Below are 55655 nucleotides of genomic sequence, written 5' to 3' on the forward strand. Positions count from 1 at the left end.
CTGGCGGACCACTTGCTGCGGTTGGCGCAGAACGGGGGCTGAGCGGGGAGCACGGCGCTGCCCAACTGTCAGCCCACCGTCAGCTCCGAGACCAGCTCGTCCAGGCCGCCCACGGCCCAGTCGAAGGCGTCCGTGGGCCTCGGCGGGTCGCCGACCGGGCGCCCGACGTAGGCGGTGCGCATCCCCGCGGCCCGGGCACCGCGAAGGTCCCAGGCGTGGGCGGCGACCATCAGCACCCGCTCGGGCGGGCAGCCCGCCGCGGTGAGGGCGAGCCGGTAGACCTCCGGCGACGGCTTGTACACGCGGGCGTCCTCGGCCGACAGGGCCTGGTGCCAGCGCAGCCCGGCGTGCTCGTTGAGGCGGAGCAGGGTCGCACGGGAGGCGTTGGACAGGCCCACGACCGGGAACCGCTCGGCCAGCCGCGCGAGCCCGGAGACGGAGTCGTCCCACGGCTCGAGGCGCCGCCCCGCGCCGGCCAGCCGCGCGACCGCGTCCGCGTCGGTCAGCCCGGCGTGCCCTGCGACCCGCTCCGCCGCCTCGCGGTCCAGGACCCCCGAGTCGGCGTACGGCCGCTCCCCGGCGTTGACGCGCCGTATCTCGTGCTCGACGTGCTCCTGCCACACCGTGAGCCACCGGTCGACGGACGCCTCGTCGGCGCCGGGTACGGCCTCGCGCAACGCCGTCCGCAGTCCCCCCGGTTCGTCGACCATCGTGCCGAGCACGTCGCACACGACGACCTCGATACCGCGCACTTCCGCCATCCCGCGCTCCTCCCACGTACGGACGTCTGCCCGGCGGCGCCGGTCACCCGTGGGCCGGGTTCAGCCCAGCCACGCCGCCAGGCCCCCAGTACACCGCACCTCGTCCCCCGCCGTGATCAGCAGTCCCTCGACGCCGGGCAGCGACTCCAGCCACCGCAGCCCCTCCCGCGCCCCCATCGCGAACGCCGCCGTCGCCCAGCAGTCCGCCCAGGTCAGCCGGGGCGCCACCACCGTCACGGACAACAGGTCGGTCACCGCCGAGCGCCGGGTGCGCGGATCGACGACATGGGCGCCCCGCTCGGCGGAGCCGGACGTCGCCACGGCCAGTTCCGCCGCCCCCGCCGCCGAGACGACCGCCGCGAGGCCGCCCGGCCGCAGCGGGTCCGACACCCCGACCCGCCACGGCCGCGCGGCACCCGGCGTCCCGAGCAACTGCACGTCCCCGCCCCCGTTGACGCTGACGCCGCGGACCCCGGAGACCTCCGCCGCGATCCGCCGTGCGGCGCGCTCCACGGCCCAGCCCTTGACGATCCCGGTCGGGTCGAGCCGCCCCTCGTACCGCGTGCTGAACCAGCCGTCGCTCACCCGCTCCGCCTCGGCCGCCAGCTCCAGCACCTCGGCGACCTCCGGCGCACATGTGTCGAGGGCCAGCTCCCCGCGCGCCAGCCGGGAGACCTCGCTGTCGTCCCGGTACGTGCTGAACACCTCGTCCGCCCGGTGCAGTCCGGCGACGGCCTCGGCCACCGCCGTCCGGACGGACCCGGGTTCCCCGCCGCGGACGTCGAAGGAGAAGACGGTCCCCATCGCCTCCTCCACGTGACGCACCGCGGCGGGAGCCTCGGCGGACCCGGCCCCGGTGTCAGCCACCGGCCCGGTCCAGCGCCGACTGGAGGGACTGCGTGTACCCGGCGCTGGTGTAGGTGGCGCCGGAGACCGCGTCGATGTCGGCGTTCCCGGCCGCGACGGCCGCCTGGTTGAGCTTGGGCACGGCGTCGGCGGTGACCTGGTCGCTGCGGCCGCCCCTGGGCGCCTGGAGGGCCTCGACGTCGGTGATCCTCCCGCCGCTGACGGTGACCCGGACCTGCACGGGCCCGTACTGGGTCTGCGCGGCGTCACCGGTGAGCACCTGCGTGCCCTGCCCGGCGCCGCTCCCGCCCGCGCCGTCCCCTGACCCACTCGACTCCTGGCCGCCGGATCCGGCCGCCGCGGCCGCCTTGTCGAGGGCCGACTGGAGGGACTTCGCGTACCCGGCGCTGGTGTAGGTGGCGCCGGAGACCGCGTCGATGTCGGCGTTCCCGGCCGCGACGGCCGCCCGGTTGAGCTTGGGCACGGCGTCCGCGGTGACCTGGTCGCTCTGCCCGCCCCTGGGCGCCTGCACGGCCTCGGCCTTGGTGATCTTCCCGCCGCTGACGGTGACCCGGACCTGCACGGGACCGTACTGCGTACGGGCCGCTTCACCCGTCACCGTGCCGGCCCCGGCGCCCCGGCCGCCCTGCGGCGACTGCGCGGCCACGGGCGGAGCCGCGCCGCCCGCCGCCGAGGCGGAGCCCGGGTCGGACGCCGGTTTCAGCGACAGCAGCAGCACGATCCCGGACACGGTGGCGGCCCCGGCGAGCACGGCACGCCGAACGGGGTGGCTTTTCCTCATCTGTCCTGGACTCCTGATGTCCGTCGCTCACATCTCGAACGACTCGTGGTGGATACGGCGAGCGGGGACCCCCGCGCCGCGCAGTGCCTCGTACACCGACTGCGCGAAGCCGGGCGGCCCGCACAGGAAGACGTCGTGGCGCTCGACGTCCGGGATCTTCCGGGCCAGGGTCTCGGCCGAGATGTCCGGGCGCTCCCCGTCCGGGCTGTTGACCGCGTACATCAGCCGGGCGCCGCGCTCGTCGGCGATTCCGGCCAGCTCGTCCCAGAGCGCCAGGTCCTGGGTGCTGTTGGCCCGGTACAGCAGCGTGATGTCGCCGGACGCGCCGGGCAGCGTCTCGAACAGGGCCCGCATCGGCGTGATCCCGACCCCGCCCGCCACCAGCAGCACCTTGCCGCGGCTGCGGCGCTGGGCGGTCAGGGCGCCGTACGGGCCCTCCGCCCACACCCGGGTGCCGGGCTCCAGCTCGCGCAGCCGGGCGCTGTGGTCGCCGATCGCCTTCACGGTGATCCGCAGCATGTCCGGGCGGGGCGCCGCCGACAGCGAGTACGGGTGCGAGCTGAACCGCATGCCGGGCGCCAGGAACCGCCAGCGGAAGAACTGCCCGGCCTCCGCACCCATCCGGTGCAGCCGGCGCCCGCCGATGAGCACCGACACGATCCCGGGCGTCTCCTCGATCACCGCCTCCACCCGCATCCGGTGCCGCAGGTTGAGGCGCACGGGGGTCAGGACCCGGTACCAGAGGACGAGCGCGGTCACCGAGCCGTACAGGGCGTACCAGACGGTCTTGGCGACCGGTTCGACGGCGAAGTCGTTGCCGGTGGTCAGCTGGTGCCAGAAGGTCAGGAACACCGCCGCGTAGGTGAGCAGGTGCACGTGGTACCAGGCGTCGTACGGGATCCGGCGGCGGACGGGGCCGACGGACAGGAGCCCGATGACGACCAGCAGGCCGGTGCCGATGGCGGCCTTGCCCATGTCGGGCAGCTGGTTCACGGAGTCGACGGTCTGCGCGACGACGTCGCCGAGGCCCTTGCCGGCCTGCGCCGCGTAGCCCCACATGATCAGGAAGACGTGGGCCAGGACCAGGCAGAGGGTGTAGCGGCCGGTCATGGCGTGCCAGCGGGCGACCCGGTCGGACCCGACGCGCCGCTCCAGCGCCGGCACCCGGGCCATCTGGAGGACCACGAGCGCCATCAGGTACCCGGCGAGCAGACCGGTGATCCGGCCGGCGCCGAGGATCTTGCCGGTGTCGTCGGAAATGGCGGGCGTGTTGCGCCACCACAGCCACAACACGCCCGCCGCGCCCGCCCACACGGCGAGCAGCAGGGGGACGGCGGGGGAGCGGCGCGGACGGATGCGCCGCATCGTCTGACGGCGGGCGGCACGGCCGCCGGCGAGCGTGGTGGTCACGGTTCCTCCGTGGGGACTTGACCCTTGGCCCACAGATACGCGCCGTGCCGGTCGAGCGTTCAGCCCGGTTCGGCCGTGCCGTCCGCTTTCAGTAGCGGGTGGCCGCCGTGTTCAGTAGCGGGTGACCGCCGTCGCCCCGCCCGAGGTGCCGATCGCGAGATGCGGCCGTTCCCCCGGCTCGGCCCACCGCAGGATCCGACGCATGGCCTCCTTCGGCACCGACACACATCCGGCCGTCGCCCCGCGCCCGTCGACGTGCAGGAAGATGCCCGCGCCGCGGCCGTGTACCGGGCGGTCGTAGTTGAAGCCGACGACCAGGGCGTGCGCGTACTGCGCCGAGTAGGTGATCAGGTGCTCGGCCTCGGTGGGCCGGCAGTCGGCGGGGCGCGGCTCGGTCCAGCGGTTGTAGGAGCGGGAGGCGTTGTCCTGGCACCACCAGGAGTCCTCGTGGACCGGGCGGTACCGGTACGCCGTGCCGCGCGGTGCCGCCTCGATGCCGAAGGCGTACGGCAGGTCGTACAGGCCGGTCGGGGTGGTGTTCGTGCCCTGGACGCGCCGCGTCCCCTCGGTGAGTCCGCCGGAGCCGAAGCGGGCGGGCGCGGAACCGGCCGCGACCCAGTGTCCGTCGCCCCCGCCCCTGCGGTCCCACCAGGTGACGGTGCCCGTGGTCGAGCCGGTGTCCGGCGCGACGGCGGTGATCAGCTGGCTGCCGCCGCCGGTGTCCGCCATCCGGGCCGGCAGCGGCGCGGGAGCGGGTCCGTCGGCGGGGGCGGCGCCGAGCAGGAGGAGACAGGCGGCGGACACGAGGACGGCGACGACACCGGGGCGCATGGTTCAGACGGTAGAAGGAGGCAGCGGCAACGGCAGCCCGGGGAGGCCGTCGATGCTGGAGGCGATGTGCTCCTTCTTGGTGAAGTACGCGCTGAGCGAGGCGTCGTCCTCCCGCGCGAACCGCTTGCCGTGCAGGTCCCGGTCGTTCTCGTAGGCCATGAAGGGGACGGCGTAGCCGCAGGTGTCGCGGACGAGCTCGGCGTGCACGACGATGACCGCGCGCAGTCCGTGGGCGGTGGTGTCGATGTCCGGGAAGTGGGTGAGCAGCTCGGGGAAGCGGGGGTCGTCGCGGAAGACCGGCTCGCCCCGGCCGTGCACCCGCACGATGTTGGGCGGACCCTGGAAGGCGCACCACATCAGGGTGATGCGACCGTTCTCCCGCAGGTGGGCGATGGTCTCCGCGTTGGAACCCGCGAAGTCGAGGTAGGCCACGGTCAGTTCGTCGAGCACCGCGAAGCAGCCCGTGAGGCCCTTGGGGGACAGGTTGATGGTGCCGTCGCCGGCCAGGGGAGCGGTGGCGGTGAAGAAGAGGGGCTGCGCCTCTATGAAGGCGCGGAGTCTGCCGTCTATGCGCTCATAAGTCTTTCCCATGTCTAACGATTATGCGCGAGCGGGACGCCGATGACGGCACCAACCTGCAAGATTGACGAAACATGCAGAGTTCTGCATACTCATGCATGACAGTGATCGTACGGTGAGGAGCGACCCAAGTGAGCAGCAACAGCGGTGACGTCCGGCTCTGGGGCGGGCGTTTCGCCGACGGTCCCGCCGAGGCCCTGGCGAAGCTGTCCGCGTCCGTCCACTTCGACTGGCGGCTCGCGCCGTACGACATCGCCGGTTCGCGTGCCCACGCGCGCGTGCTGCACAAGGCCGGGCTGCTCACCGAGGACGAGCTGGCCCGGATGATCGCCGGGCTGGACCGGCTGGAGGCGGACGTCGCCGACGGCTCCTTCACCGGCACCATCGCCGACGAGGACGTCCACACGGCCCTGGAGCGGGGACTGCTGGAGCGCCTCGGCCCCGACCTCGGCGGCAAGCTGCGTGCCGGCCGGTCCCGCAACGACCAGGTGGCGACCCTCTTCCGGATGTACCTGCGCGACCACGCCCGGACCGTCGGCGGCCTGATCGCCGACCTCCAGGACGCGCTGGTCGGCCTCGCCGAGGCCCACCCGGACGTGGCCATGCCCGGCCGCACCCACCTCCAGCACGCCCAGCCGGTGCTCTTCGCCCACCATGTGCTCGCCCACGCCCAGGCGCTCGGCCGGGACGCGGAGCGGCTGCGCCAGTGGGACGCGCGCACGGCCGTCTCCCCGTACGGCTCGGGCGCGCTCGCGGGCAGCAGCCTCGGCCTGGACCCGGAGGCCGTCGCCCGCGACCTGGGCTTCGAGCACGGCAGCGCCGGCAACTCCATCGACGGGACGGCCTCGCGCGACTTCGTCGCCGAGTTCGCCTTCGTCACCGCCATGATCGGCGTCAACGTCTCCCGGATCGCCGAGGAGATCATCATCTGGAACACGAAGGAGTTCTCCTTCGTCACCCTCCACGACGCCTTCTCCACCGGCTCCTCGATCATGCCGCAGAAGAAGAACCCCGACATCGCCGAGCTGGCCCGCGGCAAGTCCGGGCGCCTGATCGGCAACCTGACCGGCCTGATGGCCACCCTCAAGGCGCTCCCGCTCGCGTACAACCGCGACCTCCAGGAGGACAAGGAGCCGGTCTTCGACTCCATCGACCAGCTGGAGGTCCTGCTCCCCGCCTTCACCGGCATGATGGCCACCCTCACCGTGCACCGCGAGCGGATGGAGGAGCTGGCCCCGGCCGGGTTCTCGCTCGCCACCGACATCGCCGAGTGGCTGGTCAAGCAGGGTGTGCCGTTCCGCGTCGCGCACGAGGTGGCCGGCGAGTGCGTGAAGGTCGCCGAGGCCGACGGCAAGGAGCTGGACGAGCTGACCGACGAGCAGTTCGCCAAGATCTCCGAGCACCTCACCCCCGAAGTGCGCACCGTCCTCGACGTCCCCGGCGCCCTCGCCTCCCGCGACGGCCGCGGCGGCACGGCGCCCAGCGCGGTCGCCGTCCAGCTCGCCGAGGTGAAGGCGGACGTGGCGGCCCAGCACGCCTGGGCGGACGCCAAGAAGTAGCGGCGGGCCGCAGCGGCAAGCAGCGGCAGGCCGTTGCGGCAGGCAGCAGCAGGCGGTGTGCCCGAGGGGCATCGCGGTTACGTTGGTCAACAGCTCAGCAGCCCAACAGCTTCAGCAGTCGACCGAACGGAGCCCGCGATGCCCTTCGCCCGCCTGGCCGCGGCGACCACCCCCACCTGTCACATCGGACTGGGTCTCGCCGCCGTCGGCCGCCCCGGCTACATCAACCTCGGCCGCGACCGTGACCTGCCGGCCGACCGGACCGTCGAGGCGTTGCGCGAACGCACCCACGACCTCCTGGACGCCGCCTACGCACAGGGCGTCCGCTACTTCGACGCGGCCCGCTCCTACGGCCGTTCGGAGGAGTTCCTGGCCGACTGGCTCCGGGACCGCCCCGACGTCGACGACGTGGTCGTCGGCAGCAAATGGGGCTACACCTACACGGCCGACTGGTCGACCGACGCCGAGAAGCACGAGGTCAAGGACCACGGCGTCGCGACCTACGACCGCCAGCGCGCCGAGACCGACGCCCTGCTCGGCGACCGGCTCGACCTGTACCAGATCCACTCGCTCACCCCGGACAGCCCCGCCCTCACCGACAAGGAGCTGCACGCCAGGCTGGCCGAGGCCGCCGCGCAGGGCAGCACCGTCGGCTTCTCCACCAGCGGCCCCGCCCAGGCCGACGCGATCCGCGCCGCGCTCGCCGTGACCGTCGACGGCGAGCCCCTCTTCCGTACCGTCCAGTCGACGTTCAACGCGCTGGAGACCTCCGCCGGACCCGCGCTGGCCGAGGCGCACGAGGCCGGGCTCACCGTGCTCGTCAAGGAGGGCATGGCCAACGGCCGGCTCGCGGAGCCGCACGCGCCCGGCGTCCTGAAGGCCGTCGCGGAGGAGACGGCCCTGGGCTGCGACGCGGTCGCCCTCGCCCTGGTCCTGCGGCAGCCCTGGGCCGGTGTGGTCCTGTCCGGCGCGGCGACGGTCAACCAGCTCGGCTCGAACCTGCACGCCGCCGTGGTCGACCTCGACGACGACCAGGTGGCGCGGCTCGGCGCACTCGCCGAGGAACCGCACGCCTACTGGGAGCGCCGCGGGCAGCTGCCCTGGCACTGAGAGCGCCGACCCGCTGCACCCGTGACCGCCCCGAGAGGTGAGTCACGCATGCCCGGTGTGAGACAAGAATGTCTCATATGGGTTATCGTTGTCTCATGGCCGTCGATCGAGAACAGGTACTGCGCAGCGCCGCGGCCCTGCTGACCCGGAAGTCCACCGCGACCATGGACGAGGTCGCCAGAGCCGCCGGCATCAGCCGGGCGACGCTGCACCGGCACTTCGCCGGGCGCGACGCCCTCGTCCGGGCGCTGGAGTCGCTGGGCATCGCCGAGTGCGAGGCCGCCCTCGCGACGGCCCGCACCGACGAGGGCCCGGCGGCCGAAGCGGTGCGCCGACTGGTCCGCGAGATGGAACCCTCCGCCGGCCTGCTCGCCTTCCTCTACACCGAGAACCAGCTGTTCGAGGGCGAGGAGCAGAACGAGGGCTGGGCCCGCATCGACGCCGCCCTCACCGAGCTGTTCCGCAGGGGCCAGGAGAGCGGCGAGTTCCGCATCGACCTCACGCCCGTCTGGCTCACCGAGGCGCTGTACGGCCTGCTGGCCTCCGGCGCCTGGGCGGTGGCCGAGGGCCGCGTGGCCCGCAACGACTTCACCCACATGATCGTCGAGCTGCTGCTCGGCGGCGCACTCCGGAGAGAGGAACCATGAACCGCACCCTGCAGCCGGCCCGCCCGACCGAGGCGGTGAAGCGCCCCGGCCGCTGGCTGGCGTTGTCCGTCCTGGTGCTGGCCGTGCTGCTGGTGGCCGTCGACGCGACCGTCCTCGGTCTCGCGACCCCCTACATCAGCGAGGACCTGGCACCCTCCGGCACCCAGCTGCTCTGGATCGGGGACGTCTACTCCTTCGTCATCGCCGGCCTGCTCGTCTCCATGGGCAGCCTCGGCGACCGCATCGGACGCAAACGGATCCTGCTCGTCGGCGCCACCGCCTTCGGCGCGATCTCCGTCCTCAACGCCTACGCGCACACGCCCGAGGTGATGATCCTCGCCCGGGCCCTGCTCGGCGTCGCGGGCGCCACCCTGATGCCCGCCACCCTCGCCCTGATCCGTAACCTCTTCCACGACCCGCGCGAACGCAGCCTCGCCGTCGGCATCTGGGGCGCGGCCGCGTCCGCCGGTGCGGCGGTCGGCCCGGTGGTCGGCGGGTTCCTGCTGGAGCACTTCTGGTGGGGCTCGGTCTTCCTGATCAACCTGCCCGTGATGGCCGTCCTGGTCGTCGTCGGCGTGAAGATGCTGCCCGAGTCCCGCAACCCGAACCCGGGCCCCTGGGACCTGCTCAGCGTCGTCCTCTCCCTGGTCGGCATGGTCGCAGTCGTGTACGCGGTCAAGGAGACCGCCGCCCACGGGTTCGCCTGGGCCACACTCGCCGCGGGTCTGGTGGGCGCCGCCGCGCTCTACGGCTTCGTCCGCCGCCAGCTGACCATGCCGGTCCCGCTGCTCGACATGCGGCTGTTCCGCAACCGCGGCTTCAGCGGCGCGGTCCTGGCCGACCTGCTGACCATCCTGGGCCTGTCGGGGCTGGTGTTCTTCCTCTCCCAGTACCTGCAACTCGTCCAGGGCAGGCGGCCCTTCGAGGCGGGCCTGGCCGAACTGCCCGCCGCCGTCGGCGCGGTGGTGGCCGGTCTGATCGCCGGCCGCGCGGCCCGGCGATTCTCGGTCCGTGCCGTGGTCGCCGGCGGACTCGCCGCCGTCGGTCTCGCGCTCGCCGCGCTGACCGTCATCGGTCAGCACACCGGCTACCCGCTGCTCGGCGCGGCCCTGCTGGTCGTCGGGCTCGGCGCGGGCTTCGCGTTCACCGTCACCGCCGACGTGATCCTCTCCAGCGTCCCCGGTGAACAGGCGGGCGCCGCCTCCGCGGTCTCCGAGACGGCGTACGAACTCGGCGCCGCCCTCGGCATCGCGGTGCTGGGCTCCATCGTGACCGGCGTCTACCGCGACTTCACCGGGCCCGCAGGCACCCCGGACGCGGCCCACGAGTCGCTGGGCGGTGCGGTGGAGGCCGCCGCCCACCTCCCCGGCCCGGCCGGGCAGGCGCTGCTGGACTCCGCCCGGCAGGCCTTCGTCGACGGCCTGACCCTCGCGGCGGGCGTCGGGGCCGCCGTACTCCTGGCCGCCGCCGCGGCGTCCTGGTACCTGCTGCGCGGCCAGCGCCTGGAGGACGGGGTGGACGGGGTGGAACACCCGTAGGTCGCGGGGCGAACACCCCCTGGCCCCGGGGCGCCCCTGGCCCCGGGGCGCGAAAACGCGATACGGCGGACCGCTCACCGAGCGGTCCGCCGTATCGCGTACGCGGGTCGGCGGTGCTACGCCGCCTTCGCCTTGCTCGCGTACATGTCGACGTACTCCTGGCCGGACAGGCGCATGACCTCCGTCATCACGGAGTCGGTCACCGCCCGCAGCACGTAGCGGTCGCGGTCCATGCCCTCGTAGCGGGAGAACTCCATGGCCTCGCCGAAGCGGACCGTGACCCGGCCCGGCCGGGGCAGACCCGCGCCGCCCGGCTGGAGCTTGTCGGTGCCGATGACGGCGAACGGCACCACCGGGGCGCCCGTCATCAGGGTGAGCCGGGCGATGCCGGTGCGGCCGCGGTAGAGGCGGCCGTCGGGGGAGCGGGTGCCCTCCGGGTAGATGCCGAAGACGTGGCCCTCCTCCAGGATGCGGCGGCCGGTCATCAGGGCCGCCACCCCGCCCCGGCCGCCGTCCCGGTCGACCGGGACCATGCCGACCCCGGTGAAGAACCAGGCCATCAGCCGCCCCTTGAGGCCCTTGCCGGTGACGTACTCGTCCTTGCCGATGAAGAAGACCTGCCGGTCGCAGGTCAGGGGCATGATCACCGAGTCGATGAAGGTGAGGTGGTTGCCGGCCAGGATCACCGGACCGTCGCCCGGGATGTTCTCCACACCCTCCACCCGTGTGCGGAACATCAGGCGCATGATCGGACCGAGCACTGCCTTGATGAACACGAAGCGGGACAACGGGCCCTCCGGTGTCGGGATGCGGTATGAGTCTGTGCAGGTGAGGACATTACTCGCGGCCCGGGGGGTCACGCACCTCGGGTCATCCAGGTCCGGTGCGGCATTGACGCGTATCGACGCGTGTTCACCGGACACGGCCGGGATCGAAGCACACACGGCACCCCGTCCGCGTGAGGCGCGCCGCCCGGGCGACGCCACCGGGCCTGTGTCCTTCGCCTACCCCGCCACGCCGCCGCCAAGCCGACGGCACGTCAGCCGGCCGCCCCACACGACACCTCGGTGCACCCGCGTGTTCCGGTCGCGGTCTCCCGCTCGTCATGTACGCGCCCCTACGATCGGCGCGCACGGGACGGTCAACGGCAGGAGGGCCCCATGGGAACGCAGGAGTCGGACGAGCGGGCGGGCGGCGGCACCGGACGGCGGGCGCTCCTCGGGGCGGCGGTGCTCGGCGCGGGCGGCGCGGTACTCGGCCTGCCCGGCACGGCGAGAGCCGCCGGCACCCGGCACGGCGGCGGACACGGCGGCGGGGTCGAGAGCCTGCCCGTGCCGACCGTCATCGGTCACCGCGGCGCCAGCGGCTACCGCCCCGAGCACACCTTCGGGTCCTACGAACTGGCCCTCGACCTGGGCGCCGACATCGTCGAGGCCGGTGACCTGGTCCCCACGAAGGACGGTCACCTGGTCTGTCGGCACGAGCCGGAGATCGGCGGCACCACGGACGTCGCCGCCCACCCGGAGTTCGCCGACCGCAAGCGCACCAAGCTGCTCGACGGGGTCTCCACCACCGGCTGGTTCACCGAGGACTTCACGCTCGCCGAGCTCAAGACGCTCCGCGCCACCGAGCGCATCCCGGCCAACCGCCCGCACAACACCCTCTACGACGGCCGCTGGGAGATCCCCACCTTCGAGGAGGTGCTGCGCTGGCAGAACGAGCAGACCCGCAGGCGCGGCAAGCAGGTCTGGATCTACCCCGAGCTCAAGCACCCCACCTACTTCCGCAAGCTGGGCCTGGGCACGGAGGAGCGGCTGGCACGGCTGCTGCGCAAGTACGGCAAGGACCGGAAGAACTCGCCCGTCATCATCCAGTCCTTCGAGCCCACCAGCATCCAGCGGATGAACAAGCTGGTCGGCAACCCCCTCGCCGTCCTGCTGTCCGGCGCGAACAGCCGCCCGTGGGACTTCGTCGAGACCGGCGACCCGCGCACCACGGCCGACCTCGTCACGCCCAAGGGGCTGAAGGAGATCGCCTCCTACGCGCAGGGCATCGGACCGACCCTGGACCTGATCATCCCGAAGGACTCCGCGGGGCGGCTCACCGAGCCGACGACGCTCGTCCGCGACGCGCACCGCGCGGGCCTGATCCTGCACCCCTACACGATGCGCAACGAGAACCCCTTCCTGCCCGCGGAGTTCCGCAAGGGCAGCGACCCCGACGCCTACGGCGACGTCTTCGGCGCGTTCCGGACGTACTTCGCCACCGGTATCGACGGCATCTTCACCGACAACCCGGACACGGGTGTGCTGGCCCGCGAGGACGTCAACGACTGAGCGACCGCCCCCGGTTGGGGTGAACCTTCGGCCGCCCGGGCAACCCGCCGCCCGGGCGGCCGCGTCGATGTGCATATGACGCACGACCTGGTCACCTCCCTGCGCCCGCTGCTCACCGCCGAGGCATCGGCCGAGGCATATGCGTCCGGAACCGAGCCCGGCGACCTGGAACAGGCGGTCTGGCTGCGCCTGCTGGAACGCCTGGCGGTCGACGGCCCACCCCCGGACCCGCACCGCTGGCTGCGCAGTGCCGTCCGCACCGAGGCCCGCCGCACCCGCCGCACGGCCCGCAACGAGCGGCCGTACGGGACCGAACCCGCCGGTGTTGCCGAGTACGCCCACGAGCCCGAGCGGCTCGCGCTCGCCGCGGCCCGCCGCCGCGCCCTGCGCGACGCGGTGCGCCGGCTGCCGGGCCGCTGCCCCCGCCTGATGGAAGCCCTGTTGTCGCCCAGGGACCTCACATACCGGGAAATCGCGGGGGAGTTGGGTATCTCACAGGGCAGTCTTGGTCCGGAACGCTCCCGATGTCTGGGATGTCTGCGTCGATTGCTGACTCCGGAGGTTGCGGCCGGCTGAGGACGGGGATAGGAGTGGGGGACTACAGGTGATCAGGTGAGCGGGAGGCATGCGCACATGGGCATGAGCGTGACCATCTCGGCGGCGACCGAACAGGATGCCGAGCAGATCTTCCGGCTGCAGTACCTCTGCTTCCAGAGCGAGGCCGCGCTGTACGCCAACTACCGCATCGACCCGCTCGTCCAGAGCCTGGACTCGGTGCGCGAGGAGGTCGCCGGCGACTGCGTCTTCGTGGCGCGGCTCGGCGACGAGGTCGTCGGCTCGGTGCGGGGGCGGGTGACCGAGGACGGGGCGGCGTCCATCGGCAAGCTCTGCGTCCACCCCCGTCTCCAGGGGCACGGCATCGGGGCCCGGCTGCTGCGGGCCGCCGAGTCGGCGCTGGTCGAGGAGCGCGGCGCCAAGCGGTTCCGGCTGCACACCGGGCACCGCAGCGAAGGCAACCTGCGGCTGTACCGCCGCGTCGGCTACCAGACGGTGGGCACCGCCGAGGGCACCGACGGCGTACCCATGATCGTCCTGGAGAAGCCCGCGGAGACGTACGCGACCACGGCCTGAGCGGCCGTCGGCCCGCCGGGCCCCGGCACGACCGCTACGCGGTGCGGGCCCGGCGCAGCCAGTACAGGGCCGACAGCGGCAGCAGCACGGGAATGAAGAGGTAACCCATCCCGTAGTCCGACCACACGGTGGCGTCGGGGAAGGCCGACGGCTCCACCAGCGTCCAGGTGCCGACCGTCAGCACGCCCACCAGTTCGGCGGCGCAGCACACCTGCGCCGCCTTGCGGGCCGTCTCGCCGCCGCGCACCAGGGTGTAGGTGATGAACCCGTAGACCACGCCCGCGAGAGCCGACAGCGCGTAGGCGAGCGGGGCCCGGTCGAACTCCGTCGCGATCTGGTACACGGACCGCGACACCGCGCCGACGACCATCACGCCGTACAGCCACACCAGCAGGATGCCGGGCCCGGCGATCAGCCGCTGCCCGGTCCGCTTCTCCTGCGTGACCACCATCTCAGCCTCCCCAGATGTCGAACAGCCGGACTTCCAGGACGGCGAGGACGACACCGCCGGCCGCGACGGTCACCGAGCCCCAGCGGGTGCGCTCGGCCAGCGACATGAAGCCCGCCGCCGGCACACACGCGAAGGCACCCAGCAGATACGCCACGAAGATCGTCGTGCCCTGCTCCGGTTCCTCGCCCCGCGCCAGCTGCACGACCCCGACCACCAGCTGGATCAGCGCCAGCGCCGAGACCACGGCCATCCCGATGAAGTGCCAGTCCTTCGTCGGCTGGTCGCGGTAGGCGGCCCAGCCGCACCAGGCGGCCAGCAGCAGTGCGGCGACGCCGGTCACCAGCGTCAGGACGTCAAGCATGGCAGCGAGCCTATTACGGCCCAAAAGGCCCGCCGCCCCCGGCCCCGCAGGGACGGCGACGATGCTCGGACGCCCCACGCCGCGCTCCCGGCCGGACGCGCCACCGACCCCGCGGACCGTGGCGTTGGCCACAACCCCCCGCGCCGACGACCGCGACGCCGCCCCGGCGGCCACCAGCCTCTCGGCCTTGTCGGCACTGGTCACCGAGGGCGGAACGGAGATCGCCGTCCGGGGCCGATCAGCGCCCCAGCGGCCATCCACCGTCCACACCTGTCCAGTATCCGGACAGCGGTCTCCGGCCGCGGGCATACGTCTGCTTTACTGATCCGCATGAGCACCACGAGCGACCGCACCCCTGCGACCGAGGCGACGACGACGCCCGGTGCTCGTTGTATGTGCCGCCGAATGTGCGCCTTCTAGAGGGCCCCCGCACCACCTGAGCCTCGCGCCCCGAAGCGAGCGCCCGCTCATGCCCGCGCGCCCCACGCGCACGCGGCCGAGCCACGCCCCGCGCACACGTTTCTCCCCGGTCCCACCGCCATGGCGCACCGCCACCGCGAGAACCGTGCCGCGTTCCGAAGGGCCCCGAGAACCCGAAGAACAACGCCCCGTGCCCGGCGCACACCACCGCGCCGCGCACTCGACAGTGACGGAAACCCACGTGATCACCACATCGGGCCTCACCAAGGTCTATCGTTCACGCGGCCGCGAGGTCACCGCCCTGGACGGCGTCGACCTGCACGTCCGCGAGGGCGAGGTGTACGGCGTCATCGGCCAGTCCGGCGCCGGCAAGTCCTCGCTCATCCGCTGCGTCAACCTCCTGGAGCGCCCCACCGCCGGCACGGTCACCGTCGCCGGGCAGGACCTCACGGCGCTGGCCGGCCGCGGCCCCCGCGCGGGCCGGGAACTGCGCGAGGCGCGCAGCCGTATCGGCATGGTCTTCCAGCACTTCAACCTGCTCTCCTCGCGGACCGTGCGGGACAACGTCGAACTGCCGCTGGAAATCCTCGGAAAGTCGGGGAAGGAACGTTCCCGCAAGGCGCTGGAACTGCTCGACCTCGTCGGCCTGGCCGACAAGGCGGGGGCCTACCCCGCCCAGCTCTCCGGCGGCCAGAAGCAGCGCGTCGGCATCGCCCGCGCCCTGGCCGGCGACCCCAAGGTCCTGCTCTCCGACGAGGCCACCAGCGCCCTCGACCCGGAGACCACCCGCTCCATCCTCCAGCTGCTGCGCGACCTGAACCGGCAGCTCGGGCTGACCGTCCTGCTCATCACGCACGAGATGGACGTCGTCAAGAGCATCTGCGACTCGGCCGCCCTCATGGACCGGGGCCGCATCGTCGAGTCCGGCACGGTCGGCGAGCTCCTCGCCACCCCGGGCTCCGAACTGGCCGCCGCGCTCTTCCCGGTCGGCGGCGACGCCTCCGCGGACGACCGCACCGTCCTCGACGTGACCTTCCACGGCGAGGCCGCCACCCAGCCCGTCATCTCCCAGCTCTCCCGCACCTACAACATCGACATATCGATCCTCGGCGCCGCCATCGACGCCGTCGGCGGCCTCCAGGTCGGCCGGATGCGCATCGAACTGCCCGGCCGCTACGAGGACAACGTCGTGCCCGTCGGCTTCCTGCGCGAACAGGGCCTGCAGATCGACGTGGTGAACGAGACGCCGGACGCCGCCACCGCGCCTGCCACGTCCGCCTCGCTGGTGAAGGAAGGTGCCAAGTGACCTGGTCGCAAATGCAGCCGCTGCTGGAGCAGGCGTCCTGGGAGACCCTGATCATGGTCGGCTGGTCCACCCTGATCGCGGTCGTCGTCGGACTTCCGCTCGGCGTGCTCCTCGTCCTCACCGACCGCGGCGGCCTGCTGCAGAACGTCGTGGTCAACAAGGTCATCGGGCAGATCGTGAACATCGGCCGCTCGATGCCGTTCATCATCCTCATGGTCGCCCTGATGAGCTTCACCCGCTGGGTCACCGGCACCACCATCGGCAGCGAGGCCGCGATCGTGCCGCTCGCCATCGGCGGCATCCCGTTCTTCGCGCGGCTCGTCGAGACCGCCGTGCGCGAGGTCGACGGAGGGCTCGTCGAGGCCGTCCAGTCCATGGGCGGCAACACCTGGACCATCGTCCGCAAGGTCCTGGTCCCCGAGGCGCTCCCCTCCCTGATCGCCTCCACCACCACCACGATCATCGCCCTCATCGGCTACTCCGCCATGGCCGGCACCGTCGGCGGCGGCGGCCTCGGCGACCTGGCCGTCCGCTACGGCTACCAGCGCTTCGAACCCGGCTTCATGTGGATCACCGTCGCGCTCCTCGCCGTCGCCATCTCCCTCATCCAGTTCGCCGGCGACTACGCGGCCCGCACCCTGCACCGCCGCGGCGGACGCGGCGGAGCCGCCCCCAGGCTCCGGCTGCTCAGGGCCAAGGAGCCCGCCGCGGCCGACGTCGGCAAGGTCGCCTGACCGCGCCCCCATCAGACTCCCCGCCGTACCGGGCGGGGCCGCACCACCTCAGGAAAGGCACTTTTCGTGCGTAACACCGCCAAGATCACCACCGCCGTCCTCGCCGCCGGAGCCCTCACCCTCGGGCTGTCCGCCTGCGGCTCGGACAAGGACTCCGCCTCCGACACCTCGGGCCCGCTGGTCGTCGCCGCGAGCCCCACCCCGCACGCCGAGATCCTCGACTACGTCAAGGACAACCTGGCCAAGGACGCGGGCCTCGACCTCGAGGTCAAGGAGTTCACCGACTACGTCACGCCGAACACGGCGACGGAGGACGGCTCCGTGGGGGCCAACTACTTCCAGACCCAGCCCTACCTCGACGACTTCAACAAGAAGAACGGCACCCACATCGTGTCCGTCGTCGACGTGCACCTGGAGCCCCTCGGCCTCTACTCCCACAAGGTGAAGAAGGCCGACGACCTGAAGAGCGGTGCGACCGTCGCCGTCCCCAACGACACCGTCAACGAGGGCCGCGCCCTGCAGCTGCTCGCCGCCAACGGGATCATCGGTCTCAAGGACGGCGTCGGCACCGCGGCGACCCCCGCCGACATCACCAAGAACCCGAAGAACCTCGAGTTCAAGGAGCTGGAGGCGGCCCAGACCCCGCGCTCCCTGGACGACGTGGACGCGGCGGTCGTCAACGGCAACTACGCCATCGAGGCCGACCTGAAGCCCGCCCAGGACGCCCTCGTCCTGGAGAGCGCCAAGGGCAACCCGAACAGCAACCTCCTCGCCGTGAAGGAGGGCCACGAGGACGACCCGCGCGTCAAGAAGCTCGCGAAGCTCCTCAACTCGCCCGAGGTGAAGAAGTTCATCGAGGACAAGTACGCCGGCGCGGTCCTGCCCTCCTTCTGAGCCCGACGCCCAGGCTCCCTCCGGTCCGCCGTGCGGGCCGGACACCGCGTCACCCACCGGGTCCGCTCCGTGCTCACGGGGCGGTCCCGGTGGTTTGGTTGAGTGCTTTCATGCTGCATGCTGGGCAGTTCGAGCAGGCCCTGACGGTTACCCAGGTTACGGAGCGGCGCATGACGAGCACCTTCCCCAACATCTCCATCAGCACGGAGCGGTTGGTGCTGCGCCCCCTCGACGAGGACGACGTACCCGCGCTGGCCGCGATGATGAACGACGAGCAGGTCGCCGCCTGGACCCACGTCCCCCAGCCCTTCACCGAGGACAACGCCGCCACCTGGATCGGCGAGTACGCCCCCGCCGAGCGCACCGCGGGCCGGGGGCTCGACCTCGCCGTCACCGAGTTCCTCACCCAGCGACTGGTCGGTGTCATCCAGCTCAGCAAGACCAACTGGCACGTGAGGGCCACCGAACTCTCGTACATAGTCGCCCCCTGGGCCCGGGGTGAGGGGTACGCGTCCGAGGCGGCGCTCGCCACCGCCCAGTGGCTCTTCGGCGACCAGAAGTTCGAACGCGTCGAGCTGCGCACCGCGGCCGACAACACCGCCTCCCAGCAGGTCGCCCAGAAGATCGGCTGCATCAGCGAAGGTGTGCTGCGGGGCGCCTGCATAGCCCGGGTACGCACCGACGACGGCGTCTGGACGGACGTACGCACCGACTTCATCGTGTGGAGTCTGCTGCCGGAGGACCTCGAGGGCACCACCGGACAGCTGACCGACACCGACGGTTTCACCACCTTCACCGACTGGAACTGATACACGGGGGGCGTCCGGCGCCACCACCCCGGCCCCAGGCCGCACCAGGTACCCTCACGGGGCGCGCCCGCGACGGTTCCGCGACCACGACCTGCGAAAACCCTGGAGACTGACGACGATGGCCGACCGGGTCACGGTGATCGGCTGGGACGGTTCGCCGCTGACCGCCGCGGCACGCTCCGCACTGGGCGCCGCCACCCTGGTGGCCGGTGCCGCACACCACCTGGCACTTCCCGAGGTACCGCCCACCGCCGAGCGCATCCGGCTCGGCAGCGTCGCCCTCGCCGCCCGCCGCCTCGCCGCCCACCGCGGCACGACGGTCGTGCTGGCCGACGGCGACCCCGGCTTCTTCGGTGTCGTACGCACCCTGCGGGCGCCCGAGTTCGGCCTGGAGGTGGAGGTCGTCCCCGCCGTCTCCTCGGTGGCCGCCGCCTTCGCCCGTGCCGGGATGCCCTGGGACGACGCACATGTGGTCGTCGCCCACCCCCGCACCCTGCGACGCGCGGTGAACGTGTGCCGGGCCCACACCAAAGTCGCGGTACTCACCTCACCGGGCGCCGGACCGGCCGAACTCGGCCTGCTGATGGAGGGCGTCCACCGCACCTTCGTCATCTGCGAGGAACTCGGCACCACCCGCGAGCGGGTCACCGTGGTCACCTCCGACAAGGCCGCCGACCACACCTGGCGCGACCCGAACGTCGTCATCGTGGCGGGCGGCAGCGCCGGTCCGGCCGGCGCAGGCGACGGCACCGGCTGGATCGCCGGCCGCGACCCCGCCACCGGCCCCCGCGGCTGGTCGCTGCCCGCCGCGGCCTACGGCGGCGCACTGGGCGAGGGCGAGACCGACCTGCTGCGCACCGCCCAACTCGCCCGGCTCGGACCGCGCCTCGGCGACCTCGTGTGGGACATCGGCTGCGGCAGCGGCGCCTTCGCCACCGAGGCCGCCCGCGGCGGCGCCGCCGTGATCGCGGTCGACCGCGACCGGGACGCCTGCGCCCGCACCGAGGCCACCGCCCGGCACTTCGGGGTCCAGCTGCAGACCGTGCACGGCAGCGCGCCGCACATCCTGGAGAACCTCCCCGAACCGGACGTCGTCCGCGTCGGCGGCGGGGGAGCGGCCGTGGTCTCCGCGGTCGCGGACCGCCGCCCGCAGCGCATCGTCGCGCACGCCGCGACCCGGGACGCGGCCGAACTCGTCGGCAGGGACCTGACGGAGCACGGCTACCGCGTCGAGTGCGCCCTGCTGCAGTCCGTCGGACTCGACACCCGGGCCTGGACGGAGACGGAGCGGAGCGTCGCGTTCCTGCTCAGCGGGGAGATCGTGCGGCGCGAAGCACCCCGCTGAGGCCCCACGGTGACCGCGCCCCGTGATCGGTTGTTCATACCGCTCGGGGTAGGCTGGCGGATTGTTGTACCGCATGCGGACACCCGGCAGTTCGTCGGTCGATGTCCGTAAAAACCCGTCCCTTCGGGGGCGGGTGTGGTACGGCAGAACCGGAGGACGCGCAACGTGGCGCAGTCCACAGCGGGCCGTCGCGGATCAAGCTGTCGTGGCGGGGGAACGACCGCGACAATGCCACTCAATGGCTTTGTCGTCTTTTCCCGCGGGTCGTTCGTGCCGCTGGGCACGCCCGCTCGTTCTTCACTACGGGCGGTCGGTGCGCCGTCCCGGGTGAGCTGGTCGTAGAAGCACTAACCGATGGGCGAGGGGTTACGCATGACCGACACCGGCCAGATCCCGGGCGAGGGGCTGCCGGAGAACGCAGGCATGGTGGAGCAGCCGGGCGTCCCCGCACCCGGCGCGTACACCTACCTCTCCGAGGCCACCGCCGAGGACGAGGACCTGTTGTTGCTGCCGGGAGCCCAGAGTGCCTGGGGCAACGAGGTCGCGCCGCCGGCGCCGGAGCCGGTCGTCGAGACCGTGCACCAGCCCGGCCCGCACGAGATGTCCGGCCGCGACAGCGGCTCGGTCGACCTCGGTGGCGTCCGGCTGCCCGACCCGGCGCAGGACCCCGCGTCCGCCCCGGTCCCGCCGCGCCGGCCCCTCCACCTCGGTCCGCCGATCCCGGACACCTCCGCGAGCCCGGTGCGCTCACTCGCCGACCGCGGCCCCGCCGACGCGCCGGTACGGCACCCCGCCCCGCCGGCCGCGGGGCCCGAGTACCTCGACGTGCCGCAGGCCGCCGTGCCGACCCCGCAGGCGGCGGCACCCTGGGGAGCGCAACCGGCGGCCGAGGCCCAGGAGGTCCCGGTGAACGCCGGGGCGGGGCATGCGGAAACGGTTGTTCCGGTACCGGAGCAGCAGTCGGCCGAGCCGGTGGGCGCGGCCCAGGCGCTCGTGACCCGGGTGGCCACGGAGGCCGTGGCGGCGACGGGCGGGACGTCCGGGGGTCCCGGCGAGCCCGGCGAACCGCAGGAGGCGCCCGCACCGGAAGAGGCGGCGCCCGCACCGCGGGAGGCGGCGCCGGTCGACGCGGAGCAGGTCACCGGACCCGCGGAGGAAGCCGTACCGGCGGCTGTTCCCGAGCCGGTTCCCGCCGAGCCCGTGACCGAGCCCGTCCAGGCGGCTGAGGACAGCGCGGGGCCCCAGGAGGCCACCGCGGTTGCGGAAGCCCAGGAGGCTCCCGCGCAGTCGGCTCCGGAAGAAGCACCGGCGCAGGCCCCGGCCGAAGTACCGGCGCAGGCCCCGGCCCCGGCAGCGGCACCGCAGGGAGTCGAGGAACTCCCGGTGGCCGACGCCCCGGAGGCGCCCGCGGCACAGGACGCCCCGCCCTCCGAGGCTCCCGCGCCCGAACACGGCGACGTCCAGGTGTCCGACGCGTCCGTGGCCGCCGCGGAGCCCGAGGCGGACACACCCGAGCCGGCCGTGCCCGAGGGCGCCGAGCCCGAGCCGTCCCCGGCTCCGGAGCAGCCCGCTCCGGACCAGGCGGAGCCCGCTCAGCCCGCGCACGCGGAGGTACGGCCCGCCGCGGAAGAGGCACCGCACGCGCTGCCGGACGCCCCGCCCGCGCCGCAGTTCGCCGTCCCCCAGCCGTCCCCGGGACCGGCCCCGGAGCCGGAGGCCGCCCAGGGCCCTCAGTCCCTCATGGACGCCAACATGCCGCAGGAGCAGGAGCAGGAGCAGGAGCAGGAGCAGGAGCAGGAGCAGGAGCAGGAGGAGGAGCAGGCCGCGGCCGTGGCCGACGGCACGGCGGAACCCGTGCCCGCGCAGGCCGCCGTCGCCCCGGCCGCCCCCGTCGCCCAGGAACCGCAGCCCGCCCAGCCCGTGGGCGAGTTCCTGCCCGTCGACGGTGGCCAGGTGCCCACCACGCCGCACCTCGCGCCCACGCCGCCCGAGGCCGTCCTGGTCCCGCCGGAGGCCCCCGCACCGGAGCCCGTCGCCGCGCCCCCGGTGGCCGAGGAGGCCGTCGCCGCGGTACCGGCGCCGCGCGAGGCCGACCCCGAACTCGTCCAGAGCGTCGACGACCTGGACACCCGGGGCGCCAACGAGGACGACCACGTGGCCGAAGCCGCCCAGGCGACCGAGGCGACCGCGGAGGCGGAAGCGCCCGACGCGGAGCCCGCCTCCCAGGAAGCCCCCGCCCCCCAGGAAGCCCCGCACGGGAGCACGACCGAAGCCGCCGCAGCCGCCGAAGCACCGCAGCCCGTAGGCCCGGCGGCCCCCGCCTACGACGACGCGGAGCGCGAGGCCGTCCTGAAGGTCATGCGCGAGCGCCGCGACATCCGCAACGGCTTCCGCGCCGACCCCATCCCGCACGAGGTGCTGCTCCGCGTCCTGGAGGCCGCGCACACCGCGCCGTCCGTCGGCCACTCGCAGCCCTGGGACTTCGTCGTCATCCGCTCGGCCGACACCCGCCGGGCGATGCACGAACTGGCGACGCGTCAGCGCGACGCGTACGCGAAGTCGCTGCCCAAGGGCCGGGCCAAGCAGTTCAAGGAACTGAAGATCGAGGCCATCCTCGACACCCCGGTCAACATCGTCGTCACCGCCGACCCGACCCGCGGCGGCCGCCACACCCTCGGCCGCCACACGCAGCCGCAGATGGCGCCGTACTCCTCCGCGCTCGCCGTCGAGAACCTCTGGCTCGCCGCCCGCGCCGAGGGCCTCGGCGTCGGCTGGGTCAGCTTCTTCGACGAGCGCGAGATGGTGCGCGCCCTCGGCCTGCCCGAGCACCTGGACGTCGTCGCCTACCTGTGCGTCGGGTACGTCGACGAGTTCCCGGACGAGCCCGAGCTGATGCAGGCCGGCTGGTCCAAGCGCCGCCCGCTGTCCTGGGTGGTGCACGAGGAGACGTACGGCCGTCGCGCCCTGCCCGGCGAGGCGCCGCACGACCTGCTCGCCGAGACCGTCGCGCAGATCCGCCCGCTGGACGCCAAGGCGCTCGGCGAGGCGTGGGAACGGCAGAAGCGCATGACCAAGCCCGCAGGGGCGCTCGGCATGCTGGAGATCATCTCCGCCCAGCTGTCCGGACTGTCCCGGCAGTGCCCGCCGCCCATCCCGGAGCCCGCGGCCGTCGCCGTCTTCGCCGGCGACCACGGCGTGCACGCCCAGGGCGTCACACCCTGGCCGCAGGAGGTCACCGCCCAGATGGTGGCCAACTTCCTGGGCGGAGGCGCGGTCTGCAACGCGTTCGCCACCCAGGTCGGCGCCGAGGTGTGCGTCGTGGACGTCGGTGTCGCCACCGACCTGCCAGCGATGCCGGGCCTGCTGCCCCGCAAGGTCCGCGCGGGGACCTCCGACATGACCACAGGCCCCGCGATGACCCGCGAGGAGGCCAAGCAGGCCATCGAGGTCGGCATCGAGACCGCCCGTGACCTGGTGGCGGCCGGCAACAAGGCGCTGCTCACCGGCGAGATGGGCATCGCGAACACCACCGCGTCCGCCGCCCTCATCTCCGTCTTCACCGGCGCCGACCCGGCCGAGGTCACCGGCCGTGGCACCGGCATCAACGACGAGACGCTGGCCCGCAAGACCGAGGTCGTCCGCCGCGCGCTGGAGGTCCACCAGCCGGACCCGGCCGACCCCGTCGGCGTCCTCGCGGCGGTCGGCGGCTTCGAGCACGCGGCCATGGTCGGCCTGCTGCTCGGCGGCGCCTCCCTGCGCACCCCGGTGATCCTGGACGGCGTCAGCGCCGGTGCCGCCGCCCTGGTGGCCCGCGCGATCGCCCCCGAGGTCCTCGCGGCCTGCATCGCCGGTCACCGCAGCGCCGAGCCCGGTCATGTCGCCGCGCTCAACAAGCTGGGCCTGCGTCCGCTGGTCGACCTCGACCTCCGCCTCGGCGAGGGCACCGGGGCGTTGCTCGCCCTGCCCATGGTGCAGAGCACGGCGCGGGCCATGCACGAGGTGGCGACGTTCGACTCGGCGGGCGTCACCGAGAAGTAGCTCTCGCGCGACGCGGGGCCCGGGACCCACGGTGCCGGGCCCCGGGACCACGGTGCCGGGCCCCGCGGCCCCGTGCCCGTAGCCCCGTCCGGCGGGCGTCCATCCACCGGACCAGCGGTCCACCCACCGGACCGCCCGAGCCCCCACCGGCACCCCGCCGTAAAATCCGCACGTCAGCGCCACCGCCGCAAGAGGAGCCGTCCCCTCATGGCCGAACACCCCGCCTACCCCGTAGGCATCCGCCTCGCCGGCCGCCGCGTGGTCGTCCTCGGCGGCGGACAGGTCGCCCAGCGCCGCCTGCCCGCCCTGATCGCGGCCGGCGCCGACATCCGCCTCGTCTCTCCCGAGGCGACCCCGTCCGTCGAGGCCATGGCCGACGCGGGCGAGATCACCTGGGAGCGGCGCCCGTACACGGACGGGGACCTCGCGGACGCCTGGTACGCCCTGATCGCCACCAGCGACACCGCGGCCAACAACGCCGCCTCCGCCGAGGCCGAGCGGCACCGCGTGTGGTGCGTCCGCTCCGACGACGCGGACCTGGCCACCGCCTGGACCCCGGCGACCGGACACAGCGAGGGCGTCACCGTCGCCGTGCTCACCACCGACGCGCGCCACCGCGACCCCCGCCACACCGCCGCAATCAGGGACGCCGTGGTGGAGGGCCTGCGCGACGGCACCCTCGTCGCCCCGCACCGGCGCACCCGCACCCCCGGCGTCGCCCTGGTCGGCGGCGGCCCCGGCGACCCGGACCTGATCACCGTCCGCGGCCGCCGTCTGCTCGCCGAGGCCGACGTCGTCATCGCCGACCGGCTCGGCCCCCGCGACCTGCTCGCCGAACTGCCGCCGCACGTCGAGGTCGTCGACGCGGCCAAGATCCCCTACGGCCGCTTCATGGCCCAGGAGGCCATCAACAACGCGCTCATCGAGCACGCCAAGCAGGGCAAGTCGGTCGTACGGCTGAAGGGCGGCGACCCGTTCGTCTTCGGCCGGGGCATGGAGGAGGCGCAGGCGCTGGCCGAGGCGGGCATCGCGTGCACCGTCGTCCCCGGCATCTCCAGCTCGATCTCGGTCCCCGGCGCGGCCGGCATCCCGGTCACCCACCGCGGCGTCGCCCACGAGTTCACCGTGGTCAGCGGGCACGTCGCCCCCGACGACGAGCGCTCCCTGGTCGACTGGCCGTCCCTGGCCAAGCTCACCGGCACACTCGTGATCCTCATGGGCGTCGACAAGATCGGCAGGATCGCCGACACCCTCGTCGCGCACGGCAGGTCTCCCGACACGCCGGTCGCCCTCGTCCAGGAGGGCACCACGGCCGCCCAGCGCCGGGTGGACGCGACCCTCGCCACTGTCGCCGACACGGTGGTCGCGCAGGAGGTCAGGCCGCCCGCCGTCATCGTCGTCGGCGAGGTCGTCGCCGTCGGCCCGCACGGGACGGTCTGACGTGGCCGACCTCGTCACCCTCGACGACCCCGACGACCCGCGCCTGCACGACTACACCGGCCTGACCGACGTCGAACTGCGGCGCCGCCGCGAGCCCGCCGAGGGTCTGTTCATCGCCGAGGGCGAGAAGGTCATCAGGCGGGCCGGCGAGGCGGGCTACGCGATGCGCTCCATGCTGCTGTCCGCCAAGTGGGTCGACACCATGCGCGACATCATCGACGAGGCCCCCGCGCCCGTGTACGTCGTCGACCCGGCGCTCGCCGAACAGGTCACCGGCTACCACGTGCACCGCGGCGCCCTCGCCTCGATGCAGCGCAAGCCGCTCCCGACCGCGGCCGGCCTCCTGACCACCGCCCGCCGGGTCGTCGTCATGGAGTCCGTCAACGACCACACCAACATCGGGGCGATCTTCCGCTCCGCCGCCGCGCTCGGCATGGACGCGGTCCTGCTCTCCCCGGACTGCGCCGACCCCCTGTACCGGCGCAGCGTCAAGGTCTCGATGGGCGCCGTCTTCTCCGTGCCGTACGCCCGCCTCGACACCTGGCCGGCCGGTCTCGCCACGGTCGGTGAGGCGGGCTTCACGCTCCTCGCGCTCACCCCCGACGAGCGCGCCGAGCCCCTCGACGCGGTCGCCCCGCACCGCATGGACCGGGTGGCGCTCATGCTGGGCGCCGAGGGCAGCGGCCTGTCCCGGCGGGCCCTGGCGGCGTCCGACACCTGGGTCCGCATCCCGATGTCCCACGGTGTCGACTCCCTGAACGTGGGCGCGGCGGCCGCGGTCGCCTTCTACGCGGTGACGGCGGGACGCCCATCGGCGTAGACGTCCGTCAGGGCTCGGCCCTCACACTCCGGAAGTACGCCGCTCCGCGAGACCGCCGGGCACCCTCACACTCCGGAAGTACGCCGCTCCGCGAGGCCGCCGGGCAGGACCGTCCCCTCCCGCTGCACCACCCGCTCCTGCTGCGCCGCGCGCACGCCGCCTCGGTCGTCGCCGAGCCCGCGCGAGGGGCCCTGGCAGCCCTGTGCGGCGGCGATGCCCAGCGCGACCAGCAGCGTCACGACCACGAACACGAACAGGCGCTGCCGCAGCAGTCGCGGATTGGCGGGCCGCCGCCAGCCGGTCCCCGTCGTCCTCGGCCCCGTACGGCCGGCTCCGCTGCGCGGTGCGGACCGGCCGCCGTCGTTGCGGGACGAGTTCCGGCCGGTGGTGTCGCGGGAGGACGGAGTGGGCCGGGACCCGGACCGGGCCCCCGCACCGCCGCCCCGCGACGGTGCGCCACCGCGCGAAGGCGTCCCGCCCCGGGAGGGCGCTCCGCCCCGCGACGGGACGGAACCCCGGGGCGCGGGTCCCCGCGAACCCGACGTGCCGCGCGGCGGGGGAGTGCCCTGCGCACCCGGCCGGCCCTGCGGACGCCGCTGGGCACGCTCCGGGTAGGTGTCGGCGAGCCGCCCCGTGGGCACGTCCGCCTCACCACTGCGCGGCGCGGGCGGCCGTACGTCGGCCATGCCCTGGGCCTCCCGGGCGGCGATCTCCTTGAGCCGCAGCGACAGTTGCAGGGTGCTGGGGCGCTCCTCGGGGTCCTTGGCCAGGCACGCCCGCACCAGCGGGGCGAGCGCGTCCGGGACGCCGTGCAGCTGGGCCTCCTCGTGCACCACGCGGTAGAGCATCACCTCGGAGCTGCCGTGCCCGAAGGGCGAGTCGCCCATCGACGCGTACGCCAGCGTGGCACCGAGCGAGAACACGTCCGTGGCCGGCGTGACCGCGGCACCGCGCACCTGCTCCGGCGCGAGGAACCCGGGGGAGCCGACCGCGGTGCCGACGTGCGTGAGGGTGGAGGCACCGGTGGCCCAGGCGATGCCGAAGTCGATGATCCGCGGCCCCTTCGGGGACAGCAGGATGTTGGACGGCTTCAGGTCCCGGTGCACCACCCCGGCCTCGTGCACGGCGACCAGGCCCTCGGACAGCGCGGCGCCCACGGCCGCGACGTCGGCCGCGCCGAGCGGACCCCCGTCGACGACCTTGTCGTGCAGGGAGGGGCCGGGGACGTACTGCGTGGCGAACCAGGGGCGGTCCGCCTCCAGGTCGGCGGCGACCAGCCGAGCGGTGCAGCCGCCCCTGATGCGCCGGGCCGCCGAGACCTCGCGCGCGAACCGCGACCGGAACTCCTGGTCCTCCGCCAGGTCCGGCCGGATGACCTTCAGCGCGACCCGCTGCCCCTTCTTGTCGGAGCCCAGGTAGACCACGCCCATCCCACCCGCGCCGAGCCGCCTGTGAAGCCTGAACGAGCCGACGACGCGCGGGTCCTCGCGCCTCAGGCGCATCATCGCCATGTTCATCCCCGCTGCCCGGTCCCTGTGACGTGCCACAGCTTACGTTTCCCCGGCCGCCCGCGCGCAGAGGCCGCGCCCTCTCGCGACGACGGATTGTCAGTGCTCGGTGCGAGAGTTGAGGCGGGGTCAGCGAACGCGCGGACGAAGCGGCCACGCCGTGTCCGTGATCCCAACCGGCCGTCGCGACGGGGGGATTGGGCCGGAGGGGAGCGACCGGACGGGGGCGGCCGGCGGTGACGGGCGGAGGGCGGGCGCGTACGGCCTGGTGGCAGGTGGAGCGGGCCCCGGGACGGGGGCGCGGGAGTGCCGGGAGGTGATCGAAGTGAGGGAAGTCACCGGACAGCCCGGAGATACCGGGACACGGTGGGCACCCCGTCCGGGAAGACCCCGAGACCCGGGAGCCGGTCTCCACCCAGGGGAGTACTCGGCAGGTGGTGGCTCATCCTCCGGGAGGCCCGGCATTCGGTACGAGGGCATGACGTCCGGCGATCGCCCGACGCCTAGATTTGAGGTCAAGCGGCGGGTGCAGCACTCGTCCCCCGAGGTCAGACACCCGCCGCTGCAACGAGACAACGAAACGGTCAGGAGAGGGACCATGGCCCAGACGGTTCCGCGGACGCTGGTCCGCACACGGCAAAGCCGCCGTCAAGGCCGTCGCCACCCCGCGGTGGCGACGCTCATGGCCCTGCCCCTGGCGGTCCTGCTCCTCCTCGTCTTCGACGGGTGGGAGACAGTGGCCACACAAGCGTCGTCCGTGGGTGTGGTGCTGGGGCGCTGAGCGGCGACCCCAGGCCCGGAAGAGCGGTCCGGGCGGGGACATCCATCCATGAAACCCCGTGGGGACGGGGGTGCGGCGGACGGCAAAAATGCCGGCGCAGCTGGGGAGCTGCGCCGGCATTGCCTTTCCTCCGTGCCGCATCGGGCGGGCAGCACGGCGACTTTTCACACCTGCGTACCCTCACCCACGTGACCACGGACGCCCTCACCCTCCTCCCCGCCCTGACGGCCCGCGTCAGGGAGACGGCCCACGCCCGCACCCCGACCTGTCCCTGCGGCGCGGCCACCCTCGCCGACCGCCCCGACGCCACCGTCGTCCGGCACGCAGGAACCGTGGCCAAGGCCCACGCCGCGGACGCCGACCGGGCCGAGCTGTCCCTCCGTGTCACGGCGGCCGCCCGGCTCCCCGGCGTGTTCCTGCCCCCACTCACCGCGGCCCCCGTCGACCTGCACGGCCGGCTCGTCACCTACTGGCCCTACGGCACGCCCGTCGACCCGGAGGATCCGGACGCCGCACCGTGGGAGGCCGCGGCGAGGCTCCTCGCCCGCCTGCACCGCACCCCGGCCCCCGCCCCCGTACCCCCCATGCGCGGCCCGGCGAAGGCGGCCCTGGCCGCCGCCCGACTCCGGGCCACCGCCCCCGACCACCCCGCCACCGCACCCGTACTCGCGGCCTGGGCGGCGCTCCCCGCCTGGGCGCGCGGCGAGGCGGCCATGCCGGACCCGACCACCCTCTGCCACGGCGACCTCCACCTCGGCCAGCTCATACGCCACCCCGCCCCCGACGGCCCCTGGCTGCTGATCGACGTCGACGACCTCGGCACCGGCGCCCCGGCCTGGGACCTGGCCCGCCCCGCGGCCTGGTACGCCTGCGGGCTGCTCCCGCCCGAGGAATGGCACCGCTTCCTCACCGCCTACCGCGCCGGCGGCGGGCCCGCAGTCCCCGCCGCCGGCGACCCCTGGCCCGCCCTGGACGTCCCGGCCCGCGCCCTCACCGCGCAGACCGCCGCCCGGGCCGTCTCCAAGGCGGTCCTGGAGGACCGGCCGCTGGACGAGGTGGAGCGTTCCCTCGTCGACGCGTGCGCGCGCATGGCGTCCGTCCGGCCCGCCGCCCCACGGGGTTGAGCCGAAGTTCCCCGCAGTAGGGTGCAACCGACCCGCGGCGGGACAGAGTCTGTCCTGGCGATACGCGAAGCAGGACCGACCGGCGAGGAGTTGAGCCGAGCATGCAGTGCCCCAAGTGCCACGCACCGATGCACACCTACAACCGCAACGGCGTTCAGATCGAGCAGTGCAGCGGTTGCCGCGGCATCTTCCTCGACTACGGCGAGCTGGAGTCGCTGACCCGCCTGGAGGCCCAGTGGTCCCAGCCCGCTCCGCCGGCCCCGCCCGCCGCCCCGCAGGCGTACCCGGCGGCCCAGGCGCCGGCCTGGGGCGCCCCGCAGCACGGCGGCCACGGTCACTACGGCCACCACCGCCAGAAGAGCTTCGGCCGGATGCTCTTCTCCAGCTGATTCCATGACGAAGCCCCCGGCCGCTCGAGGCGGCCGGGGGCTCCGTTCTGTGTGGACGATACTGGGATTGAACCAGTGACCTCTTCCGTGTCAGGGAAGCGCTCTCCCGCTGAGCTAATCGTCCTTGGAGTGGTGCGTCTACTGCGTGCGCGATACTGGGATTGAACCAGTGACCTCTTCCGTGTCAGGGAAGCGCTCTCCCGCTGAGCTAATCGCGCGGGGATCCTTACGGATCGGTGATCCTAGCGGATCAGTGGACGATACTGGGATTGAACCAGTGACCTCTTCCGTGTCAGGGAAGCGCTCTCCCGCTGAGCTAATCGTCCTTGGAGGTGGAGACGGGATTTGAACCCGTGTAGACGGCTTTGCAGGCCGTTGCCTCGCCTCTCGGCCACTCCACCAGGAGTGCAGAAGGCCCGGGAGGCCCCCTGTTCCTGCGAGCGGACGACGAGGCTCGAACTCGCGACCTCAACCTTGGCAAGGTTGCGCTCTACCAACTGAGCTACGTCCGCCTGTCGGTTCGGTCCGCTTGCGCGGCCCGGCGACGTGATGAACTCTAGCGGATTCCGGGGCCAGCACAAAAACGCGTTTGTGCAGCGTGCTGCGGTGCATCCGGTCACGGACCAGGTCAGGGCCCCCGGAAGGACACGTTCGGGTCACCTCGGGGCCACCGGCCTAGACTCGACAGCGTGCTCGACCTCCCTCCCCTCGCCCGCTTCGGCGACCGTCTCGCCACCGGACTCCTCGACGTCACGAGCGATCCCGCCGCCCTCGACTCCGAGGGGTTCTGGGCGGCCTGCGCGGACTTCGAAGGCCGTCTGACCTGCGCACGCTTCGCGGACGTCAGGACCGAGCCGGTGCCCGCGCCCACACCGGGAGCGTGGCGGGGCCCCGCCGTCGGCGACTGGACGTCCTCGCTCGACCGCGGTGCGTACACCGCTGGCGTACGACGCATCCGCGCGCACATAGCCGCGGGCGAGGTCTACCAGGCCAACCTCTGCCGGGTGCTGACGGCGCCGATCGGCCCGGGCGCCGACGTGGACGCGCTCACCGCCCTGCTGGCCCGCGGCAACCCGGCCCCGTACGCCGGAACGATCCGGCTGCCCGGACACGGCGTCGAGATCGCCACCGCCTCGCCCGAGCTGTTCCTGCGTCGAAGCGGCCGGACGGTCGAGTCCGGGCCGATCAAGGGCACCGGCCGGACCGAGGCCGACCTGCTGGAGAAGGACTACGCCGAGAACGTCATGATCGTGGACCTGGTCCGCAACGACCTGGGGCGGGTCTGCGCCACGGGCACCGTCACGGTGCCCGACCTGTGCGCCGTCGAGAAGCACCCGGGTCTGGTCCACCTGGTCTCCGCGGTGCGCGGCGAGCTGTCCGCGGACGCCGGCTGGCCGGAGCTGCTCGACGCCGCCTTTCCGCCCGGGTCCGTCACCGGCGCGCCCAAGTCCAGCGCCCTGCGAATCATCGAGGCGCTGGAGACCGCGCCCCGTGGCCCGTACTGCGGGGGCGTCGGCTGGGTGGACGCCGACCGGGGCACGGGCGAGCTGGCCGTCGGCATCCGCACCTTCTGGATCGACCGGACCGCCGACGGTGGCGCGCGGCTCGGCTTCGGCACCGGCGCCGGCATCACCTGGGGCTCCGACCCGGAGGGCGAGTGGCGGGAGACCGAACTGAAGGCGTCCCGGCTGCTCGCGGTAGCGTCGGGGGTGTACGAGGCGAACGGCACGGGAGAGGCGCTGGCGACGTGAAGATCTGGCTCGACGGCGGGTTGCAGGACATCGGATCCGCCCGCGTTTCCGTCCTCGATCACGGGCTGACCGTGGGCGACGGCATCTTCGAGACCGTGAAGGCGGTGGACGGGAGGCCGTTCGCACTGACCCGGCACCTGGACCGGCTGACCCGCTCGGCCCGCGGCCTCGGCCTGCCCGACCCGGACCTCGACGAGGTGCGCCGTGCCTGTGCCGCCGTCCTCGACGCCAACCCCGTGCCGCTCGGCCGACTGCGCATCACCTACACCGGCGGACACGGGCCCCTCGGCTCCGACCGCGGCGAGCACGGCCCGACCCTCGTCGTCGCCCTCGGCGAGGCCGCCCGCCGCGCCGACTCCACGGCCGTGATCACGGTGCCGTGGACCCGCAACGAGCGCGGCGCGCTCACCGGCCTGAAGACCACCTCCTACGCCGAGAACGTCGTCGCCCTCGCCCGCGCCCGCGAACGGGGCGCCACCGAGGCGCTGTTCGGCAACACGGTCGGGCAGCTGTGCGAGGGCACCGGGTCCAACGTCTTCGTCGTCCTCGACGGCGAGATCCACACCCCGCCGGTAGCCTCCGGCTGCCTCGCCGGCATCACCCGGGCCCTGGCCGTCGAGTGGACCGGGGCCCGTGAGACCGACCTCCCGCTGGACGTCCTGGAACGCGCCGACGAGGTGTTCCTGACCTCGACCCTGCGGGACGTCCAGGCCGTACACCGCGTCGACGACCGCGAACTGCCGGGCGCCCCGGGGCCGGTGACCGCCAAGGCGATGCGCGTCTTCGAGGAGCGGTCCGGGGACGACCTGGACCCGTGACCCTCCGATATTCGGCTGCCGTTGTCGCCCGCGGTGGGTAGAACTGCCGTGATGACCACGACCCTGCGGCCGACCGAGCCGCTCCAGCGCGCAGCCGACGGGACCCGCTCACGCCACTTCCAGGTGTGTGTGAACAGCCGCCCCGTCGGTGTGCTGCACCTCGGTACCTCGTCCTCCCTCGGCGACTCGGTGGCCGTGATCCACAAGCTGCGCGTCGACGAGCCGGACCGCCGGCGCGGCCGGGGCACGGTCGCCGCGCTCGCCGCGGAGGAGGTGGCGCGTGCCTGGGGCTGCCGGCAGATCGAGGCGGGCGTCGACGGCGACGCCGAGGCGGGCACCGGGCTCGCCCAGGCACTCGGCTACGTCCTGCGCAACCGCACCATGACCAAGCCGCTCGGCACCACCCCGCCCGCCCTGCCCGCGGGCAGCGGCGCACGGCCCATGACCCCGGAGGACTTCGCCGCCTGGCAGGCGTACGAGTCGGAGCGGTACGCCCGCACCTGGATGGAGCGGGGCGTGCCCGAGGCCGACGCGTACGCCAAGGCCCGCCGCGATCACGAAGTGCTGCTCCCGCGGGGCCTGGACACCGAGCACATGCTGTTCAGCGTGCTGGAACACGAGGGCGAGCGGGTCGGGATCCTGTGGCTGGCGCTGCGGGAGGACCGGGCGTTCGTCTTCGACGTCGAGGCCGACGCGCCCCACCGCGGCCGGGGCCACGGCCGCACCCTCATGCTGCTGGCCGAGGCGCAGGCGATCACCGCCGGCCGCCCGCTGATCGGCCTCAACGTCTTCGCGGGGAACACCGCGGCCGAGCGGCTCTACGAGTCGCTCGGTTACCGGACCACGCGGTACAGCTACTCCAAGCCGCTCCTGTAGACGACGGGCCGCCGGGAGCGGCCGTTCAGCCCCGCTGCTCGGCGAGCAGCCGGTCCGCGATCTCCTCGATGCGCTCGCGCAGCCCTTCCTGGCTCTTGCCGCCGTCCAGGCACTCGCCGCCGATCACATACGTGGGGGTGCCGGTCACGCCGATCGCCTTGCCCTCGGCCTGGTCGGCGTCGACGATCAGGATGTGCCGGCCGTCGACGAGCGCCGTGTCGAACTCCTCCGCGTCCAGGCCCAGTTCCCGGGCCACCTCGACCAGGACGGGCTCCCCCTTGCGGTCCAGCTCGGGAACCCGGTCCAGGACGGCCTCGGCGTACTCCCAGCCCCGGCCCTGGTCGAACGCCTCCTCGGCGGCCTGCGCGGCGGCGAAGGCGTGCTTGTGCTTCTCCAGCGGGAAGTGCCGCAGCCGTACGTCCAGGCGGTCGCCGTAGCGGGCGCGCAGGGCGCGGAGGTCGTCCAGGGCGGTGTGGCAGTCCGGGCACTGGAGCTCGCACCAGACGTCGAGGACGGGTGCGGCGGGACGGGCGGGGGAGGAGTCGCTCATGCCCCCATCCTCCCAGCCCGAGGTGTGCCGCCCCAACCGGCCTCGTACCGCCCCCACCGGCACCTGCGGAGGAGCCGACCCCTAGATCTCCCTGATCTCGGGCCTCCGGCATGGCCCCGCGGCGGGGGGACGGTGCAGGATGGAAGGGACGAAGTACTTCATGCCCGACCGAGTACTTCATGCCCGACCGAGCCCAGCCCTGGAGGACCGGATGATTGCCGAGACCGTCTGCTCCGCGGTGTCCGCGGCGGGCCTGGGCATCGCGGCGGTCACCGCGTACCGCAAGCGCTTCCTCACCGCTGCCCGTATCGCCGCCTACTCACTGGTCCCGATCGGCCTGGTGATGACCGGAGTCGTCGAGTGGCTCGCCGACACGGCCTTCAGTCCGGTGGCCTGGGCCGGATTCGGAGTGCTCGGCGTGGCCTGGGTGCTCTTCATGACCACACGCGCGGTGGAGCGCCGCCGCGGCGGCACCCGCAAGGAGCGCAAGGAGGCACGGGCCGCGGCACAGCGCGACGCGGTGGCTCCGGGCGCCTCGGCACCCTCCCTGGGGACCGGCTCCCGTCCGGCCGCCGCGCCCGCCGCCAAGCCGGCGAAGGCGTCCCGGGGCGGTGACGACGACTTCAGCGACATCGAGGCCATCCTCAAGAAACACGGCATATGACGGCCGGGGCCCGGGGCTGAAACGACACAGCGGTCCGAGGCCGACAGCGCCCGCTCCGGAATGATCACGATCCGACCGGACATTGCGACATTCAACCAACAGCTGGTCGTAACGGGCGTGTTGATCGCGTGGACCCCGTCCGCTGCGTCATCATCGCGGCGAGATGCCGGACACCACTCAGCTGGATTCCCAGCTGGACACGAGACAGAGCGAAACCGCGCGGGTGCCAGACGAACCACGCGGCTGCCTCTTCGCCCTATCCCAGCCACCGCTCATGATCTTCCTTGCGGTGATCGGGTGTCTGCTGCTCATGGCTTCGTTGCACGATCTGCTGTTGCTGTGAGCCGTACCCGCGCTCCCCGGCGCCACCCGCCGGGGGCCGCGTCGCCGTCCCGGGGCCTGTCCGGCGGATCAGGTCCCGCCCAGGGGGACAGGACTCAGCCCGCCGCCTCCTTGCGCCGGGCCCGGTAGGCGGCCACGTGCAGGCGGTTTCCGCAGGTGCGGCTGTCGCAGTACCGCCGCGAGCGGTTCCGGGAGAGGTCGACGAAGGCGCGCCGGCAGTCGGGGGCCTCGCACCGCCGCAGCCGCTCCTGCTCCCCGGCCACCACGAAGAACGCCAGCGCCATCCCGCAGTCCGCGGTGAGGTGGTCTGCGACGGACGCGCCGGGCGCGAAGTAGTGGATGTGCCAGTCGTACCCGTCGTGGTCGGTGAGCCGGGGCGTGGTGCCGGCGGCCGCGACCAGGTCGTTGATCAGTCCCGCGGCGGTCCGGGCGTCGGGAGCGGCGAAGACCGCCGCGAACCGTCCGCGGATGCCCCGCACCGCCGAGAGGTCGAGGTCCGTGAGCACGCCGACGTCGCTGATTTCGTGCGTTCCCACGAATTGCTGGAGGGCCGCGACGTCCGACAGCCCGTCCGGAGCCGATTCGTCCTCCGGCACGGTGTTCACCAGATCCACCACGGTGTCGAGCGCGCACCGGGTGTCGTGGGTGATCAGCACGTTTCGCTCCCTGGCCTGGGGGTCGGGCGGGCGCCCGCCGATGCTGGCCGATGGTAGTGGCTGGCGCGGCGGGCGAACCGGCCGAGATCCGGTCCCGGTCGTCGATTGCCCCGAAGACTGCCCCTTTCAACGGCGACCGGCCCGCCTTGGTTCCCCGGCGCCGCACACGCAGCGGCGCCGCCCCCGCGGAGATCCGCGGCGACGACGCCGTCGTGTGCCGTATGCGGTTGTCCGGGCCCGTGCCGTCACCCCGAGTCGACGGCGACGGGCGGCTTCACGCGGGGCCCCGCCCTAGCTTTCCGCCAGGATGTGCGAGAGCTCCTGATCGAGGTCGAAGTGCCGGTGTTCCGTACCGGGGGGCACGGCGGCGTCTGTGCGCTTCAGGAAGGACTCCAGGGCCCGCGCCGGGGCCTCGAGCAGCGCTTCGCCCTCCGGGGAGCTGAGAGCGATGCACACGACGCCCTGGCCGTGACTGCGGGACGGCCAGACACGGACGTCGCCGGTGCCTGTGGGGCGGTGGAGACCTTCGGCGAGGAGGTCGCGGGCGAACACCCACTCGACGGTCTCCTCGGCTCCGGTGTGGAAGGTGGCGTGCACGGCGTAGGGGTCGGCCGTGTCGTACCGCAGGCCTGCGGGGACAGGCAGGGAGGACTCGCTCGACACAACGAGGCGCAGGTGCAGCTCGCAGCTGACCGTGGTGTTCATAAGCGCCAGGGCCTTTCGCTCAGTGTGCGCTCGGGGATTCGCACGTCGGCGAAATCGACATGCCACCTACGGTGCCGTTGTAAACCCCTCTGAGTGTTTTGCGTGTGTTTACGTAACTCTTCCGGCCGAGAGATCGTTCGGGTCGTACGCCCATTCCGGTGACAGGTTTCGCTCCGGTAGTGTTTGGCCGTATGAACACGGGGAGTAACAAGCCCGGCGAGGCGGCCGTGGCGGCAGACCGTACGGGGACGGACGAGGTCACGGCCGAGCGCGCGCTCGGTTCGCGGGCGCCGGAATTCATCAGGGCGCGCCGTGCGCTGCACCTGAGCTGGCAGGTCGGCGTCTTCATCGTCGGCCTCGCGGTCGTGGTGGCCGGCATCATCATGCTGCCGCTGCCCGGACCGGGCTGGGTGGTGATCTTCGGCGGCATGGCGATCTGGGCGACCGAGTTCGTCTGGGCCCAGCTGGTGCTGCGCTGGACCAAGCGCAAGGTCACCGAGGCGGCGCAGCGTGCCCTCGACCCGAAGGTGCGGCGCCGGAACATCATCCTGACCTCGATCGGCGTGGTGATCATCGCCGTGCTGGCCGGGATCTACCTGTGGAAGTTCGGCCTCGAGATGCCCTGGAAGATCAAGGACCAGTGAGCGCCCGCGGGGGTGCGCCCGACCGCCCGAGGGGTTGCGCCGTCGCGGCCCCCGTTGGTCACCGGCGCCTGTGACATGGGGTAATGTTCTTCCTGCGTCCGGGCGATTAGCTCAGTGGGAGAGCGCTTCGTTCACACCGAAGAGGTCACTGGTTCGAACCCAGTATCGCCCACCGGATCATCAGGCGGCCCGGCTCACGATCGTGAGCCGGGCCGCCTTCGTGTGCGGTCCGTCCCGGCGTCCGGGCATTCCGCTTCCGCTCGCCTTCACTCAACCGTGACCTTCACCGCCGGGGTGCTCCGCGACGTCGCCGGCGTTCGGCCGGTCGATCGCGCCGCGCCGACCTGTGGATTCTCGCAGTCGCGCAACGGTGCGTCCGGGAGAGGTGTCCCGGGGGCGGTCGCGGCCGCTCCCATGAATTCCTGTCCGAATCATTGACGCGCCCCTGGGCCCTTCGTACCTTGTGCCAGCAAGCGCTTACTTGAAACGATTCATGTGGCGGACTCGACGTCGCGGGGAGGCTCTTATGCAGCAGGGCGGGAATGCGGAGCGGCAGGCCGGGAGGCGCACGATCCTCAAGGCGGCGGGGGCCTCGCTGGCCGTCGCGGGGCTGGGTGCCACGGCCACCGCCTGCGGCGGCGGCACCGGCTCGGGGGACGGAACGGTGACGATCCGTTACTCCTGGTGGGGTGCCGAGGATCGGGCGGAACGCATCAACAAGACCGTCGCGCTCTTCGAGAAGAAGTATCCGAAGATCAAGGTCAAGACCGACTTCCAGCCGTATACGGACTTCTGGAAGAAGTTCAACACCCAGGCGTCCGGCGGCAATCCACCGGATGTCTTCCAGAATGCCATCGGATTTCTCCGCAAATACGACGCCAAGAATGTCCTGCTGGATCTGAGCGGACAGGTCGAGGCGGGAAACCTCTCCATGGACGGATTCCGCGCGGGGCTGGAGAAGTTCGGCGAGATCGACGGCAAACTCCTCGGTGTGCCCGTCGGTTCCAACTCGATGGCCCTGGTCATCGACAAGCCCGTCTACACCCGGGCCGGGAACAAGCCCGAACAGGGCTGGACGTGGGACGACTTCGACGCGGCGATGACGAAGGTCCGCGACAAGACCGGCCGGGCCGGGGACAGCGGCATGTACGGCGTCATGTACCTCTACGACCTGTACCTGCGTCAGAACGGCAAGGCGTTCTTCACCGAGGACGGACTCGGCTTCACCGAGGCGGACCTGACCGCCTGGTGGACCAAGGCGGAGAAGGGCGTGAAGTCCGGCCTGTACGCCGACCCCAAGAAGGTCGCCCAGATCAAGCCCAAGTCGGCCCTCTCCGCGGAACTCGCCGGCAGCGAGTTCACCTGGGACAACTTCACCGTCCGCTACACCTCCGAGGGCAAGAGCGAGTACGGACTCGCGCCGATCCCCACCACGGACGGCAAGCGGACCGGCCAGTACCTCGGCTCCCTGATGCTCAGCGCCTACAAGCGCACCGAGCACCCCAAGGAGGTCGCCCAGTTCATCGACTTCATGGTCCACGACCCCGAGGTCGCCAAGATCATGGGCTACGACCGGGGCGTGCCCACCACGCAGGCCCAGTACGACGCCTACCGGCCGACCGACCCGGTCAACAAGGCCATCGCCGCCTACGAGGAGTCGCTCGTCGAGGCCGGCGTCCTGGAGCAGATCACCCCGCACCCGAACGGGGCCGACATCTGCGAGGCCGCGTTCCTGCGCATCGCCGAGGAGATGGCGCTCGGCTCGCGGTCCGTCGAAGCGGCCGTCGAGCAGTTCTTCACCGAGTCGAAGACGGCTCTTGCCGGCTGATGGGAAGCGCCGTGACACACGCCCCCGCGCTGGACGGCCGGGCGGACCCGGAGCCGCGGCACGGTCCGGCGAAGGCCCCGCGCCCCGCCGGACCGAAGCAGCGCAGGCGCCGGGAGAACCTGGCCGGATACCTCTTCATGTCCCCCTGGATCGCCGGGTTCCTGCTGCTGACGGCGGGCCCGATGGTCGCCTCGCTCTACTTCGCGTTCACCGACTACAACCTGTTCGACGCACCCCGGTGGATCGGCCTGGACAACTTCTCCGAGATGTTCGGCGACCCGCGCTGGCGCCACTCGGTCAGGATCACCCTCTGGTACGTCGTGGTCGGCACGCCGATCAAGCTGATCGCGGCGCTCGGCGTCGCGCTGCTGCTGGCCCAGAAGCGGCGCGGGCAGGCCTTCTACCGGGCCGCGTTCTACGCCCCCTCACTGATCGGCGCGAGCGTGTCCATCGCCATCGTGTGGAAGGCGATCTTCTCGGACGACGCGGTCGTCGACCGTACGCAGCAGCTCTTCGGGATCGACGCCGGCGGCTGGACCGGAGACCCGGAACTGATCATCTACAGCCTGGTGGCGCTCACCGTCTGGCAGTTCGGCGCCCCGATGGTCATCTTCCTGGCCGGTCTGAAACAGGTGCCGCGCGAGCTGTACGAGGCGGCCGACGTGGACGGCGCGGGGAAGCTCCGGCAGTTCTGGAACATCACCCTGCCGATGATCTCCCCGGTCCTCTTCTTCAACGTCCTGCTGGAGACCATCCACTCCTTCCAGATCTTCAGCTCGGCCTACATCGTGGGCGGCGGCGCCGGAGGCAACGCCTGCGGCCCGGCGGACGGCACGATGGTCTACACCTGCTACCTGTACGTCCAGGGCTTCGAGAACAGCCGCATGGGCCTGGCCTCCGCCATGGCGTGGATGCTGCTGGTCGCGGTCGCCCTGGTCACCGCGGTGCTGTTCTGGTCCCAGAAGCGCTGGGTGCACTACGAGGAGGGCGGCCGATGAGCGCGCAGGCCACCGATGTCACTCCGGCCACCGAAGCCCCACCGCCCCCGTCCACCAAGGCGGCCGCGCTCCGGCGCCGACTGCCCGGATCACTCGCCTGGCACCTCGGGTCGCTGGCGCTCCTCGCCGTCATCCTCTACCCGGTGCTCTGGGTGATCGGCGGCTCGTTCAAGGAGAGCGGCGACATCGTCGGCAGCCTGGACCTCTTCCCGGGCGATCCGATCACGGACAACTACACGAGCCTCGCCGACGGCATCGCGGACATCTCGATCTCCACGTTCTTCCTCAACTCGCTCTTCCTCGCCGTCGGTTCGGTGATCGGCATCGTGGTGTCCTGCTCGCTGACGGCGTACGCCTTCGCGAAGATCAGGTTCGCCGGCCGCAACCTGCTGTTCACGCTGATGATCGGCACGCTGCTGCTGCCGTACCACGTCCTGCTGATCCCGCAGTACGTGCTCTTCCGCAACCTGGACATGATCAACACGTACACCCCGCTCCTGCTGGGCAAGTATCTGGCCACCGAGGCGTTCTTCGTCTTCCTGATGGTGCAGTTCATGCGCAATCTGCCCAGGGAGCTGGACGAGGCCGCCCGGCTCGACGGCTGCGGGCACTTCCGCATCTACTGGTCGATCGTGCTGCCGCTGTGCCGACCGGCGCTGATCACCAGCGCGATCTTCACCTTCATCAACTCCTGGAACGACTTCATGGGCCCGCTGATCTACCTCAACGAGCCCGGCAAGTACACGATCTCCCTCGGCCTGAAGATGTTCGTGGACCAGGAGGGCCTGGCGAACTACGGCGGCATGATCGCCATGTCGCTGGTCGCCCTGCTGCCCGTCCTCGCCTTCTTCCTGGCCTTCCAGCGCTATCTGATCGACGGCATGGCGACGTCCGGCCTGAAGGGCTGAGGTGGGACTGCGATGACCGAAGCGCGTGCCAAGGCCCGCCCGGGGCCGGGGGAGTCCCGGTTCGCCCAGGGCTTCGCCCTGTTCGCCGAGTGCCTGCTGACCGGCGTGTGGATCGCGGTGGCGGCGCTGGGGCTGGTCACCTACCCCGCCGCCTTCGCGGCCGGAACGCGGCACCTCGGGCGCCGGCTGGCCCACGAGCGCGGCGGCTGGCGGGAGTTCGTCGCCGACTTCCGGGCGGCGGTGCGCCGCGGGTGGCTCGTCGGCGTCGCCGGCTGGGCCGCCCTGGCGGTGGTGTGGGTGGACGTGCGGGCCGTACGGGACGGCCTGCCCGGCGGCCCGCTGGTCGGCGCCGTCGGCGTCCTCGCCCTCATCGGCGCGGCCGTCGCGGGACTGCGCGCGGCGGCGGCCTGGCACCCCGGCGCCTCCTGGCGGACGCTGCTCGCGGGAGCGGGCCGTCGCACCGTGCTCGACCCCGCAGGTTCCTTCCTCCTCGTCGGCGGACTGGCCGTCGTGGTCTGCTCCGCCTGGTTCAGCGCGCCGCTGGCCGTCGCCGTCCTGGGCGCCGTCGCCGCGGCGGCCGTCGCGGTGGAGGAGCGCCACCGGCGCCGTTGATCCCGGGGCGGCCCCGTGCCGGAGCGGCCGCCCCCCCGTACCCGAGGTCGGTGCTCCGACGCCGCACCTCTCCCTGTCATGCCCTTGACACCTCTGCACGCCCGCAAGGAAAGGAAAGGCCATGTCCCCCATCCCCCGCAGGTCCCTCCTCAAGGCGGCCGCCGTCGCCGGCGCCGCCGCCCAGTTCAGCTGGGCACTGGGCACGAAGAACGCGCAGGCCGCGCCCGCCGCCGCCCCGGTCGCCGACGACAACCCCGTCACCCTGACCTGGCTGGAGGACGGCGGCCTCGGCGCCGCCCCCGGCTCCACCGTCGGCGTCCCCTGGCCCAGGGGCACCTTCCGGGAGGACCAGTCGTTCGCCGTCACGGACGCCGACGGCAAGGCCGTACCCGTACAGTCCTGGCCGCTGGCCCACTGGCCCGACGGCTCCCTCAAGTGGACCGCCCACGCCGTCGGTTCGGGCACCGGCAAGCTCACCCTGGGTCCCGGCTCCCCGGTCGCGCCCGCCAAGAAGGTCACCGTCGCCCGGCACGGCGGCACCATCGACATATCGACCGGCGTCATCACCGCGAGCATCGGCACGTCCGGAGCGGCGCTGATCAAGTCGGTCACCCGGGGCTCCACCGAGATCGCGAAGAACGGTCGCCTCGTCCTGCTGCGCCAGCCCGAAATCGAGGACGGCGACCAGGGCACGGTGAAGTACGAGCGCTTCGACGGCGCCATCGACGAGGTGGAGGTCGAGCAGGACGGCCCGGTCCGCGCCGTCGTGCGCATCGACGGCAAGCACCGCAAGGGCCACCGCCGCTGGCTCCCCTTCTCCATCCGCCTCTACTTCTACGCCGGCGCCGACTCCTTCCGCATGGTGCACACCATCACCTTCGACGGGAACCAGGAACCCGGGAAGACCAGCGGCGACTTCATCCGCGGCCTCGGCGTCCGCTTCACCGTCCCGATGCGCGACGAGCCCTACGACCGCCACGTCCGCATCGGCGGCGAAGGCACCGGCCTGCTCCGCGAGGCGGTCCAGGGCATCACCGGCCTGCGCCGCGACCCCGGGGCGGCCGTACAGGCCGCGCAGTTCGCGGGGGAGAAGCTGCCCGACCCCGCCACCTGGGACCAGCGGGTCACCACCCGCCTGAAGTACATCCCCGAATGGGGCGACTACACCCTCGCCCAGCTCTCCGCCGACGGCTTCACCCTCCGCAAGCGCACCAAGAAGGGCCACGGCTGGATCGGCGCCGGCGGCGGACGGCGCGCCTCCGGCTTCGGCTACGTCGGCGGCGTCAGCGGCGGCCTCTCCTTCGGCCTGCGCGACTTCTGGGAGAAGCACCCCGCCCAACTCGACGTCCGCGACGCCCAGACCGACGAGGCCGAGGTCACCCTCTGGCTCTGGTCACCCGAGGCCCAGCCCATGGACCTGCGCTTCTACCACGACGGCATGGGCCAGGACACGTACGAGGAGCAGCTGGAGGGCCTCAACATCACCTACGAGGACTACGAACCGGGGTTCGGCACCCCCTACGGCATCGCCCGCACCTCGGAACTGCTCTTCTGGGCCAACGCCGCCACCCCGAGCGCCGAGCGGCTCGCCGAACAGATCGGAGCCGTACGCGTCCTTCCCCAGCTCGCCGCCCCGCCCGAGCAGCTCATCAAGGCCGGCGTCTTCGGCCCCGGCCTCTACTCCCGGCCCGACCGCTCCACCCCCGCCAAGGCGAAGATCGAGGACCACCTCGACTTCCTCTTCACCTACTACAAGGACCAGGTGGAGCAGCGCCGTTGGTACGGCTTCTGGGACCACGGCGACATCATGCACACCTACGACGCCGCCCGGCACACCTGGCGCTACGACATCGGCGGCTACGCCTGGGACAACTCCGAACTCTCCCCGGACCTCTGGCTCTGGTACGCCTACCTGCGCTCCGGCCGCGCCGACATCTTCCGCTTCGCCGAGGCCATGACCCGGCACACCGGCGAGGTCGACGTCTACCACCTCGGCAAGTGGGCCGGCCTCGGCACCCGGCACGGCGTCCAGCACTACGCCGACAGCGCCAAGCAGCAGCGCATCGCCAACACCACCTACCGGCGCTTCTACTACTTCCTCACCGCCGACGAACGCGTCGGCGACCTCATGCGCGCCAACGTCGACTCCGACGAGACCTTCCTCGCCCTCGACCCGCTCCGCAAGATCCGCACCGAGCCCTACACCCCCGACCGCAACGCCCTGTCCATCGGCTTCGGCACCGACTGGAGCGGCCTGGTCTCCGCGTGGCTCACCGAGTGGGAGCGCAAGGGCCCCAAGTGGGAGAAGGCCAGGGACCGCGTCCTGTCCACCATGGAGACCATCGCCGCCCAGCCCAACGGCTTCGTCCAGGGCAGCGGCCTGTACGACCTGGACACCGGGAGGTTCGCCGTCGCCGACACCCCGAAGGTCGAGGTCTCCCACCTGTCGGCCGTCTTCGGCCTGAACGAACTGTGCGCCGAACTGATCGACCTCGTCGACATGCCGAAGTTCGAGCAGGCGTACTACGACTACTGCCGCTACTTCAACGCGAGCAAGTCCGAACAGACCGAGCGCTACGGCTCCAACTTCGGCAGCCTCATCCTCTTCCAGGGCCACTCGCGCCTCGACGCCTACGCGGCCGTACGGACCGGCGACGACAAGCTCGCCACCCGCGCGTGGCAGAAGTTCTACGACTCCGACGGCTACAAGGAGTCGGCGCCCTGGACCACGGAGAAACTGAGCGGCCCCCTCGCCCTGGTCCCGGGCGTCGAGGCGACCTGGGTCTCCACCAACGACACCGCCCTCTACGGCCTCGCCGCCATCGAGAACCTCGCACTCCTGGGGGACAGGATGCCGTAGCCGGCCCCGACCGCCGCGGGCGCGGGCACACTGCACGGGTGGACTGGAACCATTACCGCTTCCGCAGCCTGTGGCAGCTGCCCGTGCCCGCCCCGGACGTCTACCGCGCCCTGGAACGCGTCGAGGACTACCCCCGCTGGTGGCCGCAGGTCCGCGAGGTCACCCGGCTCGACGACACCAGCGGCGTCCTCCGGTTCCGCTCGCTGCTCCCGTACGACCTGTGCGCGACCGTGCGGGAAGGGCGCCGGGACCCGGCCGCGGGGGTGCTCGAGGTCGAGATGAGCGGCGACATGGAGGGCTGGGCCCGCTGGACCGTCGCCCCGCGCGGCTCCGCCACCCTCGTCCGCTACGACCAGGAGGTGGTCGTGCGCAAGCCGCTGCTGCGCCGCCTCGCCGTACCCGGCCGGCCCCTGTTCCGGGCCAACCACCGCCTCATGATGCGGGCGGGACGGCAGGGCCTGACCGCGCACCTGGCGGACGGTCGCCAAGCGGTTTGATGGAACCGTGCGGCTCACTGTATTGTTCAGTGCGTTCCCGGGCGATTAGCTCAGTGGGAGAGCGCTTCGTTCACACCGAAGAGGTCACTGGTTCGAACCCAGTATCGCCCACGCTCGCGAGAGCGACGTGTGTCCGCAAACTACGCGGACCACGTCGCTCTCTTCGTTTCTGCGCGACTTCCGCCGCGCGTTGTGGGGGCTCCGCCACCCACACCCCCGTCCCGGCGTTGTCCCGGGCCGGGGATGAAAGGTCACGCCGCCGCAGGCAGGTCCGGGCGCAGGGGCCAGGCCGGGTCCACCGGCTCCTCCGTGCCGTTGAGCGCGAACCACGCCTGCAGCCCCCGCGCCTGACCCGCGTGCCACACCGCCTGGAGCGTGTGCAGCTCGGCGGGGGAGAGGCGCTCGAGCCGTGCCTGGAAGCGCCGCCCCACCGCCCGTACGACCTCCAGCGCCGCCTGGGCGTCGGCCGCCGCGTCGTGCGCGCCCTCCAGGTCCACGCCGTAGTGCGCGCACAGGTCGGTGAGGGTCCGGCGGCCCTTGCGGTAGCGGTCCAGATGCTTGTCCAGCACCCGCGGGTCCAGCACGTGCAGCGACGTCCGCTCCAGCCAGCGGCTCAGCGACGAGGCGCGGTGCCTGCGCAACTCCCGGTCCAGCAGCGTCAGGTCGAACGGCGCGTTCATCACCACCAGCGGACGCCCCGCCCTGGCCTGCTCGGCCAGCGCCTCCGCTATCTCGTACATCACCGGCGCCGGCCACCGCCCGTGACGCTGCACATGCTCCTCGGTCAGCCCGTGCACCGCCGTCGCCGCCTCGGGCACCGGCACGCCCGGATTCACCAGCCACCGGGTCACCCGCGGGCGCAGCCCCGGCGCGTCCTGGACGACGAGGGCCGCCGACACGATCCGGTCGGTCTCGGTGTCCACACCCGTGGTCTCCGTGTCGAAGGCGGCCAGCGGCCCCTCGAACCAGCTCGTCATAGGGCACTCAACTCCTCGTCCGAGCGCGGCAGCTGACGCGCCGTCCCTTGTCCCGGTTCGGTGATACCCGGGCTGTTTGCGACGTACGCCGGAAGGACACAACAGGAGTACGGGTCTTTGCAGTTCACAGACCCGCTACGGGGATTCACCAGTTCTGGAAGGCTGTTGGTCATGGCCATTGCGCAGCCCGAACGGGGCGGGCTGCTGCCGGAGCGCACCGCGCCCTCACGCGGCTCCCTCGCCACCACCGCCTGCATGGAGACCCTGCAGGTCGGCTACCTCCACGCGGTCGCCGCCGCGGCGGGCTGCTCGCTCTCCCAGCCCTTCCCGGACAACGGCATCGACTGGCACGTCAGCCACAGCGCCCCCGGGCACACCGTCGACGACGAGGTCACGATCAAGGTGCAGCTCAAGGCCACCTACCAGATCGCCCCCGGACCACCCGGCCGCTCCTTCTCCTTCACCCTCGACAACGACCACCTGGCGAAGCTCGCCCGCACCCCGGTGTCGGTGCACAAGATCCTGGTCGTGATGATCGTCCCCCGGTCCCGGGACCAGTGGCTGCGCGCCGGACACGACCGGCTCGACCTCAGGCACTGCTGCTACTGGACCAACCTCGCCGGACATCCGGTCACCGGACGGCGGCGCACCTCCGTGCGGATACCGACCGCGCGGATCTTCGACGACCGTGCGCTGTGCGAGATCATGACGCGGGTCGGGACGGGAGGGAAACCATGACGCACCGCCCGACCGGCGGCCCCCAGCGGTCCGCCGAGCCCCTGCGGTCCGCCCGCCCGCACCCGGCCGACCACCTCGACGACGCCCTCGGGAACGGCAGCCCGCCCGAGCCCGGCGCCGTCGACCCGGCCGTGCTGACCGCCCTGCTGCACCGGCACGGCTGGCGCCGGCGCGGCGGCGCCCCGGGTCGCTACGGCCGCTGGACCCCGCCAGGACCGGACGCGGGCGTCACCAGCCTCCTGGTGCCCGCCAGCCGCGCCTTCCCCGACAGCGACGACCTGCTCGGAGAGGCGCTGCACGCCCTGTCCCGCAGCGGCACGCCCGCCGCCCGCGAGATCCTGCTCTCCCTCGCCGTCCCCAGCGACGAGATCCGCTGGGAACGCGACATATCGACGGGGCCCGGCGGCGCCGCGTCCTGGACCGCGGAGGAGCAGCTGCGCTCCGCCGCCCGCCGGATGCTGCTCGCCGCGGCGCTCGCCACCCGCGCGCGAGCCGGCTACTACGGCGCCCGGCACCGGCGTGCCGCCGGCGCGGCCCTGGAGAACGTCCTGGTGGGACCCGCCCCCGGCGGCCGCCGCCTCACCGCGTTCCTGCCGGTCGGCACCGGCCGCCCCCTCGCCGTACGCCTTCACCAGGCTCTCTACGCCGCCCGGGAGGCCGTCGACTACCGGCGCGCCACCGGGGGCACGGACGCCTTCGACTCGGCCGTCGCGGCGGGCGTCAGCCACGAGCTGGCCGAGTCACTCGTCGCCCTGGTCCGAGGCACCGAGGGCGCCCGGATAGCGGTGGGCTGGGCACCGGCCGCGGGCGTCCCCGAAGGGTGCGGTGCCCTCACCGAGCCCGTCGAGTTCTCGCCCGGCGACCTGCCCGCCCTGCGCGAGGCCGCCGCCCGCTACCTGCGCGCGGAGCCCTCCGTCCCGGTGCGGATCACCGGCACCGTCGTCCGCATGCGCCGGCCCGGACCGCGCGGCACCGGCACCGTACGGCTGCGGGTGCTGGCCGGGGCCGAGGTGCCGCACGTGCGGATCGCGCTGGACGAGGAGGCCTACCGGATCGCCGGGCACGCCCACCTCGTCGGGCTCCCCGTGCGGGTGCTCGGGCGGCTGGAGAGCCGGGGCGGCTTCCGCCGGCTCACCGGCGCCTGTGAGATCACTCCCGTACAGGTCGACGACGCGGAGCGGGACCGGCTGCTGAAGGCCGTCCAGGAACACGTGGAGGTCGCGGCGTTCTTCGAGGAGACCTGCGGCGACGGAGGGGACTGCGGGGACGGCGGGGACTGATTTCGCGGTGGGTGGGCCCGGGTCGGTACGATCGCCCTCATGCGTGCGCTCCGGTATGGCGCCGCGGCCCCACCTTCAGTCAGGAGAGACCGGTGTCAGACGTCCGTGTGATCATCCAGCGGGATTCCGAGCGGGAAGAACGCGTGGTGACGACGGGCACTACGGCCGCCGAGCTCTTCGCCGGCGAGCGCTCGATCATCGCCGCCCGCGTGTCCGGCGAGCTCAAGGACCTCGCCTACGCGGTGCAGGACGGCGAGACCGTCGAAGGCGTCGAGATCTCCTCCGAGGACGGTCTCAACATCCTGCGCCACTCCACCGCGCACGTCATGGCGCAGGCCGTGCAGGAGCTGTTCCCCGAGGCCAAGCTGGGCATCGGCCCGCCCGTCAAGGACGGCTTCTACTACGACTTCGACGTCGAGAAGCCCTTCCACCCCGATGACCTCAAGGCCATCGAGAAGAAGATGCAGGAGATCCAGAAGCGCGGGCAGCGGTTCTCCCGCCGCGTGGTCACCGACGAGGCCGCCCGCGAGGAGCTGGCCGACGAGCCCTACAAGCTGGAGCTGATCGGTCTCAAGGGCTCCGCCTCCAGCGACGACGGCGCGGACGTCGAGGTCGGCGCCGGCGAGCTGACGATCTACGACAACCTGGACGCGAAGACCGGTGAGCTGTGCTGGAAGGACCTCTGCCGAGGCCCGCACCTGCCCACCACCCGCAACATCCCGGCCTTCAAGCTGATGCGCAACGCCGCCGCCTACTGGCGCGGCAGCGAGAAGAACCCGATGCTCCAGCGCATCTACGGCACCGCCTGGCCGACCAAGGACGAGCTGAAGGCGCACCTGGAGTTCCTCGCCGAGGCCGAGAAGCGCGACCACCGCAAGCTCGGCAGTGAGCTGGACCTGTTCTCCATCCCGGAGCAGATCGGCTCCGGCCTCGCCGTCTTCCACCCCAAGGGCGGCATCATCCGCCGGGTCATGGAGGACTACTCGCGGCGCCGCCACGAGGAGGAGGGCTACGAGTTCGTCTACACCCCGCACGCGACCAAGGGGAAGCTCTTCGAGACCTCGGGCCACCTGGACTGGTACGCCGACGGCATGTACCCGCCCATGCAGCTCGACGAGGGCGTGGACTACTACCTCAAGCCCATGAACTGCCCGATGCACAACCTGATCTTCGACGCGCGCGGGCGGTCCTACCGTGAGCTGCCGCTGCGCCTGTTCGAGTTCGGCACCGTGTACCGGTACGAGAAGTCGGGCGTCGTGCACGGCCTGACCCGGGCCCGCGGCTTCACCCAGGACGACGCGCACATCTACTGCACCCGCGAGCAGATGTCGGAGGAGCTGGACAAGACCCTCACCTTCGTCCTGAACCTGCTGCGCGACTACGGCCTGAACGACTTCTACCTGGAGCTGTCCACCAAGGACCCGGAGAAGTTCGTCGGCTCCGACGAGGCATGGGAAGAGGCCACCGAGACGCTGCGCCAGGTCGCCGAGAAGCAGAACCTGGAGCTGGTGGCCGACCCGGGCGGCGCCGCCTTCTACGGCCCGAAGATCTCCGTCCAGGCCAAGGACGCCATCGGCCGCACCTGGCAGATGTCGACCATCCAGCTCGACTTCAACCTGCCGGAGCGCTTCGACCTGGAGTACACGGCCGCGGACGGCACCAAGACCCGCCCGGTCATGATCCACCGCGCGCTGTTCGGCTCCATCGAGCGGTTCTTCGCGGTCCTCCTGGAGCACTACGCGGGCGCCTTCCCGGCGTGGCTGGCGCCGGTGCAGGCGGTGGGCATCCCGATCGGCGACGCGCACGTCGAGTACCTGGAGAAGTTCGCCGCGTCCGCCAAGAGGCAGGGCCTGCGCGTCGAGGTCGACTCGTCCTCCGACCGGATGCAGAAGAAGATCCGCAACGCCCAGAAGCAGAAGGTGCCCTTCATGGTCATCGCGGGCGACGAGGACATGGCCAACGGTGCGGTCTCCTTCCGCTACCGCGACGGCTCCCAGGAGAACGGCATCCCCGTCGACGAGGCCATCGCGAAGATCGTCGAGGAGCGGGCGCAGGTCTGACCGCCCGGTCCGACAGGCGCGAGGGCCCCCGGGAGATCCCGGGGGCCTTTCCCTGCCGCCGCGGGCGACGCCATATGCTGCACGCATGACGAGTGAGCCGGAGCAGCAGCTGGGAGTGGGGACGCCGGACGCTTTCCAGCGTCTGTGGACGCCCCACCGGATGGCCTACATCCAGGGCGAGAACAAGCCGAGCGGCCCCGGCGCCGACGACGGCTGCCCCTTCTGCTCGATCCCGGCCAAGTCCGACGAGGACGGTCTGATCGTCCGGCGCGGCGAGCACGTCTACGCGGTGCTCAACCTGTACCCGTACAACGGCGGCCATTTGATGACCGTGCCGTACCGCCACGTCGCCGACTACACGGAGCTGGACGCGGTGGAGACCGCGGAGCTGGCCGAGCTGACCAAGCAGGCGATGACGGCCCTGCGCAGCGCGTCCGGTGCCCACGGCTTCAACATCGGGATGAACCAGGGCACGGTGGCCGGCGCGGGCATCGCGGCCCATCTCCACCAGCACGTCGTGCCCCGCTGGGGCGGTGACACCAACTTCATGCCGGTGGTGGGCCACACGAAGGTGCTGCCGCAGCTGCTGGGGGACACCCGCAAGATGCTGGCGGATGCTTGGCCAACGTGATGAGGCGCGCCCGGCGCTGACGGGTGCCGCTGCGCCCACCCGTGCCGCCCCAGCGGCACGACTGCCCGCAGCTACGGTGGCCCCGCGTCGGAGGCCTACGCGTCGTAGACGTCTGCCTTCTTCGGCACCGCCTCCTGGACCGCTCCGCTCAGGCCGCCCGCGCGGGCGCCGAACTTCTCCGTGTTCACGCCGTTCTCCTTCAGGACCTTGATCGCCGCCGCGTGCACCGCCCGGAGGACCGGCGTGGCCGCGCGCAGCGCGTCGTCGGCCATGAAGCGGTGCCGCCACGGCCGGTCCGCCCAGGCGTGCCGCACACCGAAGGGCTCGGGCAGCGTGAGCTTGCCGCCCAGCCAGTACAGCAGCGGGGGGTACCAGGTCAGCGGTGCCCGTGCGGCCAGCCGTACCACCTCGTCGGTGTCCACCAGCGGGAGCTTGACCGTGCGGGTCTCCCAGAACTTGACCGACTTCTGGACCTGCTTCTCCTTGGCGGCGGGCTTGCTGGTGAACAGGGAGTGCACCGGGCCCAGGGCGTGTCCGGTCACCTCGATGCGCAGCGTCTCGTGCAGCACCGTCACGGTGATCAGCATGGAGATGACCAGCTGGCCGTCCCACAGCGTCCACTGCACGCCCAGGTAGTGCCGGTCGCCCGCGCCGAACTGCTGCTTGTCGCAGATCTCCTGTATCGCGTGCTGCTTGACCTGGTACGCCTCCACGTCCGTGCCCTCGGGCCGGGACACCGAGTCGGCGTTCTCACCGATCGGGGTCACGATCCAGTGCCGCACCGTCGGCTTGGGGAAGCCGCCGGTGTGCAGAGGGCCGCGCTCCAGCATGCGCAGCCGGTCGTGGATGGCCTTGACGACGTCCCAGCTGCGGAACGGGTTGATCTCCCGGTCCGGGTCGACGGGGACCAGCTCCTCGGCGAGCTGCCAGTTGCCCCAGCGGGTGCCCATGCCGAGGATCCCCTTGGGACCGGCGTAGAAGACGGAGTTGGACTGCTGCTCGGCGCTGAGCCGGGCCAGCGACTGCCGCAGCTCCTCCGCGGCCGTCTCGCCGGGGCTGCTCGGCACCGCCTCGGGCACCTTGGCGCCCACACCGGCGCCGGACAGGAGGCCGCTCCAGCGCTCCCGGAGGTCCCGTGCCGTGCGCTCGCAGATCCGCTTGGCCCAGAACCAGCCGATGACCGGGGCGACGACGCACGCGCGCGCGTACCAGGCCCAGAAGCCGCTGAAGGGCATCTTGAGCAGGAAGAGCACGGCGAGGACGGCCATCGCGAGCAGCAGTGCGGTGGCGAGCGCGCCGGCCCGCTTGTCCTCGCGCCGGGCGACGCCGGTGCGGATCTGGAAGACCAGGAGCCAGATCAGCAGCCCGGGCAGGAACAGCAGTCCGCACAGCACCATGACGGCGCTGAGCCAGTTGTCCCGGTCCCGGCGTATGCGGTGCGCCGCGAGGCTGTGTTCGACGACGACCTGGGGCTGGGTGCCGAAGGACTGGATGAGCGGCGCCCGCTTGGGGCCCAGCATCCGGTCGATGATCGCCCGGGAGTACGCCTCGCCGAGATTGGGCCGGAACAGCTTGATCCGGGGTTTGCTGACGGCCGACTTGTGCCACTCGCTGTTGGCCTTGAGTATCTCCTCGGCCGCGCTGTCCCGGTAGGCGGCCGAGGCCAGCGCGAACGTGGCCGTCTGGCTGCCGTCGTTCGTGTGCGGCACCTGCGGTCCGAAGAAGTCCGCGTAACCGCCGTCAACGGTCATTCCCGCCCCCTGATCGCCACCACTGTCGCTCCTGCGGCCTTCCCGACTTGCCTGCCCCGCACACCTGTTGATCTGGTCATCAGCGTATCCGTCGGCGCCGTCGTGCGTCACGGGACGCCCCAAAGGCGCTCCTGTGCGCGCGGGTTGGCCGCCGGGCGCGCCGTCGTACGCCGGGCGGGCGGCCTCCGGCGCGGGGGAGCGGCCCTCGGTGCGGCGCGGGCTCCGCACCGTAGGGCCGGGCTCCGCTAGGACGCCGCCCGCACCTCCTCACGCATCCGATCCGCGACCTGGGCCGGCATCGGTTCGTGCCGCGCGTAACGCCGGTCGAAGCGTGCCGTGCCGTGCGAGAGGGAGCGCAGGTCCACGGCATAGCGGCCGATCTCGATCTCGGGCACCTCGGCCCTGATCAGGGTCCGGCCGCCGCTGGTCTGCTCGGTGCCGAGCACCTTGCCGCGCCGTCCGGACAGGTCGCTCATCACCGCGCCCACGTAGTCGTCGCCGACCAGCACGCTCACCTCGGCGACCGGCTCCAGCAGGTGGATCCTGGCCTCGGCCGCGGCCTCCCTGAGCGCCAGCGCGCCCGCGGTCTGGAACGCGGCGTCGGAGGAGTCCACCGAGTGCGCCTTGCCGTCGAGCAGCGTGATCCGCACGTCGATCAGCGGGTGGCCGGCGGCGACGCCCTTGGCGGCCTGGGTGCGCACCCCCTTCTCGACGGACGGGATGAACTGGCGGGGCACCGCGCCGCCGACGACCTTGTCCACGAACTCGATGCCCGAGCCGCCCGGAAGCGGCTCCACCTCGATCTCGCAGATGGCGTACTGGCCGTGCCCGCCGGACTGCTTCACGTGCCGTCCGCGCCCGGCCGCCCGGTCGCCGAAGGTCTCGCGCAGGGAGACCCGGTGGGGTACGACGTCGACCTGGACGCCGTAGCGGCTGCGCAGCCGTTCCAGGGCCACGTCGGCGTGCGCCTCGCCCAGGCACCACAGGACCACCTGGTGGGTGTCCTGGTTGTGCTCCAGGCGCATCGTCGGGTCCTCGGCGACCAGCCGGGCCAGCCCCTGGGAGAGCTTGTCCTCGTCGGGTTTGCTGTGCGCCTCGATGGCGAGCGGCAGCAACGGGTCGGGCATCTGCCAGGGGGCCATCAGCAGCGGGTCCTCCTTGGCCGAGAGCGTGTCCCCGGTCTCCGCCCGGGTCAGCTTGGCCACGCAGGCGAGGTCGCCCGCGATCACGTGCGTGACCGGCCGCTGCTGCTTGCCGAACGGGGTCGACAGGGCCCCGATCCGTTCGTCGACGTCGTGGTCCTCGTGCCCGCGGTCCGACAGGCCGTGCCCGGAGACGTGCACCGTCTGGTCGGCGCGCAGGGTGCCGGAGAAGACGCGGACCATCGAGATCCGCCCGACGTACGGGTCGGAGGACGTCTTGACGACCTCCGCGACCAGCGACTCCTCGGGATCGCACATCCGCAGCTCGCGCCCGGCGCCCTCCGGTGTGGTGACCCTGGGCGCCGCGCGCTCCAGGGGAGTGGGGAAGCCGCGCGTGATCAGGTCCAGGAGTTCGACCGTGCCCAGTCCCTGGCGGGCGCCCTCGGTGGCCGGTGCGGCGGCGAGGACCGGGAAGAACACCCCGCGTGCGACGGCCCGTTCCAGATCCTCGATGAGCGTCTTGACGTCGACCTGCTCGCCGCCGAGGTAGCGCTCCATGAGGGTCTCGTCCTCGCTCTCCGAGATGATCCCCTCGATCAGCATCGAGCGGGCCTCGTCGAGCTGCGGCAGTTCCGCGTCGCCCGGCTCCGAGGCCACACGCTCGCCCGAGGCGTAGTCGAAGAGCTTGCGCGACAGCAGCCCCACGAGACCGGTCACGGGCGCGTGCCCGTCGGGGGCGGGCGGGCCGTGCAGCGGGAGGTACAGCGGCAGTACGGCGTCGGGGTCGTCGCCGCCGAAGGCCTCCGCGCAGATCCGTGTCATCTCCTCGAAGTCCGCTCGGGCGGCCTCCAGGTGCGTGATCACGATGGCGCGCGGCATGCCGACGGCGGCGCACTCCTCCCAGAGCATGCGGGTCGTGCCGTCCACCCCGTCGGAGGCCGAGACGACGAAGAGGGCCGCGTCCGCCGCGCGCAGACCGGCCCTCAGCTCACCGACGAAGTCGGCGTACCCGGGAGTGTCCAAGAGGTTGATCTTGATGCCGTCCCATTCGACCGGCACCAGGGAGAGCTGTACGGAGCGCTGCTGGCGGTGCTCCATGTCGTCGTAGTCCGAGACACAGCCGCCGTCCTCCACGCGGCCCGCCCGGTTCACCGCTCCCGCCGTCAGCGCGAGAGCTTCCACCAGAGTCGTCTTGCCCGATCCGGAGTGGCCGACCAGCACCACATTCCGTACGGACGTGGGGTGGTCGGCCGCCGTTGCCCTTCCGGCGGCTCCGGGATGGGTGTGTGCCTTGTCGCCCATGTCCTTGCCTCCCGTGCACGGTGAGGTCGTTGTGGGCGCGGACACGCGGGACCGCGTGCACTGGCGGCTCCGGCGACGCCCGCGGTCCTTCGAGCTTTCCACTCCCGTCACGCCGCGTCCATACGAAGGACCCGATCCCGCCGCCCACCTGCCGCGCACCGGGGGCCGAGGGTGCCCGGCCACCGCCCACGCGCGCGCGTGACTACGATGGGCCAGCCGGTGGCCAGCAAGGGCCGCGGCGCCACACCGACCGTCGGGAAGGCCATGCTGAACAAGTACGCGCGTGCATTTTTTACGCGTGTCCTCACACCGTTCGCCGCGTTTCTCATCCGCCGGGGCGTCAGCCCGGACACGGTCACGCTGATCGGCACCGCCGGTGTGGTCGCGGGTGCGCTGGTCTTCTACCCCATGGGTGAGTTCTTCTGGGGCACGGTGGTGATCACGCTCTTCGTCTTCTCCGACCTGGTCGACGGCAACATGGCGCGCCAGCTGGGCCGCTCCAGCCGCTGGGGCGCGTTCCTGGACTCGACCCTCGACCGGGTCGCCGACGGCGCGATCTTCGGCGGCCTCGCCCTCTGGTACGCGGGCAGCGGCGACGACAACGTGCTGTGCGCGGTGTCGATCTTCTGCCTGGCCAGCGGCCAGGTGGTGTCGTACACCAAGGCGCGCGGTGAGGCGATCGGCCTGCCGGTCGCCGTCAACGGGCTGGTCGAGCGCGCCGAGCGCCTCGTCATCTCGCTGGTCGCCGCCGGATTCGCCGGGCTGCACAAGTTCGGCGTCCCCGGCATCCAGTACCTGCTGCCGATCGCCCTGTGGATCGTCGCCGTCGGCAGCCTCGTCACGCTGGTCCAGCGGGTCGTCACGGTCCGCCGTGAGGCCGCCGAGGCGGACGCGGCCGCGCAGCAGAGCCAGGGCACCGAGGCGGCGAAGTGAGCGCTCGGGACCGCCTGGCCGACGGTCTGTACGGCGCCGGCTGGGCCACCGTGAAGAAGCTCCCCGAGCCCGCCGCCGTGCGTCTCGGCCGCACCGTCGCCGACGTGGCCTGGAAGCAGCGCGGCGCGGGAGTGCGCCGCCTGGAGGGCAACTACGCGCGCG

At 72.4% G+C, this 55655-nt stretch carries 53 protein-coding genes and 7 tRNA genes (2 of these 60 cut by a window edge); 39 read left to right on the forward strand and 21 right to left on the reverse strand.

The features are described from left to right. Positions 1-42 carry the end of an arginine repressor gene (locus tag IE258_RS24285; protein ID WP_059299601.1) on the forward strand. 498 nt of this gene lie to the left of the window's left edge, so 42 of the gene's 540 nt are visible here — the last part of the coding sequence; its start codon lies off the left edge, out of view; its stop codon occupies positions 40-42. A 26-nt stretch (positions 43-68) separates the two neighbouring features. Here IE258_RS24285 and IE258_RS24290 read toward each other — a convergent pair whose 3' ends face one another. From IE258_RS24290 to IE258_RS24315, 6 genes are all read right to left on the reverse strand, one after another. After that, positions 69-761: a haloacid dehalogenase type II gene (locus tag IE258_RS24290; protein WP_189746736.1), complete on the reverse strand. Its 693-nt coding sequence runs from the start codon at positions 759-761 to the stop codon at positions 69-71. 60 nt (positions 762-821) lie between these two features. Then, positions 822-1565 (reverse strand): FAD:protein FMN transferase, encoded by a 744-nt coding sequence (locus tag IE258_RS24295; RefSeq protein ID WP_189747015.1) that lies wholly within the window; start codon positions 1563-1565, stop codon positions 822-824. A gap of 55 nt (positions 1566-1620) precedes the next feature. Then, positions 1621-2409, reverse strand: coding sequence for an FMN-binding protein (locus IE258_RS24300; protein WP_189746738.1), 789 nt, complete (start codon positions 2407-2409; stop codon positions 1621-1623). A gap of 27 nt (positions 2410-2436) precedes the next feature. Next, on the reverse strand, positions 2437-3819 hold the full coding sequence (locus IE258_RS24305) for a ferredoxin reductase family protein (RefSeq protein ID WP_189746740.1): 1383 nt from the start codon (positions 3817-3819) through the stop codon (positions 2437-2439). Positions 3820-3930: 111 nt separating this feature from the next. Continuing rightward, complete coding sequence (locus IE258_RS24310; protein ID WP_189746742.1) at positions 3931-4650, reverse strand: L,D-transpeptidase family protein; 720 nt, start codon at positions 4648-4650, stop codon at positions 3931-3933. A 3-nt stretch (positions 4651-4653) separates the two neighbouring features. Beyond that, complete coding sequence (locus IE258_RS24315; protein ID WP_189746744.1) at positions 4654-5241, reverse strand: pyridoxamine 5'-phosphate oxidase family protein; 588 nt, start codon at positions 5239-5241, stop codon at positions 4654-4656. A 119-nt stretch (positions 5242-5360) separates the two neighbouring features. Here IE258_RS24315 and argH point away from each other — a divergent pair, with 119 nt between their 5' ends. The 4 genes from argH (at position 5361) to IE258_RS24335 (ending at position 10083) form a co-directional block, all read left to right on the forward strand. Next, positions 5361-6788, forward strand: coding sequence for an argininosuccinate lyase (gene argH, locus IE258_RS24320; RefSeq protein WP_189746746.1), 1428 nt, complete (start codon positions 5361-5363; stop codon positions 6786-6788). Positions 6789-6926: 138 nt separating this feature from the next. Then, positions 6927-7898 (forward strand): aldo/keto reductase, encoded by a 972-nt coding sequence (locus IE258_RS24325; protein WP_189746748.1) that lies wholly within the window; start codon positions 6927-6929, stop codon positions 7896-7898. A 95-nt stretch (positions 7899-7993) separates the two neighbouring features. Next, a complete protein-coding gene (locus IE258_RS24330; protein WP_229892384.1) occupies positions 7994-8545 on the forward strand; it encodes a TetR/AcrR family transcriptional regulator in 552 nt (183 codons plus the stop codon). After that, entirely contained in the window at positions 8542-10083 is a 1542-nt protein-coding gene (locus IE258_RS24335) for an MFS transporter (RefSeq protein ID WP_189746752.1), read from the forward strand. Before IE258_RS24330 ends, IE258_RS24335 begins: the two co-directional genes overlap by 4 nt. A gap of 116 nt (positions 10084-10199) precedes the next feature. Here the strand turns inward: IE258_RS24335 and IE258_RS24340 are convergent, their stop codons facing one another. After that, positions 10200-10829, reverse strand: coding sequence for a lysophospholipid acyltransferase family protein (locus IE258_RS24340; RefSeq protein WP_161337092.1), 630 nt, complete (start codon positions 10827-10829; stop codon positions 10200-10202). A 414-nt stretch (positions 10830-11243) separates the two neighbouring features. Here IE258_RS24340 and IE258_RS24345 point away from each other — a divergent pair, with 414 nt between their 5' ends. The 3 genes from IE258_RS24345 (at position 11244) to IE258_RS24355 (ending at position 13550) form a co-directional block, all read left to right on the forward strand. Continuing rightward, the gene (locus IE258_RS24345) at positions 11244-12419 is read left to right on the forward strand and encodes a glycerophosphodiester phosphodiesterase (RefSeq protein ID WP_189746754.1); all 1176 of its coding nucleotides are present in this window, start codon (positions 11244-11246) and stop codon (positions 12417-12419) included. Positions 12420-12494: 75 nt separating this feature from the next. Beyond that, positions 12495-12995, forward strand: coding sequence for a sigma-70 family RNA polymerase sigma factor (locus IE258_RS24350; RefSeq protein ID WP_189746756.1), 501 nt, complete (start codon positions 12495-12497; stop codon positions 12993-12995). 57 nt (positions 12996-13052) lie between these two features. Beyond that, on the forward strand, positions 13053-13550 hold the full coding sequence (locus IE258_RS24355) for a GNAT family N-acetyltransferase (protein WP_189747017.1): 498 nt from the start codon (positions 13053-13055) through the stop codon (positions 13548-13550). 34 nt (positions 13551-13584) lie between these two features. On the opposite strand, the gene IE258_RS24360 is transcribed toward IE258_RS24355, so the two are convergent. Then, entirely contained in the window at positions 13585-14001 is a 417-nt protein-coding gene (locus IE258_RS24360) for a hypothetical protein (RefSeq protein ID WP_159325299.1), read from the reverse strand. Position 14002: 1 nt separating this feature from the next. Next, positions 14003-14362, reverse strand: a complete 360-nt coding sequence (locus tag IE258_RS24365; RefSeq protein ID WP_127895690.1) for a hypothetical protein — start codon at positions 14360-14362, stop codon at positions 14003-14005. A gap of 661 nt (positions 14363-15023) precedes the next feature. Between IE258_RS24365 and IE258_RS24370 the strand changes: the two genes are divergently transcribed. The 8 genes from IE258_RS24370 (at position 15024) to IE258_RS24405 (ending at position 26168) form a co-directional block, all read left to right on the forward strand. Next, positions 15024-16088, forward strand: coding sequence for a methionine ABC transporter ATP-binding protein (locus tag IE258_RS24370; protein ID WP_189746758.1), 1065 nt, complete (start codon positions 15024-15026; stop codon positions 16086-16088). After that, complete coding sequence (locus IE258_RS24375) at positions 16085-16822, forward strand: methionine ABC transporter permease (RefSeq protein ID WP_189746760.1); 738 nt, start codon at positions 16085-16087, stop codon at positions 16820-16822. The genes IE258_RS24370 and IE258_RS24375 overlap by 4 nt, the downstream gene beginning before the upstream one ends. A 66-nt stretch (positions 16823-16888) precedes the next feature. Continuing rightward, entirely contained in the window at positions 16889-17716 is an 828-nt protein-coding gene (locus IE258_RS24380) for a MetQ/NlpA family ABC transporter substrate-binding protein (RefSeq protein ID WP_127895688.1), read from the forward strand. 170 nt (positions 17717-17886) lie between these two features. Beyond that, positions 17887-18525, forward strand: a complete 639-nt coding sequence (locus tag IE258_RS24385) for a GNAT family N-acetyltransferase (protein WP_189746763.1) — start codon at positions 17887-17889, stop codon at positions 18523-18525. Positions 18526-18643: 118 nt separating this feature from the next. Further along, positions 18644-19870 carry a precorrin-6y C5,15-methyltransferase (decarboxylating) subunit CbiE gene (gene cbiE, locus IE258_RS24390; RefSeq protein ID WP_189746765.1) on the forward strand — a complete coding sequence of 409 codons (1227 nt, stop codon included), beginning with the start codon at positions 18644-18646 and terminating at the stop codon, positions 19868-19870. 372 nt (positions 19871-20242) lie between these two features. Continuing rightward, a complete protein-coding gene (gene cobT / locus IE258_RS24395) occupies positions 20243-23908 on the forward strand; it encodes a nicotinate-nucleotide--dimethylbenzimidazole phosphoribosyltransferase (RefSeq protein WP_189746767.1) in 3666 nt (1221 codons plus the stop codon). Positions 23909-24115: 207 nt separating this feature from the next. Then, on the forward strand, positions 24116-25348 hold the full coding sequence (gene cobA, locus IE258_RS24400; protein ID WP_189746769.1) for a uroporphyrinogen-III C-methyltransferase: 1233 nt from the start codon (positions 24116-24118) through the stop codon (positions 25346-25348). Position 25349: 1 nt separating this feature from the next. Then, positions 25350-26168 carry a TrmH family RNA methyltransferase gene (locus IE258_RS24405; RefSeq protein WP_189746771.1) on the forward strand — a complete coding sequence of 273 codons (819 nt, stop codon included), beginning with the start codon at positions 25350-25352 and terminating at the stop codon, positions 26166-26168. 65 nt (positions 26169-26233) lie between these two features. Here IE258_RS24405 and IE258_RS24410 read toward each other — a convergent pair whose 3' ends face one another. Continuing rightward, positions 26234-27685, reverse strand: a complete 1452-nt coding sequence (locus IE258_RS24410) for a serine/threonine-protein kinase (protein ID WP_189747019.1) — start codon at positions 27683-27685, stop codon at positions 26234-26236. Between the two features lie 589 nt (positions 27686-28274). Here IE258_RS24410 and IE258_RS24415 point away from each other — a divergent pair. The 3 genes from IE258_RS24415 (at position 28275) to IE258_RS24425 (ending at position 29970) form a co-directional block, all read left to right on the forward strand. Beyond that, the gene (locus IE258_RS24415; RefSeq protein ID WP_052837821.1) at positions 28275-28457 is read left to right on the forward strand and encodes a hypothetical protein; all 183 of its coding nucleotides are present in this window, start codon (positions 28275-28277) and stop codon (positions 28455-28457) included. Positions 28458-28645: 188 nt separating this feature from the next. Then, positions 28646-29581: a phosphotransferase gene (locus IE258_RS24420; protein ID WP_189746773.1), complete on the forward strand. Its 936-nt coding sequence runs from the start codon at positions 28646-28648 to the stop codon at positions 29579-29581. A 101-nt stretch (positions 29582-29682) separates the two neighbouring features. After that, positions 29683-29970, forward strand: a complete 288-nt coding sequence (locus IE258_RS24425) for a TFIIB-type zinc ribbon-containing protein (protein WP_087810305.1) — start codon at positions 29683-29685, stop codon at positions 29968-29970. A gap of 52 nt (positions 29971-30022) precedes the next feature. Here the strand turns inward: IE258_RS24425 and IE258_RS24430 are convergent. From IE258_RS24430 to IE258_RS24450, 5 genes are all read right to left on the reverse strand, one after another. After that, positions 30023-30094 (reverse strand) — tRNA-Val (locus IE258_RS24430). Between the two features lie 22 nt (positions 30095-30116). After that, positions 30117-30188 (reverse strand) — tRNA-Val (locus IE258_RS24435). Between the two features lie 36 nt (positions 30189-30224). Continuing rightward, positions 30225-30296 (reverse strand) — tRNA-Val (locus tag IE258_RS24440). Between the two features lies 1 nt (position 30297). Then, positions 30298-30371: transfer RNA gene (locus IE258_RS24445), tRNA-Cys, on the reverse strand. A 38-nt stretch (positions 30372-30409) separates the two neighbouring features. Then, positions 30410-30482: transfer RNA gene (locus tag IE258_RS24450), tRNA-Gly, on the reverse strand. A gap of 177 nt (positions 30483-30659) precedes the next feature. Here IE258_RS24450 and IE258_RS24455 point away from each other — a divergent pair. The 3 genes from IE258_RS24455 to IE258_RS24465 are packed head-to-tail and all read left to right on the forward strand — an operon-like array spanning position 30660 to position 33415. Further along, complete coding sequence (locus IE258_RS24455; protein WP_189746775.1) at positions 30660-31721, forward strand: chorismate-binding protein; 1062 nt, start codon at positions 30660-30662, stop codon at positions 31719-31721. Then, a complete protein-coding gene (locus IE258_RS24460; protein WP_189746777.1) occupies positions 31718-32539 on the forward strand; it encodes an aminotransferase class IV in 822 nt (273 codons plus the stop codon). The genes IE258_RS24455 and IE258_RS24460 overlap by 4 nt, the downstream gene beginning before the upstream one ends. A 51-nt stretch (positions 32540-32590) precedes the next feature. Further along, positions 32591-33415, forward strand: a complete 825-nt coding sequence (locus tag IE258_RS24465; protein ID WP_189746779.1) for a GNAT family N-acetyltransferase — start codon at positions 32591-32593, stop codon at positions 33413-33415. A 25-nt stretch (positions 33416-33440) separates the two neighbouring features. Here IE258_RS24465 and IE258_RS24470 read toward each other — a convergent pair whose 3' ends face one another. Further along, positions 33441-33965, reverse strand: coding sequence for a DsbA family protein (locus IE258_RS24470; RefSeq protein ID WP_189746781.1), 525 nt, complete (start codon positions 33963-33965; stop codon positions 33441-33443). A 211-nt stretch (positions 33966-34176) separates the two neighbouring features. Between IE258_RS24470 and IE258_RS24475 the strand changes: the two genes are divergently transcribed. Next, positions 34177-34629, forward strand: a complete 453-nt coding sequence (locus tag IE258_RS24475; RefSeq protein ID WP_189746783.1) for a hypothetical protein — start codon at positions 34177-34179, stop codon at positions 34627-34629. 163 nt (positions 34630-34792) lie between these two features. Then, entirely contained in the window at positions 34793-34972 is a 180-nt protein-coding gene (locus IE258_RS24480; protein WP_087810311.1) for a hypothetical protein, read from the forward strand. A 94-nt stretch (positions 34973-35066) separates the two neighbouring features. On the opposite strand, the gene IE258_RS24485 is transcribed toward IE258_RS24480, so the two are convergent. Both IE258_RS24485 and IE258_RS24490 read right to left on the reverse strand, forming a co-directional pair. Continuing rightward, complete coding sequence (locus IE258_RS24485) at positions 35067-35627, reverse strand: CGNR zinc finger domain-containing protein (RefSeq protein WP_189746785.1); 561 nt, start codon at positions 35625-35627, stop codon at positions 35067-35069. A 291-nt stretch (positions 35628-35918) separates the two neighbouring features. Further along, positions 35919-36332, reverse strand: a complete 414-nt coding sequence (locus tag IE258_RS24490) for an SsgA family sporulation/cell division regulator (RefSeq protein ID WP_004002642.1) — start codon at positions 36330-36332, stop codon at positions 35919-35921. Positions 36333-36523: 191 nt separating this feature from the next. Here IE258_RS24490 and IE258_RS24495 point away from each other — a divergent pair, with 191 nt between their 5' ends. From IE258_RS24495 to IE258_RS24535, 9 genes are all read left to right on the forward strand, one after another. Continuing rightward, on the forward strand, positions 36524-36976 hold the full coding sequence (locus IE258_RS24495) for a TIGR02611 family protein (protein WP_189746787.1): 453 nt from the start codon (positions 36524-36526) through the stop codon (positions 36974-36976). A gap of 100 nt (positions 36977-37076) precedes the next feature. Continuing rightward, positions 37077-37148 (forward strand) — tRNA-Val (locus IE258_RS24500). A 354-nt stretch (positions 37149-37502) separates the two neighbouring features. Further along, entirely contained in the window at positions 37503-38804 is a 1302-nt protein-coding gene (locus IE258_RS24505; protein ID WP_189746789.1) for an ABC transporter substrate-binding protein, read from the forward strand. Then, positions 38804-39802 carry a carbohydrate ABC transporter permease gene (locus IE258_RS24510; RefSeq protein WP_189746791.1) on the forward strand — a complete coding sequence of 333 codons (999 nt, stop codon included), beginning with the start codon at positions 38804-38806 and terminating at the stop codon, positions 39800-39802. The genes IE258_RS24505 and IE258_RS24510 overlap by 1 nt, the downstream gene beginning before the upstream one ends. Beyond that, on the forward strand, positions 39799-40710 hold the full coding sequence (locus IE258_RS24515; protein ID WP_189746793.1) for a carbohydrate ABC transporter permease: 912 nt from the start codon (positions 39799-39801) through the stop codon (positions 40708-40710). Before IE258_RS24510 ends, IE258_RS24515 begins: the two co-directional genes overlap by 4 nt. A gap of 12 nt (positions 40711-40722) precedes the next feature. Then, positions 40723-41322 carry a hypothetical protein gene (locus tag IE258_RS24520; RefSeq protein ID WP_189746796.1) on the forward strand — a complete coding sequence of 200 codons (600 nt, stop codon included), beginning with the start codon at positions 40723-40725 and terminating at the stop codon, positions 41320-41322. A gap of 121 nt (positions 41323-41443) precedes the next feature. Beyond that, complete coding sequence (locus IE258_RS24525) at positions 41444-44182, forward strand: exo-rhamnogalacturonan lyase family protein (protein WP_189746798.1); 2739 nt, start codon at positions 41444-41446, stop codon at positions 44180-44182. Between the two features lie 38 nt (positions 44183-44220). Next, on the forward strand, positions 44221-44679 hold the full coding sequence (locus tag IE258_RS24530; protein WP_189746800.1) for an SRPBCC family protein: 459 nt from the start codon (positions 44221-44223) through the stop codon (positions 44677-44679). A 39-nt stretch (positions 44680-44718) separates the two neighbouring features. Continuing rightward, positions 44719-44790 (forward strand) — tRNA-Val (locus IE258_RS24535). 140 nt (positions 44791-44930) lie between these two features. On the opposite strand, the gene IE258_RS24540 is transcribed toward IE258_RS24535, so the two are convergent. Beyond that, positions 44931-45656: a 3'-5' exonuclease gene (locus IE258_RS24540; protein WP_189746802.1), complete on the reverse strand. Its 726-nt coding sequence runs from the start codon at positions 45654-45656 to the stop codon at positions 44931-44933. 171 nt (positions 45657-45827) lie between these two features. Between IE258_RS24540 and IE258_RS24545 the strand changes: the two genes are divergently transcribed. From IE258_RS24545 to IE258_RS24560, 4 genes are all read left to right on the forward strand, one after another. Further along, positions 45828-46394, forward strand: a complete 567-nt coding sequence (locus tag IE258_RS24545; RefSeq protein WP_189746804.1) for a DUF4365 domain-containing protein — start codon at positions 45828-45830, stop codon at positions 46392-46394. Continuing rightward, the gene (locus IE258_RS24550; RefSeq protein ID WP_189746806.1) at positions 46391-47674 is read left to right on the forward strand and encodes a hypothetical protein; all 1284 of its coding nucleotides are present in this window, start codon (positions 46391-46393) and stop codon (positions 47672-47674) included. The genes IE258_RS24545 and IE258_RS24550 overlap by 4 nt, the downstream gene beginning before the upstream one ends. Positions 47675-47766: 92 nt before the next feature. Beyond that, positions 47767-49734: a threonine--tRNA ligase gene (thrS, locus tag IE258_RS24555; RefSeq protein ID WP_189746808.1), complete on the forward strand. Its 1968-nt coding sequence runs from the start codon at positions 47767-47769 to the stop codon at positions 49732-49734. A gap of 85 nt (positions 49735-49819) precedes the next feature. Then, entirely contained in the window at positions 49820-50365 is a 546-nt protein-coding gene (locus IE258_RS24560) for an HIT family protein (protein WP_189746810.1), read from the forward strand. Between the two features lie 95 nt (positions 50366-50460). Here IE258_RS24560 and IE258_RS24565 read toward each other — a convergent pair whose 3' ends face one another. Then, positions 50461-52116, reverse strand: coding sequence for an AbeC-like domain-containing protein (locus IE258_RS24565; RefSeq protein WP_159325271.1), 1656 nt, complete (start codon positions 52114-52116; stop codon positions 50461-50463). Between the two features lie 245 nt (positions 52117-52361). Then, positions 52362-54560, reverse strand: a complete 2199-nt coding sequence (locus IE258_RS24570) for an elongation factor G-like protein EF-G2 (protein ID WP_189746812.1) — start codon at positions 54558-54560, stop codon at positions 52362-52364. Positions 54561-54767: 207 nt separating this feature from the next. On the opposite strand from IE258_RS24570, the gene pgsA reads away from it, so the two are divergent. Then, a complete protein-coding gene (pgsA, locus tag IE258_RS24575) occupies positions 54768-55493 on the forward strand; it encodes a phosphatidylinositol phosphate synthase (protein ID WP_189747021.1) in 726 nt (241 codons plus the stop codon). Continuing rightward, on the forward strand, positions 55490-55655 hold the 5' portion of the coding sequence (locus tag IE258_RS24580) for a phosphatidylinositol mannoside acyltransferase (RefSeq protein WP_189746814.1). The gene runs 764 nt beyond the window's last position; the window shows 166 of its 930 coding nt (coding positions 1-166); it begins with the start codon at positions 55490-55492; its stop codon lies beyond the right edge, outside the window. The genes pgsA and IE258_RS24580 overlap by 4 nt, the downstream gene beginning before the upstream one ends.

Origin of the sequence: Streptomyces tendae (genome assembly GCF_014650435.1) — a bacterium.
GTDB lineage: Bacteria > Actinomycetota > Actinomycetes > Streptomycetales > Streptomycetaceae > Streptomyces > Streptomyces tendae.

Bases quoted from the DNA above. Each gene is read 5' to 3' on its own strand.
- IE258_RS24560 (WP_189746810.1), top strand. From the start codon at position 49,820: ATGACGAGTGAGCCGGAGCAGCAGCTGGGAGTGGGGACGCCGGACGCT.
- IE258_RS24315 (WP_189746744.1), bottom strand. From the start codon at position 5,241: ATGGGAAAGACTTATGAGCGCATAGACGGCAGACTCCGCGCCTTCATA.
- IE258_RS24470 (WP_189746781.1), bottom strand. From the start codon at position 33,965: ATGAGCGACTCCTCCCCCGCCCGTCCCGCCGCACCCGTCCTCGACGTC.
- cobA (WP_189746769.1), top strand. From the start codon at position 24,116: ATGGCCGAACACCCCGCCTACCCCGTAGGCATCCGCCTCGCCGGCCGC.
- IE258_RS24290 (WP_189746736.1), bottom strand. From the start codon at position 761: ATGGCGGAAGTGCGCGGTATCGAGGTCGTCGTGTGCGACGTGCTCGGC.
- IE258_RS24310 (WP_189746742.1), bottom strand. From the start codon at position 4,650: ATGCGCCCCGGTGTCGTCGCCGTCCTCGTGTCCGCCGCCTGTCTCCTC.
- IE258_RS24295 (WP_189747015.1), bottom strand. From the start codon at position 1,565: ATGGGGACCGTCTTCTCCTTCGACGTCCGCGGCGGGGAACCCGGGTCC.
- IE258_RS24330 (WP_229892384.1), top strand. From the start codon at position 7,994: ATGGCCGTCGATCGAGAACAGGTACTGCGCAGCGCCGCGGCCCTGCTG.
- IE258_RS24520 (WP_189746796.1), top strand. From the start codon at position 40,723: ATGACCGAAGCGCGTGCCAAGGCCCGCCCGGGGCCGGGGGAGTCCCGG.
- cbiE (WP_189746765.1), top strand. From the start codon at position 18,644: ATGGCCGACCGGGTCACGGTGATCGGCTGGGACGGTTCGCCGCTGACC.
- IE258_RS24540 (WP_189746802.1), bottom strand. From the start codon at position 45,656: ATGACGAGCTGGTTCGAGGGGCCGCTGGCCGCCTTCGACACGGAGACC.
- IE258_RS24480 (WP_087810311.1), top strand. From the start codon at position 34,793: ATGCCGGACACCACTCAGCTGGATTCCCAGCTGGACACGAGACAGAGC.
- IE258_RS24335 (WP_189746752.1), top strand. From the start codon at position 8,542: ATGAACCGCACCCTGCAGCCGGCCCGCCCGACCGAGGCGGTGAAGCGC.
- IE258_RS24355 (WP_189747017.1), top strand. From the start codon at position 13,053: ATGGGCATGAGCGTGACCATCTCGGCGGCGACCGAACAGGATGCCGAG.
- IE258_RS24340 (WP_161337092.1), bottom strand. From the start codon at position 10,829: ATGCGCCTGATGTTCCGCACACGGGTGGAGGGTGTGGAGAACATCCCG.
- IE258_RS24565 (WP_159325271.1), bottom strand. From the start codon at position 52,116: ATGACCGTTGACGGCGGTTACGCGGACTTCTTCGGACCGCAGGTGCCG.
- IE258_RS24410 (WP_189747019.1), bottom strand. From the start codon at position 27,685: ATGAACATGGCGATGATGCGCCTGAGGCGCGAGGACCCGCGCGTCGTC.
- IE258_RS24425 (WP_087810305.1), top strand. From the start codon at position 29,683: ATGCAGTGCCCCAAGTGCCACGCACCGATGCACACCTACAACCGCAAC.
- IE258_RS24550 (WP_189746806.1), top strand. From the start codon at position 46,391: ATGACGCACCGCCCGACCGGCGGCCCCCAGCGGTCCGCCGAGCCCCTG.
- IE258_RS24325 (WP_189746748.1), top strand. From the start codon at position 6,927: ATGCCCTTCGCCCGCCTGGCCGCGGCGACCACCCCCACCTGTCACATC.
- IE258_RS24300 (WP_189746738.1), bottom strand. From the start codon at position 2,409: ATGAGGAAAAGCCACCCCGTTCGGCGTGCCGTGCTCGCCGGGGCCGCC.
- IE258_RS24505 (WP_189746789.1), top strand. From the start codon at position 37,503: ATGCAGCAGGGCGGGAATGCGGAGCGGCAGGCCGGGAGGCGCACGATC.
- pgsA (WP_189747021.1), top strand. From the start codon at position 54,768: ATGGGCCAGCCGGTGGCCAGCAAGGGCCGCGGCGCCACACCGACCGTC.
- IE258_RS24490 (WP_004002642.1), bottom strand. From the start codon at position 36,332: ATGAACACCACGGTCAGCTGCGAGCTGCACCTGCGCCTCGTTGTGTCG.
- IE258_RS24570 (WP_189746812.1), bottom strand. From the start codon at position 54,560: ATGGGCGACAAGGCACACACCCATCCCGGAGCCGCCGGAAGGGCAACG.
- IE258_RS24415 (WP_052837821.1), top strand. From the start codon at position 28,275: ATGGCCCAGACGGTTCCGCGGACGCTGGTCCGCACACGGCAAAGCCGC.
- IE258_RS24345 (WP_189746754.1), top strand. From the start codon at position 11,244: ATGGGAACGCAGGAGTCGGACGAGCGGGCGGGCGGCGGCACCGGACGG.
- IE258_RS24525 (WP_189746798.1), top strand. From the start codon at position 41,444: ATGTCCCCCATCCCCCGCAGGTCCCTCCTCAAGGCGGCCGCCGTCGCC.
- IE258_RS24365 (WP_127895690.1), bottom strand. From the start codon at position 14,362: ATGCTTGACGTCCTGACGCTGGTGACCGGCGTCGCCGCACTGCTGCTG.
- cobT (WP_189746767.1), top strand. From the start codon at position 20,243: ATGACCGACACCGGCCAGATCCCGGGCGAGGGGCTGCCGGAGAACGCA.
- IE258_RS24465 (WP_189746779.1), top strand. From the start codon at position 32,591: ATGACCACGACCCTGCGGCCGACCGAGCCGCTCCAGCGCGCAGCCGAC.
- IE258_RS24515 (WP_189746793.1), top strand. From the start codon at position 39,799: ATGAGCGCGCAGGCCACCGATGTCACTCCGGCCACCGAAGCCCCACCG.
- IE258_RS24545 (WP_189746804.1), top strand. From the start codon at position 45,828: ATGGCCATTGCGCAGCCCGAACGGGGCGGGCTGCTGCCGGAGCGCACC.
- IE258_RS24495 (WP_189746787.1), top strand. From the start codon at position 36,524: ATGAACACGGGGAGTAACAAGCCCGGCGAGGCGGCCGTGGCGGCAGAC.
- IE258_RS24385 (WP_189746763.1), top strand. From the start codon at position 17,887: ATGACGAGCACCTTCCCCAACATCTCCATCAGCACGGAGCGGTTGGTG.
- IE258_RS24475 (WP_189746783.1), top strand. From the start codon at position 34,177: ATGATTGCCGAGACCGTCTGCTCCGCGGTGTCCGCGGCGGGCCTGGGC.
- IE258_RS24350 (WP_189746756.1), top strand. From the start codon at position 12,495: ATGACGCACGACCTGGTCACCTCCCTGCGCCCGCTGCTCACCGCCGAG.
- IE258_RS24360 (WP_159325299.1), bottom strand. From the start codon at position 14,001: ATGGTGGTCACGCAGGAGAAGCGGACCGGGCAGCGGCTGATCGCCGGG.
- IE258_RS24510 (WP_189746791.1), top strand. From the start codon at position 38,804: ATGGGAAGCGCCGTGACACACGCCCCCGCGCTGGACGGCCGGGCGGAC.